At 71.0% G+C, this 55,017-nt stretch carries 35 protein-coding genes; 19 read left to right on the top strand and 16 right to left on the bottom strand.

Annotation, left to right across the window (positions count from 1 at the left end; translation table 11 throughout):
• Nucleotides 1-484: 484 nt before the first annotated feature.
• A complete protein-coding gene (locus D7W81_RS04895; RefSeq protein WP_120554137.1) occupies nt 485-946 on the top strand; it encodes a response regulator in 462 nt (153 codons plus the stop codon).
• Between the two features lie 120 nt (nt 947-1,066).
• Here the strand turns inward: D7W81_RS04895 and D7W81_RS04890 are convergent, their stop codons facing one another.
• A complete protein-coding gene (locus D7W81_RS04890) occupies nt 1,067-3,808 on the bottom strand; it encodes a DUF7927 domain-containing protein (protein WP_120554136.1) in 2,742 nt (913 codons plus the stop codon).
• A 214-nt stretch (nt 3,809-4,022) separates the two neighbouring features.
• Between D7W81_RS04890 and D7W81_RS04885 the strand changes: the two genes are divergently transcribed.
• Nucleotides 4,023-4,826 (top strand): glutaminyl-peptide cyclotransferase, encoded by an 804-nt coding sequence (locus D7W81_RS04885; protein WP_120554135.1) that lies wholly within the window; start codon nt 4,023-4,025, stop codon nt 4,824-4,826.
• 9 nt (nt 4,827-4,835) lie between these two features.
• Here D7W81_RS04885 and D7W81_RS04880 read toward each other — a convergent pair whose 3' ends face one another.
• The gene (locus D7W81_RS04880; RefSeq protein WP_120554134.1) at nt 4,836-5,372 is read right to left on the bottom strand and encodes a metal-dependent hydrolase; all 537 of its coding nucleotides are present in this window, start codon (nt 5,370-5,372) and stop codon (nt 4,836-4,838) included.
• An 86-nt stretch (nt 5,373-5,458) separates the two neighbouring features.
• On the opposite strand from D7W81_RS04880, the gene D7W81_RS04875 reads away from it, so the two are divergent.
• On the top strand, nt 5,459-14,089 hold the full coding sequence (locus D7W81_RS04875) for a non-ribosomal peptide synthetase/type I polyketide synthase (RefSeq protein WP_120554133.1): 8,631 nt from the start codon (nt 5,459-5,461) through the stop codon (nt 14,087-14,089).
• Here the strand turns inward: D7W81_RS04875 and D7W81_RS04870 are convergent, their stop codons facing one another.
• Complete coding sequence (locus tag D7W81_RS04870) at nt 14,090-14,323, bottom strand: hypothetical protein (protein ID WP_120525056.1); 234 nt, start codon at nt 14,321-14,323, stop codon at nt 14,090-14,092.
• A 161-nt stretch (nt 14,324-14,484) separates the two neighbouring features.
• Between D7W81_RS04870 and D7W81_RS04865 the strand changes: the two genes are divergently transcribed.
• The 4 genes from D7W81_RS04865 (at nt 14,485) to D7W81_RS04850 (ending at nt 18,965) form a co-directional block, all read left to right on the top strand.
• Complete coding sequence (locus tag D7W81_RS04865) at nt 14,485-15,441, top strand: glycerophosphodiester phosphodiesterase family protein (RefSeq protein ID WP_147445343.1); 957 nt, start codon at nt 14,485-14,487, stop codon at nt 15,439-15,441.
• A gap of 129 nt (nt 15,442-15,570) precedes the next feature.
• Nucleotides 15,571-16,077, top strand: coding sequence for a MarR family winged helix-turn-helix transcriptional regulator (locus tag D7W81_RS04860; RefSeq protein WP_120554131.1), 507 nt, complete (start codon nt 15,571-15,573; stop codon nt 16,075-16,077).
• Between the two features lie 47 nt (nt 16,078-16,124).
• Nucleotides 16,125-17,408: an HlyD family secretion protein gene (locus D7W81_RS04855; RefSeq protein WP_120554130.1), complete on the top strand. Its 1,284-nt coding sequence runs from the start codon at nt 16,125-16,127 to the stop codon at nt 17,406-17,408.
• A 6-nt stretch (nt 17,409-17,414) separates the two neighbouring features.
• Nucleotides 17,415-18,965 carry a DHA2 family efflux MFS transporter permease subunit gene (locus tag D7W81_RS04850; RefSeq protein WP_244226970.1) on the top strand — a complete coding sequence of 517 codons (1,551 nt, stop codon included), beginning with the start codon at nt 17,415-17,417 and terminating at the stop codon, nt 18,963-18,965.
• Between the two features lie 86 nt (nt 18,966-19,051).
• Here the strand turns inward: D7W81_RS04850 and D7W81_RS04845 are convergent, their stop codons facing one another.
• Nucleotides 19,052-20,584 (bottom strand): S1 family peptidase, encoded by a 1,533-nt coding sequence (locus tag D7W81_RS04845; RefSeq protein ID WP_120554129.1) that lies wholly within the window; start codon nt 20,582-20,584, stop codon nt 19,052-19,054.
• Nucleotides 20,585-20,776: 192 nt separating this feature from the next.
• Nucleotides 20,777-21,853, bottom strand: coding sequence for a polysaccharide lyase family 20 protein (locus tag D7W81_RS04840; protein ID WP_120554128.1), 1,077 nt, complete (start codon nt 21,851-21,853; stop codon nt 20,777-20,779).
• 514 nt (nt 21,854-22,367) lie between these two features.
• Between D7W81_RS04840 and D7W81_RS04835 the strand changes: the two genes are divergently transcribed.
• Nucleotides 22,368-25,118: a tetratricopeptide repeat protein gene (locus tag D7W81_RS04835; RefSeq protein WP_120554127.1), complete on the top strand. Its 2,751-nt coding sequence runs from the start codon at nt 22,368-22,370 to the stop codon at nt 25,116-25,118.
• A gap of 13 nt (nt 25,119-25,131) precedes the next feature.
• Here the strand turns inward: D7W81_RS04835 and D7W81_RS04830 are convergent, their stop codons facing one another.
• On the bottom strand, nt 25,132-26,139 hold the full coding sequence (locus D7W81_RS04830; RefSeq protein WP_120554126.1) for a cupin-like domain-containing protein: 1,008 nt from the start codon (nt 26,137-26,139) through the stop codon (nt 25,132-25,134).
• Between the two features lie 431 nt (nt 26,140-26,570).
• Between D7W81_RS04830 and D7W81_RS04825 the strand changes: the two genes are divergently transcribed.
• From D7W81_RS04825 to D7W81_RS04815, 3 genes are all read left to right on the top strand, one after another.
• Entirely contained in the window at nt 26,571-27,128 is a 558-nt protein-coding gene (locus tag D7W81_RS04825) for an RNA polymerase sigma factor (RefSeq protein ID WP_120554125.1), read from the top strand.
• The gene (locus D7W81_RS04820) at nt 27,125-27,955 is read left to right on the top strand and encodes a zf-HC2 domain-containing protein (RefSeq protein ID WP_120554124.1); all 831 of its coding nucleotides are present in this window, start codon (nt 27,125-27,127) and stop codon (nt 27,953-27,955) included. Before D7W81_RS04825 ends, D7W81_RS04820 begins: the two co-directional genes overlap by 4 nt.
• A 125-nt stretch (nt 27,956-28,080) precedes the next feature.
• A complete protein-coding gene (locus D7W81_RS04815) occupies nt 28,081-29,718 on the top strand; it encodes an acetate--CoA ligase (protein WP_120554123.1) in 1,638 nt (545 codons plus the stop codon).
• A 36-nt stretch (nt 29,719-29,754) separates the two neighbouring features.
• Here D7W81_RS04815 and gnd read toward each other — a convergent pair whose 3' ends face one another.
• Genes gnd through zwf form a run of 3 tightly spaced genes read right to left on the bottom strand, consistent with a single transcriptional unit; the run spans nt 29,755 to nt 33,407 of the window.
• Complete coding sequence (gnd, locus tag D7W81_RS04810) at nt 29,755-31,182, bottom strand: NADP-dependent phosphogluconate dehydrogenase (RefSeq protein WP_120554122.1); 1,428 nt, start codon at nt 31,180-31,182, stop codon at nt 29,755-29,757.
• A 21-nt stretch (nt 31,183-31,203) separates the two neighbouring features.
• Entirely contained in the window at nt 31,204-31,869 is a 666-nt protein-coding gene (pgl, locus tag D7W81_RS04805; RefSeq protein WP_120554121.1) for a 6-phosphogluconolactonase, read from the bottom strand.
• The gene (gene zwf / locus D7W81_RS04800) at nt 31,866-33,407 is read right to left on the bottom strand and encodes a glucose-6-phosphate dehydrogenase (protein ID WP_120554120.1); all 1,542 of its coding nucleotides are present in this window, start codon (nt 33,405-33,407) and stop codon (nt 31,866-31,868) included. Before zwf ends, pgl begins: the two co-directional genes overlap by 4 nt.
• 205 nt (nt 33,408-33,612) lie before the next feature.
• Here zwf and D7W81_RS04795 point away from each other — a divergent pair, with 205 nt between their 5' ends.
• From D7W81_RS04795 to D7W81_RS04785, 3 genes are read left to right on the top strand one after another with little or no spacing between them, the layout of a single operon-like run.
• The gene (locus D7W81_RS04795) at nt 33,613-34,410 is read left to right on the top strand and encodes an SDR family NAD(P)-dependent oxidoreductase (protein ID WP_244226969.1); all 798 of its coding nucleotides are present in this window, start codon (nt 33,613-33,615) and stop codon (nt 34,408-34,410) included.
• Nucleotides 34,411-34,428: 18 nt separating this feature from the next.
• Nucleotides 34,429-35,151 (top strand): lysophospholipid acyltransferase family protein, encoded by a 723-nt coding sequence (locus tag D7W81_RS04790; protein ID WP_120554118.1) that lies wholly within the window; start codon nt 34,429-34,431, stop codon nt 35,149-35,151.
• Between the two features lie 28 nt (nt 35,152-35,179).
• Nucleotides 35,180-36,310 carry an Ig-like domain-containing protein gene (locus tag D7W81_RS04785; protein ID WP_147445342.1) on the top strand — a complete coding sequence of 377 codons (1,131 nt, stop codon included), beginning with the start codon at nt 35,180-35,182 and terminating at the stop codon, nt 36,308-36,310.
• Between the two features lie 24 nt (nt 36,311-36,334).
• Here D7W81_RS04785 and D7W81_RS04780 read toward each other — a convergent pair whose 3' ends face one another.
• Complete coding sequence (locus tag D7W81_RS04780; protein WP_120554116.1) at nt 36,335-37,009, bottom strand: hypothetical protein; 675 nt, start codon at nt 37,007-37,009, stop codon at nt 36,335-36,337.
• A gap of 442 nt (nt 37,010-37,451) precedes the next feature.
• Here D7W81_RS04780 and D7W81_RS04775 point away from each other — a divergent pair, with 442 nt between their 5' ends.
• Nucleotides 37,452-38,696, top strand: a complete 1,245-nt coding sequence (locus D7W81_RS04775; RefSeq protein WP_120554115.1) for an exonuclease SbcCD subunit D — start codon at nt 37,452-37,454, stop codon at nt 38,694-38,696.
• Entirely contained in the window at nt 38,693-42,598 is a 3,906-nt protein-coding gene (locus D7W81_RS04770; protein ID WP_120554114.1) for an AAA family ATPase, read from the top strand. Before D7W81_RS04775 ends, D7W81_RS04770 begins: the two co-directional genes overlap by 4 nt.
• Before the next feature lie 33 nt (nt 42,599-42,631).
• Here the strand turns inward: D7W81_RS04770 and D7W81_RS04765 are convergent, their stop codons facing one another.
• A complete protein-coding gene (locus tag D7W81_RS04765) occupies nt 42,632-43,579 on the bottom strand; it encodes a serine/threonine-protein kinase (RefSeq protein ID WP_208721164.1) in 948 nt (315 codons plus the stop codon).
• A complete protein-coding gene (locus D7W81_RS04760) occupies nt 43,576-44,364 on the bottom strand; it encodes a TIGR02266 family protein (protein WP_244226971.1) in 789 nt (262 codons plus the stop codon). The genes D7W81_RS04765 and D7W81_RS04760 overlap by 4 nt, the downstream gene beginning before the upstream one ends.
• A gap of 260 nt (nt 44,365-44,624) precedes the next feature.
• Here D7W81_RS04760 and cglD point away from each other — a divergent pair, with 260 nt between their 5' ends.
• Entirely contained in the window at nt 44,625-48,032 is a 3,408-nt protein-coding gene (gene cglD / locus D7W81_RS04755; RefSeq protein ID WP_120554112.1) for an adventurous gliding motility lipoprotein CglD, read from the top strand.
• 137 nt (nt 48,033-48,169) lie between these two features.
• Here the strand turns inward: cglD and D7W81_RS04750 are convergent, their stop codons facing one another.
• The 3 genes from D7W81_RS04750 to D7W81_RS04740 all read right to left on the bottom strand — a co-directional run bounded on the left by D7W81_RS04750 (nt 48,170) and on the right by D7W81_RS04740 (nt 51,507).
• Entirely contained in the window at nt 48,170-49,921 is a 1,752-nt protein-coding gene (locus tag D7W81_RS04750) for a M14 family zinc carboxypeptidase (RefSeq protein WP_120554111.1), read from the bottom strand.
• A gap of 31 nt (nt 49,922-49,952) precedes the next feature.
• Nucleotides 49,953-50,888 carry an MBL fold metallo-hydrolase gene (locus D7W81_RS04745; protein WP_120554110.1) on the bottom strand — a complete coding sequence of 312 codons (936 nt, stop codon included), beginning with the start codon at nt 50,886-50,888 and terminating at the stop codon, nt 49,953-49,955.
• 154 nt (nt 50,889-51,042) lie between these two features.
• Nucleotides 51,043-51,507 (bottom strand): hypothetical protein, encoded by a 465-nt coding sequence (locus tag D7W81_RS04740; RefSeq protein WP_120554109.1) that lies wholly within the window; start codon nt 51,505-51,507, stop codon nt 51,043-51,045.
• A 119-nt stretch (nt 51,508-51,626) separates the two neighbouring features.
• Between D7W81_RS04740 and D7W81_RS04735 the strand changes: the two genes are divergently transcribed.
• A complete protein-coding gene (locus D7W81_RS04735) occupies nt 51,627-52,205 on the top strand; it encodes a phospholipase A2 family protein (RefSeq protein ID WP_120554108.1) in 579 nt (192 codons plus the stop codon).
• Nucleotides 52,206-52,220: 15 nt separating this feature from the next.
• Complete coding sequence (locus tag D7W81_RS04730; protein WP_120554107.1) at nt 52,221-52,796, top strand: RNA polymerase sigma factor; 576 nt, start codon at nt 52,221-52,223, stop codon at nt 52,794-52,796.
• A gap of 10 nt (nt 52,797-52,806) precedes the next feature.
• Here D7W81_RS04730 and D7W81_RS04725 read toward each other — a convergent pair whose 3' ends face one another.
• Entirely contained in the window at nt 52,807-54,708 is a 1,902-nt protein-coding gene (locus D7W81_RS04725; RefSeq protein ID WP_147445341.1) for a DUF7151 family protein, read from the bottom strand.
• Nucleotides 54,709-55,017: the final 309 nt, after the last annotated feature.

Genomic DNA, 55,017 nt, shown 5'->3' with positions numbered 1-55,017 from the left:
AGCGTGAGTGCGCGGGCAAGGCGGCGGCGGGACGGAAGCGTGCGAACCATCGTGCGTTCTCCTTGGTGGCGGCCGGAAGCGGGCCTTCCGGACGGAGGGCAAAAAGAGTCGAACCGGATGCGGTGGGCACCCTGGGAAGGAGGCAGCGGTCCCGTTCCACCAGCGACACCGGGAGCCACCAGTGGCCCAGCTGCCTGAAGGGAGCTCGTTGAGGAAGCCCCGCATCCGGTCCGACGCCCGGACTTCATTGCAGTCCGTGGGCCAACCCCTCCAAGCCCCCCTTCCAGAGGGGAGCCTCGCCCCGGGGGCCCCCGGACGCGGGGCAAAGTGCCCCAGCCGGGGCATTTCGCCCGGGGGCGGCATGCCCCACGCCCCACCGCCCCGGTCCCTGCCGGACATGGCACGGCGGATGCTCATGGAGCCTCAAGGACCCCCGCGAGCGTCACCGCCGCGGCACCTTCAACCCCTTCAGGAGCTCACGTCCATGGAGCACGATCAGACGGAAGGGGTCGCGCGCGTCGCGGCCTGGGAAGCCCCCCAACCCGAACCCACGCGGGCCCCGCGCATCCTGGTCGCGGATGATCAGACGGAGATGCGCACGCTCATCCGCAAGATGCTGGTGCGGCGCGGCTATGAGGTCGTGGAGGCAGCGGACGGGCCGGACCTGGTGCGCGTCCTCATCGAAGGGCTGACGGCGGAGGAGTCCCGCGCGCCCGACCTCATCATCACCGACGTGCGCATGCCGGGCTTCACGGGCCTGGAGGTGCTCGCCCGGCTGCGGCGCGAGCAGTGGAACACGCCGGTCATCCTCATCACCGCCTTTGGCGACGTGCAGCTGCACCGCGAGGCCCTGCGCCTGGGGGCTGCCTGTGTGCTCAACAAGCCGTTCGACATGGATGAACTGCGTGGCGCGGTGGAGGTGGCCCTCGCGGTGACGCGTGAGTGACGCCTCCGCAGGTGATGGCGCCAGCCTGAAGTCGTTCGTGAGGGCTCTGGCGCCCACGGGGCCAAGAGGGGACGCCGTGCGAGTCTGTCAGCGCCTCCCTCGACTTCACTCAGGCCCTGTTCACTGTTTCGGGCCAATCACCGGAGCGCCAGGCTCGCCGATGGCGAAATAGCCGGGTGGCGGTTTGCCGTTGTGGGTCAGCGCATAGGCCCTCGCCGCTGCTGCCTGGTGGTTGACCGAGTTCATGTCCGCCGGGCACTGGTTCCTGGGCACGACCACGGTTTCGACACTGACCCCCACCTTGCCTCCAGCGTCAGTGGCTTTGAGGATGATCAGATAGACCCGCCCGTTGCCATGCACCACGCGCTCCGCGCGCAAGCGCAGCGTGCCCGGAGCGATGTCCTTGGCGTCCGGCGAATGGATGACGCCGGGGCTGGTGGGGGTCTGGTCATCCTCGTCGCCGAACACGAAGACCTGGAGCCTGGCCCCAGGACAGTTGTCGGTCACGCTGCCCTTGAGTCCGACATTGAGCAGCTTGCTGTTCGGGGGCCAGAGTGCGGAGGCGGTGACCGAGGAGGTCACCACAGGCGCCGGATTGAAGGCGTGCGTCCGCGCCGTCGCTGAGTTGTTGGTGGGAATGGGGTCGGGTGTGTCGGAACTGACGGTGGCCGAATTGAGGATGCTCGTGCCGTCGGCCACGTCGCAGTTGACCCTCACAATGAGGGTGATGGTTGCCGTCGTGGAAGGAGCCAGGGAGGCGAAGTGGATGCTGCGGTCCCTGCCGGTTCCGCCACAGACCCCACCCTGATCCGCGGAGCATGAGATGAAGGTGGTCGAGGCGGGCAGGTGGTCCGTGACGACGACATTCGTCGCGGCGTCCGGCCCATTGTTGGTGAGTGTCAGGGTATAGGTCAGGTTCTGGCCGGTGTGCACCTTCGACGCAGGGCTGGCCTGCTTGCTGAGTTGCAGATCGGCATTGGCATCGGAGACCAGCACATAGACGCGGGCCGAGCCGGCCGATGGGCCGGCCGCCGAGTCTTCGCTACGAGCGCCGACGAGGACGGTGTCGCCGCTGAGTGCCACCGACCAGCCGAATTCGCCATTGGCCGCGTCGCTGGGGACGAGCTTCGCCTCCCTGCTCCACGTCGTGCCGCTGCGCACGAAGACGAAGGCCGCGCCGACAATCGACGCGTCGATGTAAGGAGCGCCGACGAGGGCGGTGTCGCCGCTGATCGCCACCGAGTAGCCGAAGAGATCAGAGGTCCCCGAGCCACTGGCGGTGAGCTTCGCCTGCTCGCTCCACGTCGTGCCGCTGCGCACGAAGACGTAGGCCGCTCCGGGATACGAGACGTTGGTACGAGCGCCGACGAGGGCGGTGTCGCCGCTGATCGCTACCGACTCTCCGAAGTAACGCCCGGTCACCGGGTCGCTGACGCTGAGCCTCGCCTGCTGGCTCCACGTCGTGCCGCTGCGCACGAAGACGTAGGCCGCGCCGTTATTGGTAGCGATGTCTGAGTACTGAGCGCCGACGAGGGCGGTGTCGCCGCTGATCGCTACCGAGTAGCCGAATTGCTCGGAGGCCACCGGGTCGCTGATGGTGAGCCTCGCCTGTTGGCTCCACGTCGTGCCGCTGCGCACGAAGACGTAGGCCACGCCGGAACCCGAGTTTTCGGAGGGAACGTTGACAGCGCTGACGACGGCGGTGTCGCCGTTGAGCGACACCGACCAGCCGACTTGTGCATTGAGCACCACGTCGCTGGGGATGAGCTTCGCTTGCTCGCTCCACGTCGTGCCGCTGCGTACGAAGACGTAGGCCGCGCCGGTAACGCCCGTCGCCGTTTCCTGGCCAGGCGCGCCGATGATGGCGGTGTCGCCGATGAGCGACACCGAGAGGCCGAAGGCACTCCCGGCCGTCGCGTCGCTGGCGGTGAGCTTCGCCTGTTCGCTCCACGTCGTGCCGCTGCGCACGAAGACGTAGACCGAGCCGGCGCTCTCGCCCGCCGCCGTGTCGTGGATGGGAGCGCCGACGACGGCGGTGTTGCCGCTGAGCGACACCGAGGATCCAAAGTAACTCTCGGCACTCGCGTCGCTGGCGGTGAGCTTCGCCTGCTCGGTGGCGATGAGCAGGTTGAGGGTCACCGGGTAGGCCGCGCCGCGGTCATCCACCTCCAGTCGCACTTCGTCCCGGGCGAGGCGCATTCGGGCCGGCAGCTGGCGACCCCTGGCATCGAAGGCGGCGAGCTTGCTGTAGCTCAACACCCGCTCGCCGTCCGCGTCCACGAAGGCCACCTGCTCGCCGTCGGCCTGGCGCACTGCACGCAGGGGCCCACCTACCCCCAGGCGGAGCACCAGCGCTTCGCCCGGCACACTCCCCGCTGGCGGCGCCGCCAGCGTGAAGCCCTGCCCGAGACCCTGGCGCTCGTTGAGGTACCACTCAGTCAGAGGCCCGCGCCGGTATTCGATGCGGTTGTCACGGACGACCCGCTCGGCCGAGGCCACTGGCTGCATGTGCTCGCCGTAACCGTAGCCGCGCGGTTTCATGCTCCACTGCCAGGAGCCGGCAGAGGGCCCGCGCGCCGCCAGATGCAAGCCAGCATCGGTGAAGGTGGCGCCGAAGCCCTGGGCCGGGTTGGAAGACCGATAATCCCCAATCCGATAAAGGGACTTCTCGACCGCCCCGCGCAACGCCGGCGGGATGTCGGGCTGCTCCAGGTGGCGAGCGGCGGTGGGGGAAGGGGCGGCTCGCGCATCCGCCACGCCGGCCAGGGAGAGCGCCAGGAAGAAGCAGGCCGCTGCCACCTTGAAGAGGAGCCTCGGAGAGGTGAAACGGCGAGCTTCGCGGTAAATCCAATCGTTTGACATGGCGGGCAAGGTGAAGCAGGGCGCTCAGCGCCAGCAAGCCCTGCTCTTGTCGTTGTCTTTCATTGGAATGCCGTTCATACCGAAGGGCTCGGACATGTGGGCAACCGCAGCCTGTCACTCAACACCACTCCATCCTCGCAGGCCCTGCGCCGGGTGCCCCGCTCCGCTGGCGACGCGCTAAGGTGGCACGGTAACGTCTGCCGCAAGGAAGCCCATGCGCCGCCTCCCCTGGTCCCTGTCGTTGTCGCTCCTGTGCCTGGCATGCGCGCCCACGCAGCGCCAGGCGCCGGACGCGGGCACTCCGGAGGTCAAGCTCCAGAGGCTGGTGGCGAACATCGTCCACACCTACCCGCACGACCCCACGGCCTTCACGCAGGGGCTCCAGTTCCACCAGGGCCAGCTCTACGAGAGCACCGGTGAGAAGGGCGACCTGCGCCGCATCTCGCTGGAGCAGGCGGAGCCCCTGTGGAAGCAGCCCCTGCCGGACGTGTTCCCGGAGGGGCTCGCGAGCGACGGACAGCGGCTGTACCAGCTCACCTGGCAGGACGAGACGCTCTTGGTGTGGAACGGCGCGCCGCCCGCGCAGGAGAAGCAGGTGGAGTACGACGGCGAGGGCTGGGGCCTGTGCTACTGGCGGGGCCAGCTGGTGCGCAGCGACGGCACGTCCACGCTGCGCTTCCACGACCCGAAGGACTTCAGCGTGAAGTCCCAGGTGCAGGTGACGTTGGAGGGCACGCCGCAGGAGATGCTCAACGAGCTGGAGTGCGCGGAGGACGGCGTCTACGCCAACGTCTGGCATTCCAACAACATCCTGAAGATTGATTACGCCACGGGCCGCGTGCTGGCGGTCATCGACGCGTCGGCGCTGGCGCGGGCGGTGAGCGGCCGGGTGCGCGGCTACGAGGCGGTGCTCAACGGCATCGCGCTGGAGCCCGGCACCGGCCGCCTGTTCCTCACCGGCAAGCTGTGGCCCGACCTCTTCGAGGTGACGCTGGTGGGGCCCGCCGCCACGCCGTAGCCCTTCGCTTCAGGCGGAGGGAGACTCACCCTGTCTGGAAAAGCGCCGCCGCACGGTCCGGACCACCTCCGCGTCCCAGCGGGGTGACAGCAACTCCAGCGCGGTCCGCCGGAAGGGCAGGGCGCACGCCAGACACGCCAGCGTCGCCGCCAGTCCAATGAGCGTGTTCTGCCACGACGCCAGGTTCCACTGCCCGGACCAGGACCACGGCTCCAGGCTCTGTGGCCACAAGTAGTGGATGGGCCAGCCGGGACCGCTCCCGGCGAGGTCGCACAACAGATGACCGTGGAATGCAGCCACCGACAGCAGGGCCACGGCCGCCCGCTGCCGCGCCAGCGCCGTGCAGGCCGCCATCGTGACGAGCGCTCCCACGTAGCCATGGAAAATCACGTGGTGATAACGCGAATAGAACTCTTCACCCGCCAGCAATGACAAACCATCCAAATCGGGTGCGAGCCCCGCGCACGTAATCAGGATGCGGTCGCGCCGCTCGCGCAGGCCTTGCGCCAGGAGCCAGGACAGTTCGGCGTGGACGATGGGATTCATGGGGGTGCCCCAGCGTACGGCATGCCGGGCCGGTGGCGAAGGTTCCCGGGGCAGTGCGTTGAGGAGGTGGGGGGCAATGACTCATCATGAATTTCATCTCCGAGCACCCGGGGCCGGATATCGCCACGTTGTTTGAGGCGCACGCGAGTGACACACCGGAGGCCGTGGCGCTGCACTTCGAAGGTGGCGTGCTCAGCTATGACGCGCTCAACCGGCGTGCGAACCGGCTGGCGCGGCGGCTCCAGGCCTTGGGTGTGGGCCCCGGCCAGCCCGTAGGCATCGGTGTCGACCGCACACCGGCAACGCTGGTGGGATTGCTGGGCATCCTGAAGGCCGGTGGCGCCTATCTCCCCCTGGACCCGAGCCATCCCCCGGAGCGGCTCGCCGCGATGGTGGAGGACTCCGGGATGCGCGTCCTTGTCGGACGACGTGAGGTGGTCCAGGGGCTGCGCTTCGAGGGACACGTCGTCGAGCCGCCTGCCCTGGAGGAGCCTGCGGAGGCGCTCGATGCCGTGAACGTGAAGGGCGGGGCGGGACCGGACTCGCTGGCCTATGTGCTCTACACGTCGGGCTCCACGGGGAAGCCCAAGGGGGTGTGCATCCCGCACCGGGGCGTGGCGCGGCTGGTGCTGGACGAGGGCTTCATGGGCTTCCGGCGTGACGACCGCGTCCTCCAGGCCGCGTCGTATGCCTTCGATGCCTCGACGCTGGAGGTCTGGGGCGCACTGCTGAACGGCGCGACCCTGTGTCTGGTTTCACGGGAGACCCTGCTGTCGCCTCCGCTCCTCGCGGCGAAGCTCCGGCGGGACGCCATCTCCGTCGCGGTGCTGAGCACGTCGTTGTTCCATCAACTCGCATCGGCCATCCCGGACGCGTTTGGTGCGCTGCGCGTCCTGATGGTGGGCGGAGACGTGCTGGACCCCAAGTGGGTGGCGCGGGTGATGGAACAGGGAAAGCCACGGCGGCTGCTCAACAGCTATGGACCCACGGAGTGCACCACCTCCGCGACGGCGTATGAGCTCCACTCGCCTCCGGCTCCGGATGAGTCCGTCCCCATTGGCAGGCCGCTCGCGCGGCTCCAACTGCACGTCCTGGATGACGGCGAGGTGGGGGAGCTGTACCTGGGCGGAGAGGGGCTTGCGCGTGGGTACCTGAACCAGCCTGGCCTCACCGCCGAACGGTTCCTCCCGGATCCGTTCAGCGATGTGCCCGGGGCGCGGATGTATCGGACGGGAGACCGGGTGCGGTGGCGCGAGGACGGCAACCTGGAGTTCCTGGGGCGGGTGGACCACCAGGTGAAGATTCGCGGCGCGCGGGTCGAGCTGGGAGAGATCGAAAGCATCCTGCGCGGCCACGCCCGGGTCGCTGACGCGGTGGTCCGGGTGCACGAGGTGTCACCGGGCGACAAGCGGCTCGTCGCGTATGTCTCACGGCGCGGGGACGCGGCGCTGGAGGACGCGGCGCTGCGCGCATACCTGGGCTCGAAGCTGCCGGACTTCATGCTCCCGCATGCGGTCATGGTGCTGGACCGGATGCCGCTCAATCCCAGTGGCAAGGTGGACCGTCAGAAGCTCCCGGCACCGCACTTTGGTGGAGGGGAGGGGGGGACCCCGCGCACGCCGCTGGAGCAGGACATCGCGCGCGTCTGGTCGGAGGTCCTGGGGACGCAGCGGACGGGAACGCAGGACCGCTTCATGGAGTCGGGGGGTGACTCGCTGCTCGCGATCCGGCTCATTGAACGGCTGGAGCAGGCCGTGTCGGTCCGCCTGCCCGTGCGGACGCTCTTCGACAGTCCGAACATCGCGGAGCTGGCGAGGTGGGTGGAGGCGGTACGGGGCGAGAGCCGGAGCCCTGTCCTGCCACCCATCGTCCCGGTGGACCGGACGCGGCCCCTGCCCCTGTCCGATGCCCAGCGGCAGCTGTGGCTCCTGGAGCAGGTGGCGCCCAGGAGCGCCGTCTACAACGAGCCGTTCACGCTGTCCCTGCCCGGAGACCTCCAGCCCGACGCGCTGGAGCGCGCGTTCCTGTCACTCATGGCCCGGCATGAAGTGCTGCGAACGACCTTCGGCTCCACGCCGGACGGTCCCTTCCAGCGCGTGGAGCCGGGTGTGCCGTTCCACCTGCGCCGTGTGGACCTGAGGGCCCTTCCTGAAAGCCTGCGCGGCGCGAAGGCGTTGCAACTGGCCACCCAGGAGGCGCGAGAGCCCTTCGACCTGGCGCACGGGCCGCTGCTTCGGGCGACGTGGATTCGGCTGAGCGCGGTGGAGAGTCGCCTTGCCCTGGTGATGCATCACCTCATCGTGGATGGCTTCACGATGGCGGCATTCCTCCAGGAGTTGCACACGTTCTACGTGGCGGAGGCCCCCTCACTGCCGCCACTGCCGCTCCAGTACGGTGACGCCGCCGTCTGGCAGCACGGGGCTCGCTACCAGGAGGCCATCGCACCGCACCTGGATTGGTGGAAGCAGACGCTCGCGGGGGCACCCCACCTGGAACTGCCCACGCAGCACCCCCGCCTACCGGCCCCGACCTGCCGGGGGGGCAAGCACGTCGTGCGAATCTCCAGTGACCTCCTGGAGCCGGTGAAGGCGCTGGGGCGCGGTGAGGACGCCACGCTCTTCATGACGATGCTGGCGGCGTTCAGCGCGTTGCTGCACCGGTACTCCGGGGCGGAGGACCTCGTCGTCGGAGGCGCCTTCTCCGGACGGAGCCGCGAGGAGTCCCAGGCCATCTCCGGACACTTCGTGAACCTGCTTCCGCTGCGGCTTCGCTTCTCGGAGCGCCCGAACTTCCGGGACCTGCTGGCGCGGGTGCGCCACGTCTGCCTGGAGGCGCTCGAACATCAGGACGCGCCGCTCCTGCGCATCGTGGAGGCGGTGAACCCGGCGCGCATCCCCGGCGCGAACCCGCTGTTCCAGGTGTCCTGCACGCTGGAGCCGCGCATCGCGGTGCCCGGGTCGGACTGGCGGGTGGAGCCCCATGACGTCGACACGGGGACGTCGAAGCTGGACCTCTCCATCGAGATGGATGAGCGGCCGGATGGCATGTCCGTGCGGTGGGAGTACGCACGGGACATCTTCGAGCCGTGGATGATCCACCAGCTGGCCGGGCACTTCGTGACGCTGCTGCGCGAAGCCGTGCGGAACCCGGAGCAGCCGGTCGCGACGCTGCCGCTGCTCTCGAATATGGAGCAGGCGCGGCTGCTCGAATGGGCCCACGGGCCCGTGGCGGAACTGTCTCACGCGGACTGTCTGCACCCTCCGTTCGAAACCCAGGTGGAGCGCACGCCGGATGCGCCGGCCCTCGTCTTCCAGGGGCGGTCCCTGAGCTACCGCGCGCTGAACACGGAGGCGAACCGGCTGGCCCACCACCTGCGGGCCCATGGCATCGGGCCTGGAGACTTCGTGGGGGTGTGCCTGGAGCGGTCCTTCGAGCTGATCATCGCCATGCTGGCCACGCTGAAGGCGGGCGCGGCCTACGTGCCATTGGACCCCGCGTATCCCCGGGCGCGGCTGGAGTTCACGGCGCGGGACGCGGGGCTGAAGCTCCTCCTCGCGCAGGAGGCGACGCGCGCGCTCATGGCCGGCGCGGGTGCCCCGGTGGTCGCGTTGGAGCAGGTGCGCGGAGGACCGGAGGACAATCCCCGGGTCCACGTCACCGGGGATGACCTCGCGTATGTCATCTACACGTCCGGTTCGACGGGGCAGCCCAAGGGCGTGCGCATCGGTCATCGGGGCGCGGCGCATCTGGCGCGGACCGTGGCCTCGGGCTTCGGCTTCGCGCCGGGGCAGCGCGTGGCGCAGTGCGCCCGGTTCGGCTTCGACTTCTCCATCGCGGAGATCTTCCCGACGCTCTTCTCCGGAGCCACGCTGCACCTGCTGGCCCAGGAGGACGTGGCCGCTGGCGAGGAACTGGCGGACTTCCTGGAGTCACAGCGCATCCACACCGCGATGTTCACGCCGTCGGCGTTGGGCTCCATGACGTGGCGAGCCCTACCGGACCTGAAGCTGCTCGCGATTGGCGGCGAGGAACTTCCCGCGCGGCTCGTGGACATCTGGGCGCCGGGCCGCCGGTTCCTCCAGGTCTATGGGCCCACCGAAGCCACGGTCTTCACGACGGCCGGCGAGTGCGTGGCGGGGCAGGGGCCCTACTCCATCGGGACACCGCTCCCGGGCTACGAAGTCCATCTGCTGGATGACGCCCTGATGCCCGTCCCCGTGGGCGTGCGTGGAGCGCTCTACATCGGAGGCAAGGGGCTGGCGCACGGCTATCTGAACCGTCCCGAGCTCGACGCGGAGCGGTTCATTCCCCACCCCTTCAGCGCGGAGCCGGGCGCGCGCCTCTACAAGAGCGGCGACGTCGCCAGTCACCGGCCGGATGGCGGCATCGACTTTCACGGACGTTCGGATCGCCAGCTCAAGCTGCGCGGCTTCCGCATCGAGCTGGGTGAAATCGAGGCCGCGCTGCGCAAGCATCCCGGCGTCCGGGACGCCGTGGTCGAACCCCGGCTGCTCGCGGGAGAGCGGCACCTGGTGGGCTACGTCATTCCCCGGGATGCCGCCGCGGCGTCACGGCTCCTGCTGCCCGCGTTCAAGGACTCGCTCGGCGAAACACTGCCCCCGCACATGGTTCCCCGGGAGCTGGTGCTGTTGGACGCGTTCCCGCTGGGACCCACGGGGAAGCTCGACCGCGACGCGCTGCCGTTGCCTTCCGTCAGGACTCAGGTGGCTCCCGAAGCCCCTGCCTCCACGGAGCGCGAGAAGGCGCTGGAGCGCATCTGGTGCCGGATTCTCGGCGTGGAACGTGTCGGCAGGCAGGAGGGCTTCTTCGACGCGGGCGGGAACTCGCTGCTGCTCGCGCGGGTCCAGGCCGCGCTGGCCTCGGAGCTGGGCCTGAGCGTGAGCATGGCCACGCTGTTCCAGTTCCCGACGCTCGAATCCCTCGCGCGGCACCTGGACGCGGACACCCCCGCGCGACCCGCCCCGGTGACACCGGCACCCGTGCGCGCTTCGGGCCCCATCGCCATCATCGGCACGGCCGGGCGCTTCCCTGGAGCGCCCGGCATCGATGCGCTGTGGACGCTGCTGGTGGAGGGCCGTGAGGGACTGTCCCGCTTCAGCCGGGAAGCACTGCTCGCCGCGGGCGAGGATCCCCAGCTCCTGGACGACCCCGCCTATGTCCGGGCCTCGGGCCTGCTGGAGGACGTGGAGTCCTTCGACGCCGCGTTCTTCGGCTACAGCCCCCTGGACGCGCGGTTGATGGATCCGCAGCTCCGCGTGTTCCTGGAGTGTGCGTGGGAGGCGCTCGAAGCGGCGGGCTACGACCCGAAGCGGCTGCCGGGCAAGGCGGGGTTGTTCGCGGGCTCGGGGGTGCCTCGCTACTGGCTGGACCAGGTGCTGCCGCGCTTCCGCTCCATGTCCGTGGCCTCGGAGTCGTACCGGTCCATCCTGGGCAATCCGTGGCAATTCCTCGCCACGGCGACGGCGTATCAACTGGGCCTGCGCGGGCCCGCGCTCACGGTGCAGACCGCCTGCTCCACGTCATTGGTGGCCGTGCACCTGGCCTGTCAGAGCCTGCGCTCGGGCGAGTCCGATGTGGCCCTGGCGGGCGGTGTCTCCCTCTTCGCGTCCGGCCCGTCCGGCTACCTCCATGAGGAAGGCGGCATCACGTCTCCAGACGGGCACTGCCGTCCTTTCGACGCGAAGGGGCGGGGCACGGTGCCCTCCAGCGGCGTGGGCATCGTGGTGCTCAAGCGCCTGGAGGACGCGCTGCGGGATGGAGACTCCATCCAGGCGGTCATCCGGGGCTCGGCCATCAACAACGACGGCAACGCCAAGGTCGGCTTCACCGCCCCGGGTGTGGAGGGGCAGCGTGACGTCATCATGCGAGCCCACGCGGACGCGGGCGTGGCCCCCCGCCACATCACCTACGTGGAGGCGCACGGCACGGCGACGCCGCTGGGAGATCCACTGGAGGTCCAGGCGCTGCGGCTCGCCTTTGGAGCCCGTGAGGCCTCGGAGCCCACGGTCATCCTGGGCGCGCTCAAGAGCAACGTGGGGCACCTGGACTCGGCGGCCGGCGTGGCGGGACTGATCAAGACGACGTTGGCCCTGGAGCACCGCTTCCTGCCGGGGACTGTTCACTTCGAACACGCGCACCCGGATACAGGCCTGGAGCGTTCCCCCTTCGTCGTGAGCCGGGAAGGGCGGCCGTGGTCCGTGCCCGAGGGCTTCACGCGCCTCGCGGGTGTCAGCGCGTTTGGCATTGGTGGAACGAACGCGCACGTCATCGTGGGGGAAGCGCCACCGGCGCCCGCTGTCGCCGCGAGCCTGGAGACGCAGGTGCTGACGCTCTCGGCGCGGAGCGGGGAGGCGCTGGCCATGGCCTCGCGGCGGCTCGCGGATCACCTGGAGCGGCATCCCGGACAGTCCCTGCCGGACGTCGCGTACACGTTGCAGGAGGGACGGACCGCGTTCGGATACCGGCGCGCCATCGCTTGCGAGACACCCACGGAGGCCATCGCGAAGCTCCGGCGGGACGGCTCCGTGCAGCTCGCTTCGTCGCCACTCCCGGAGGTGTGCTTCCTGTTCCCGGGGACGGGCACTCAGGAGGCGGGCATGGGCGCGGCGTGGTACCGGCGCGCTCCGGCGTATCGCGAAGCCTTCGATGAATGCGCCGCGCTCTTCGGCCGGGAGGTGGAGCGCGAGCTTCGCGCCGTGCTGCTCACCGGCGAACCTGGGCCGCAGGCGGAGGAGATGCTTCAAGCACCTTCGCTGGTCATGGCCGCCATCTTCACGACGGAGTACGCGCTGTCGCGGCTGCTGGGCGCCTGGGGCCTTCACCCCACGAGCGTCCTGGGCCACAGCCTGGGCGAATACGCCGCCGCCTGTCTCTCCGGTGCCCTGTCGCTGGAGCAGGCCGTGGCGCTGGTCGCGCTGCGCGGCCGGCTCTGCGACGCACTTCCTCCCTCCGGCATGCTGGCCGTGCCCCTGTCGGAGTTCGTGCTGGTGCAGGAGCTGCCCCCCGGGCTGTCCCTGGCCGCGGTCAACGGGCCCGGCCAGTGCGTGGTGTCCGGCGAACTGGAGGCCCTGGAGGACTTCGCGGCGCGATTGCAGGCGCGGGGCATGAAGACGAAGCGGCTGCCGCGCATGAGCGGGTTCCACTCCGCGCTCGTGGAGCCCGCGATGCAACCGCTCACGGACCTGACCCGGACGATGCAGCTGAAGTCCCCGGTGATTCCCCTGGTCTCCAACGTCACCGGCACCTGGCTGACCGAGGACGACGCGCACGACCCCACGTACTGGGCCCGCCACCTGCGGCACACGGTCCGGTTCTCCGCGGGGCTGGAGCTGCTGCTGGAGGACCGCGAGCGGATCTTCGTGGAGGTGGGGCCGGGACAGACCCTCTCCACGCTGACGCTGTTGAACCCGCGGGTGGGGCGGGAGCGGCTGGTGATGCACACGCTCGGCGTTCCCACGGGGCGGCGGCATCCCCCGGAGAGCGATGAACAGGCCCTGCTCCAGGCCGTGGGCCAGCTCTGGTCCGCGGGCTTCCCGGTGGACTGGAGCACGGTGCGCGGAAATGGACCGCGCAGGCGCGTCGTGCTGCCCACCTATCCCTTCGAGCGTACGCGGTACTCACTGGCGGACACGGCGCCACGGCCCTCCCGGCCTGAAATCACGAGGGAGCCCCGGGCATTGCGTCGCGAGGACGTACGGGCCTCCATGGAGGCGCTCTGGAAGGAGATGCTCGGCGTGGACGCGCTGACGCCGGACAGCCATTTCTTCGAGCTGGGAGGCACGTCCCTGCTGGCCGTGCAGCTCAACCGCGAGCTCAAGTCGCGGCTGTCCGTCACCTTGTCGCTGCACGCGGTGCTGGAGCACCCGACGCTGGGCGCGTGGGTGCATGCGGTCCAGGAGGAGCTGGAGCGGACGGGAAGGCCGCTCCTCAAGAAGGCTCCGCTCCGGATGGAGCTTCAGGCAGGGCAGCGCGGACGGACGCCACTCATCCTCGTGCAGCCCATCGGGGGCACCGTCTACACGTACCTGCCACTGGCGAAGCGGTTGGGCGTGGACACGCCAGTCCATGCGTTCCGCGCGTCGGGGCTGGAGCCCGGTGAGGTGCCTCACCGCGACGTGCCGGCCATGGCGCGCGCGTACGTGGACGAGCTGCTGGCCTTCCAGCCGCAGGGACCCTTCTGGTTGGGAGGCCATTCCTCGGGCGGCGTCATCGCGTATGAGATGGCGGCCGTCTTGCTGGAGCGCGGCCACTCCGTGGCGGGTGTCATCCAGATCGACACGGTGACAGTGGACGACTCACGCAGGCTGGGCATCCGGAGCGTGGGGGACGTGCTCCAGCTCCTGGAAGCGTTCCGTGACATCTCCCCGCGCGCGGCGGAGGGACTGCGGACGGCGATGGAGCTCGACACGCGGCTGCGCGACGTGGTGCTCGCGACCAACGAGGCCATCGCGGCGTACGCGCCGGGCCGGTACGCGGTGCCGCTCGTCTACCTGCGGGCCACGGAACGGGACACGGTGCTGGATTCAAACGCCGCGGACTGGTGGAAGGCCATGACGACCGCTTCGTTCCAGGCCCATGACGTGCGGGGCAACCACTTCACCGTCATGGAGGAGCCCTTCTTGGCGGAAGTGGCGCGGATCATCCAGGACCACCTGACAGAGGGCAGGGGACCCGGGCGTGATACGCGGGTCGGCTGATCACCCCGGAGGCAGGGGCGAGCGTCGCGGCGTGCCCAGCAGCTCCAGCGTGCGCAGCGCCACATCGGCCAGAGTGGACGTGCACGGCATGCAGCCTCCGCCGCAGCAGGGGGGCCAGTCGCCCTCCGGGTCCCGCAGCAGCGGATACACGCAGCCCCGCAGGGACTGCGGCAGTCCCGCGTCGTCGCACGCCTGGCGCAACGCTGCCTGCACGGTGGCATCTTTCACGTCCATCGCTTCCGCTTCCTAACCGACACCCCGAAGGAAGGCAGCCCGTGCGCACGGCATCGCCCCACAGGTGGTTCCCCCTCGGCGCCCTTGCTGGGCTCGCCCTCGCTTGTTCCGGAGCGGGCCGTGCCTCCCGCACGCCAGCGGACGACCCCACGGTGCGCCTCATGGACACCTTGCGTGCGCACGCGCGCGGCAGGGCCCCCGTCTGCTCACCGGACGCCCGGCTGCTCCAGCCCGGAGGCGGCATCGACCTGGAGCGCCTCCGCGCCGCGGGCCACCCGGTCATCGTCTGGACCGTGAATGACCTGCCCACGATGCAGGCCCTGCTCCAGCGCGGCGTGGACGGCATCATCAGCGACCGGCCGGACCTCCTCGCGCGGGCGGTGCGCGACTTCGACGCCAACGGGGACGGCACTCCCGGGGACCTGCTGGACGCGGACGGGCTCATCGACCCGAAGCGCTTCGATGCGCAGGGCCACCGGGGCGCGCGGAACCTGCGGCCAGAGAACACGCTGCCCGCCTTCGAGGCCGCGCTCGACCTCCACATGACCACGCTGGAACTGGACACCGTCCTCACCGCCGACGGTGTCCCCGTGCTCTCTCACGACCCGGACCTGTCCCCCGCGAAGTGCCGCCACGCGGATGGAAGCCCGCTGCCAGCCCCCGTCCCCATCGCGACCCTCACCGTCGCGAAGCTCCAGGCCACCTTCGTCTGCGACCGGCTCCTCGCGGACCGCCCGGAACAGACGAACGACCGCGCCAGCTCGCCGGAGGCCGTCGCGTTCGCCGCCCGCGCGGGACTCCCGGCCCCCTACACCGTCCCCACCCTGCGCCAGGTGTTCGCCTTCGCCGCGGACCAGGCGGACGCCGCGCACGAAGCCCGTGATCCGCTCCGCGCCCGGAATGCCCACCGCGTCCGCTTCAATGTGGAACTCAAACGGACGTCCCCGAAGACCGACGTCACCCTGGCCCATGGCGACGCGGTCGCCGGGGTCATCCAGGAGGCCGGGCTCACCTGGCGGGCGGACGTGCAGTCCTTCGACCTGCGCGCCGTGCGCTCCCTCCAGGAACGTCACCCGGAGCTGCGCGCCGTCCTCCTGCTGGAAGCCCCTGTCGAGTAGCCAGAAGGTCCACTCCCCGTCCGGAGAATCGCGGATTTAGTCAGGCGACGAAACGACTTGCGCAAAATCGTTAGGGGCCTTACTAGATGCCTCGTCTTGGCTCCTCCTCGTCCTAGAAACGCCACGCCGATGAAGCTCGTGCCCCGGTACGAGCGGCTGAAGCAGCTGGCCAAACGCTTCCCCGCTCTCGACCCCAGCGCCATCGAGACGTGCCTGACGATGCTCCGGCTCTCCAATGAGCTGACCGAAGCCTACGAGGCGCACTTCGCGCGGCATGGGGTGTCCCACGGGCGCTTCGTCGTGCTGGTGCAGCTCTTCGCGGCGGAGGACGCGGGGGAGACGCTGCGCCCCGCGGACCTCGCGGAGCTGTCGCGGTGCAGCCGCGCGACCATCACCGGCCTTTTGGACACGCTGGAGAAGGACGGCTTCATCTCCCGCACGGACCACCCCGAGGACCGGCGCATGTACTCCGTGCACCTCACCTCGAAGGGCCGCGAGTTCATCCTGGGCATGATGCCCGACCACTACCGCCGCATCGCCGCGCTCATGGCTCCCTTGAGCCTCGATGAGCGGGACACCCTTCGCGCCCTGCTCGCCAAGGTGTCCTCCGGCATCCCCGCCCTGCGGGACCCCTGAGCAGCCTCCCCACACCCCATCTTCCACAGCCGTTCCGAGCAACAACCATGACGACCCGTACCGCCCCTGCACTGGAAGCCGCTCCCTCCACCGACGCCCCCGCCGCCACGAAGCCCGCGAAGCGCTCCCGCGCCAGGCAGGTGCTGCCCATCCTCGTGGGCGTGGCGGTGCTGGGCGGGGGCGCGCGCTTCCTCCTCAACCACGGCCACGAGTCCACCGACGACGCGCAGGTCGAAGGCCGCATCGCCAACGTGTCGCCGCGCGTGTCCGGACAGGTGGCCCGCGTGCTGGTGCATGACAACCAGGTGGTGAAGGCCGGCGACGTGGTGGTGGAGCTGGACCACGCGGACCTGGACGCGCGCCTGGAGGTCGCCCGCGCGGACGTGATGAGCGCGGAGGCCCAGCTGTCCAACGCCCAGGCGCAGCTCACCCTCACGGAGGCCAACGCGGGCGCCAACCTGCGCCAGGCCCGCGCCGGCGTCACCCAGGCCTCCAGCGGCATCAGCTCCTCCAAGGCCGCGTTGGATCAAGCCCGCGCGGACGTGGTCGCGTCCGAGGCGCGCTTCAAGCTGGCGGAGACGGACCTGGGCCGCATCAAGCAGCTGCGCGAGCAGGGCGCCGTGGCCCAGGCGGACCTGGACGCCCGTCAGGCCTCCTATGATCAGGCCAGGGCCGCCCTGGACCAGTCCCGCGCGCGCCTGACCTCCACCGAGGCAGGCATCACGAGCTCCTCCGGTGGCCTGGAGGCCGCGCAGGGCAAGCTCTCCGCCGCGGAGACGGCCCCCGTGCAGGTGCAGGCCGCGCAGGCCGCGCTGAAGCTCGCCGAGGCCCGCCTCAAGCAGACGCGCGCCGCGCTGACGCTCGCGGAGCTCAACGTGTCCTACGCGCAGGTGCGCGCCCCGGTGGACGGCGTGGTCAGCCGCCGCACCGTGGAGGTGGGGCAGATGGTGGGCCCGGAGCGCCCGCTGATGGCCGTCGTTCCGCAGAACGACATCTGGGTCGTCGCCAACTTCAAGGAGGACCAGGTCGGTGAGATGCGTCCGGGCCAGCCGGTGGAGGTGGACGTGGACGCGTTCGGCGGGCACTCCTTCAAGGGCCACGTGGACAGCCTCGCGGGCGCCAGCGGCGCGCGCTTCGCCCTGCTGCCCCCCGACAACGCGTCCGGCAACTTCGTGAAGGTCGTGCAGCGCATCCCCGTGCTCATCCGCTTCGACGGCGACCTGAAGGCGCTGCCCATCAAGCCCGGCATGAGCGCCTACGTCACCGTGGACACAGGCGCGGAAGCCGAGCCCCAGAAGACCGCGGCGGTGGACACCCGGAAGGCGGAGTAACCCACCGTGGACGCACGCCGCGACGTCATCCAAGGTTCCAAGACGGGCATCACCATCGCGGCCATGGCCGCGGCGCTGATGTCCGTGCTGGACATCTCCATCGTCAACGTGGCCCTGAGCGACATCCGCGCGAGCTTCGGCACGCCGTTGGATCAGATCGCCTGGGTGTCCACGGGCTACATGATGGCCAACGTGGTGGTCATCCCGATGACGGGCTGGCTGCAGCGCCGCTTCGGCTACCGGAAGTACTTCACCTTCTCCATCATCCTCTTCACGGTGGCCAGCGTGCTGTGCGGCCTGTCGTGGAACCTGCCCTCGCTGGTGGCCTTCCGCATCCTCCAGGGCATGGGCGGCGGCGCCATCATCCCCACGTCCCAGGCCATCCTCTTCGCCCGCTACCCGCGCGAGGAGCACGGCATGGCGGGCGCCCTCTTCGGCCTGGGCGCCGTGACGGGCCCGCTGCTGGGGCCCACCGTGGGCGGCCTCCTCATTGAAGCGGCCAGCTGGCACTGGATCTTCCTCATCAACGTGCCGGTGGGCCTCTTCGCCGCGTACATGGCGTGGCGCTCCATCGAGCAGCCCCACTTCGAGCCGTCCACGGAGAAGGTGGACAAGAACGGCATCGCGCTCCTGGCGGTGGGCATGGCCTGCCTCCAGTACGTGCTGGAGGAGGGCCACCGCGAGGACTGGTTCGACAGCCGACTCATCACGCTCTTGGCGGTCATCGCGGGCATCGCGCTCATCACCTTCGTGGTCCACGAACTGGAGACCCCCAGTCCCGTGGTGGACCTGCGCGTGTTCGCCAACCGCTCCTACTCCGCGGCCACGGGGGTGAACTTCCTCGTGGGCACGGCGCTGTTCTCCGGCTCGTTCCTCTTCAGCCTCTTCTGCGGCTCCGTGATGCGCTACGAGGCGTTGGACATCGGGCTCATCTTCCTCAAGGGCAGTGCCATCCAGGTCCTCCTGATGCCGCTCATCGGCAAGTTCGGCGGCAAGGTGGATGGCCGCTTCCTCATCGCCTTCGGCGTCGTGGGCGTGAGCCTGTCCCTGTGGACCAACGGCCACCTGACCACGCGCGTGGATGAAATCACCCTCATCACGCCGGTGTTCATCCGCGCCTGCTCCCTGGGCTTCATCTTCGTGCCGCTGTCGGTGATGGCGCTCAGCAACCTGCGCCCGGAGCAGCGAGGCAACGCGGCGGGCCTCTTCAACCTCACCCGCGAGCTGGGCGGCTCCATTGGCACCGCGTGGATGAGCAGCGCGCTCAGCCGCTCCACCCAGGCCAACGTCACCGCCATCACCTCGCACGTGGACGTCTACGGGCAGGTGGCCCAGGAGCAGGTCTCCCAGCTGACGGGGGCCATGGCCGCGAAGGGCGTGCTCAACCCCACGGGCGCCGCCTATGGCCTCCTGGGCCAGCGCATCAACGCGCAGGCGCTGGTGCGGGCCTTCAACGCGAACTTCCTCATCCTCGCCGCGCTGTTCGTCTGCGCCCTCGTCCTGGTGGCCATGCTCCAGAAGGCGGACCCCAAGGTGAAGGTGGAAGGCGCGCACTAGCAACGCGGACGCTGGAAACGACAAAGCGCGGGTCCCCGGTGTGCTGGGGGCCCGCGCTTCTTCATTTCAGCAGGACCGCGGCGTGACTACCGGCGCCACTTCTGCGCGCTGGTGCCGTTGCACTCCCACAGCTGCAGCGGGGTGCCGCTGGCGGAGTTGCCGCCCGTCACGTCCACGCACTTGTTGGCCTGGGGGTTCACCAGGTCCCCCGCGCCGGAGAGGACGAACTGCTGCGCCGGGTTGCCGTTGCAGGCGACCAGCTGGATGGCCGTGCCGTTGGCGCTGGAGCCCCAGGCCACGTCCATGCACTTGCCGAAGGCGCGCACGGTGCCGTCCGACATGAAGGACCACTTCTGCGCGTTGGTGCCGTTGCAGTCCCACAGCTGCAGGCGCGTGCCGTCCGCCGTGTTGGAGTTCGGCACGTCGATGCACTTGTTCGCCAGGCCGATGATGGGGCTGCCCGCGCCGCCACCGCCGGACGTGGTGAGCGACAGGCCGTAGGCGTTCAGGATGGGGATGAGCGGCTGGAAGACGGTGTTGCCGCCGGAGGTGCAGTTGCCGCCCGCGCCGGACGTCACGCCCTGCGCCTGGTTGCCGGACAGCCACGAGCCACCGGAGTCACCGCCCTCCGCGCACGCGCTGGACCCAGTGAGGCCGTACACCGGGCCCGCCGAGTAGTTCACCGTGACGTTCTTCCCCGTGATGACGCCGCAGCGCCAGCCGGTGGTGGAGCCCGAGCGACAGACGGACGCGTTGACGCCCGCCTCCTGCGAGCCCTGCACCAGCACGTTGCCGCCCGCGTAGTTGTTCACCCACGGCTGCGACACCCAGTTGCCGTTGGTGCGCACCCAGGCGTAGTCGTTGCCGGGCCAGCTGGCCGCCACCACCGTGCCCTGCGCCACGCCGCTGCCGCTGGTGGTCGTGCCCGGCCCGCCGCAGTGGCCCGCCGTCACGAAGCCGCCCGCCACCGGGAACCCGATGGAGCAGCGCGCGTTGCCCGGGTAGTACGCGTCACCGCCGCGCAGGTCGTACACCGGCTTGAACTCCTCGCGCGACGGCACCGTGCGCACCGCGGCGTGCTTCACGCCCGCCTTCGCGACGAAGTCCGTGCCGCCCGTCAGCGCGGAGTCCTGCGTCAGCACCACCACGCTGTTCGTCACCACGTCCACGTACCAGGCGTGCACGGTGCGGCCCGCCGTCCGGGCATGGCTGTCCAGCTGGGCCTTCACGGCCTCCAGCTGCGCCTGCGTGTACTTCACCTTCCGCGGCACCGCCCCCGCGCGGCGCACGGCGTCCGCGTCCGCGTCCGTCGTGACGCCCACCACCAGCTGGCTTCCCTCCGCGTTCATCCACGCGCCGCCAAAGCGCTCGCCCAGCTCCGCGCGCAGCGCTCCCTCCACGCGCACCGCCGCCGCCTCCGACGCCAGCCGCTGCTTCGCGCCGTCCGCCGTCAGGCCCAGGTCCCGCTGCATCGCGAAGAGCAGGTCCGGCGACACGTCGTGCGCCAGCGCCGCTTCCGCCTGGGAGGGGGCCGCCAACGCGGCCGAGGGGACGATGCTCAGCGTGGCGCCAGCGAACAGCGCCGTCGCGGTGGAGAACAGACCGGAGGTCCGCTTCATCGGGTCCTACCTTTCGTGCTGCGGGGGAGCCCGGAGCCAAACCCGATGGAGCCCTGAAGGTCAATCAATTCAAGGAATGCTTAAATTCTCTGACATTTTTGTGCTGTCGAACAAAGTCCCAGGAAACAAGAAGGCCCGGTGCGTCACAAGGACGCACCGGGCCTGGGAACTTGCTTCGATGACGGGCGGAAGTCAGCGCTTCGCGCGGCGGGCCAGCGCGCGGGCGGGGGCCCGGCGGCGGCGCAGCGCGACAGCACCCAGCATCAGCAGGGCGCCCGCGAAGGGCAGGGTGCCGGAGGTGCCGGAGGTGCTGCAGCCTCCCGCCATGGCGGCGTCGCCCGTGTTCGGCAGGCCGTTGGGGTTGTTGGACACGGGGGTGCTGGTGCCGGGGGTCTGCCCGCCCACGGAGGGCAGCTGGGTGGTGGGCAGCTGCGGCGCGGGCGTCGCAGGGGTCTCCACGATGGGGGACGGGGTGGTGGTGTCCGGCGTCGTGTCGTTCGGGATGGTCGTGTCATCCGGCACGGGCGTGGGCGCGGGCTGCTCCTCCACCGGCGCGGGCGCGGGCGGCATCACGTCCTCGAGCGTCGTCGCCATGGTGAAGCCGTCGTGGTAGATGAACCCTTCGGGCTTGATGGCGTCGTCGCGGTACAGACCCATCTTCAGGTAGTTCAGGTCCTTGCCGAACTGGTTGGCGCCGTACGTCTTGGGCAGCACGTGCTGGCCGTTGTGCCACAGCTCCACGAAGCCGGCCTTCTTGTCCGAGGACCACTTCACGTGCAGCACGAAGTCGTGCCAGTTGCCCTTGTTGATGGACGTCTGCCACAGCACGGGCGTGGTGTTGCCGCCCACGCGCAGGTTGATCTTGTCCCCGCGCACGAAGAACTCCAGCGGCGGAGAGCCACAGCAGCCCTCCTGGTGCCACTGGGTGATGACCTGCCACGAGTCATGGACCGGGTAGTTCGACGGGAAGAGCGTGCTCCACTTGTAGTAGTACTCCTTCCCCTGCGTCTCGTGGGTCAGGTAGAGCAGCTCGTTGCGGTTGCCGCTGGCGTTGATGGGATCATCGCCCTGCTTCACCGTGGCCTTGAGGGCGTACCTGCCGTCACGCACCACATCCGTTACGACCTGCAAGCGGCTGTTGGCAACACTCTGCTGCCGCGTCCACTGGGACGTGTTGCCGGTCTCGAAGTCGCCCTTCCAGATGATGCTGGCGGAAGCAAGGGCCGGCATCAGGGAGGCGGCGGCAACGAGCTGAAGGAGTCGCTTCAAACAGGGGTCCTTTCGGTCCGGGTTGGGCCACGAGGACACGTGGCGGGGAAAAAGCCTTCCCGCCTCGTCCCGCCTGCCAACCCCCAGCCGCACGCGCGCTCGTCGGGGTGCCTGCTGGGGCATGAGGCAGACGGGGGCCTGCCGCACGTCACTTCCCCAGGCATGCCGAAGCGCGTGATTCCGGGCGGATGCGGGCGCTCAAACCATCCCGCGAAAGCGGCCGGGCAGCCGAGCCCCCGGGCGTCATCCCCCCAACAACCTGACGGCCCGGCGTCCCGTCCCCCTCTCGCATCGGACGTGGGAAGTGGGGCCTTTTTTCAAGATCGGCGGAGCAGGCCGTCTATTTGTGCGTGCGTCACCCAAAACATCCGATGCGCCTGTTCTCCCACCGCCTTGCTGCCCACCGCGTCATGGGACGCCTGGAGGCAGGGGGCCGGGTCAGGTCGGCGTTCGTCGGAGGTTGGTGTAGAACGTCCCGGAAGGGCGGCTGGGGGGAAACGCCCGAGGGGACCGCATGGTGAAGCCGGCGAAGAAGAGTCTCTGGGCGCTGGCACTGGCCATCCCCCTCCTGGCGGGCGGCGTCGCGGCCCTGAAGCCCCGGGCGCAGCCACCGTCCGTTCCCGACACCTTCTGGACGGACCGCCGGGCGGCGGCCCGCATCGAGGCCCGCCTCACGCACCCGGAAGCGGACCGCTACCGCTCACGCGCGCCCGCGGGCGGCTGCCCGGTGCCCGCCGAGCCGATGCCCCTGGGCCCGCTCGCCCGCATGGAGGCCCAGGAGGACTGGGGCGGCATCGCGGCGGCGTATGCCCTGGAGGGCGAGTGGAACCAGGCGGCACCGTTCCTGGAGCGCACGCCGGCCTCGCCGGAGCGCGACAGCGACCTGGCTGCGGTGGCGCTCGCGCGGGGGGACCACGAACGGGCGCTGCGCCTGCTGGACGGTGCGCTCGCCGCGAAGCCCGGCCTGACGCAGGCGCTGTGGAACCGCGCGCTGGTGTTCCGGGAGATGGGGCTGACGCTGCGCGCGTCGGAGCTCTTCGAGCAGGTGGCGAAGCGCAACGAGCAGGGCTGGGGGCGTGAAGCCCATGCCCAGGCGCTGACCCTGCGCGAGGCCACGCTGGAGCGCCAGCGTCAGTGGAAGGCCGCGCGTGACGCGACGCTGGCCCTGGTGGCGGACCCCCGGGCACCCCTGCCCATGGACGCGGCCCGGCAGATGCCCGGCACCGTGCGCGGCGTCTTCTATGACGTGGTGCGCACCGCGGCGTCGAAGGAGCGCGCGCAGGCGCTGCTGCCGCTGGCGAAGGAGCTGGACCGGCTCCATGGCGGCAGCGTGCTCACGGACTACGTGCAGCGCGTGGCGAAGCGCGACTTCTCCCGCCGGGGTGCGCTGGCGCAGCAGTACGCGGACTCCCTGCGGGCGGGCCACGGCATCCCGGATGCGCTCCTGGACAAGGCGCGGCTGTCCGGTGACGACGACATCTACCTGGGCGCCCTGCTGCGCACCCGCGGCAACGCCACCCGCGACCTCCAGGACACGCTCACGCGCATCCAGCGGACGAACGACCCGTGGTTCATGGCCGTCGCGGAGCGCGACCAGGCGCGCAAGGAGGTTTCGGAGGGCGCGTGGTGGAAGGCCGAGCAGCGCTACTTCGGCGCGCTCCAGCGCTGCCGCGAGACGACGCTGTCGGTGCGCTGCCTGGAGCTGGAGCGGCGGCTGGCCATGTTCTACGGCGACATGCAGCGCGTCTCCGAGGCGGAGCAGCACGCACGCCAGCTGTGGGCGGGCGCCCGTCAGCTGCGCGAGTGGGACCTGGAGCTCAACGCCCTGGAGATCCTCAGTCACGTGGCGCGCTCCCGCAACGACCTGGGCAGCGCCCGCGCGTACCTGGAGGAGTGGATGGTCCGCGGGGCCTCCATCAGCTGCGCCTGGCCCCACGTGCAGCTGGCGCACCTGCTCTACCAGGACCTGCGGCCCGAAGCCGCCCGGCGCGAGCTGGACCTCGCCGCCGCGTGCACCGACAACCCGATGGACCCGATGTTCGGCGCGACGCTCGCGGAGCTGACGCGCACGAACTCCGGTCCCCAGGACGCGGCGTGGATGCAGGCCATCTCCGCCAACATGGGGGCGGGGCCGGTCATCGCGCGGAGCGACCGGGTCTACAGCCGCTACCTGGAAGGCCGCTTCCTGCTGGACCAGGACCGCGCCCGGGGCGAGTCGCTGCTGCGCGACACCATCGCCCAGGCGGATGCGCTGCCGCGCGGGGACGCGCTGGCGCGCGAGGCGTGGGCGCTCGGCTACTCGTCGCTGGCGACGGACGCGGGCCGCGCGGGAGAGTTCCCCAAGGTGGTGGCGCTGATGGCCGCGCAGCTGGGCACGCCCGTGCCCACCCGGTGCGCGCTGGCCGCCAGCGTCCACGCGGAGCGCACCGTGCTGGTCGCGCTGGGGCCCAAGGGCGAGGTGAAGGGCCACTACGATGCCTCGCGCAAGGTGGCCTTCGCCCACGCGGATTCGTCCCGGATGGTGCCGGAGGCGCTGCGCCAGACGCTCGCCAGCTGCGAGCGCGTGGACGTGCTCGCGTGGGCCCCGGTCTTCGGGCGGACGGACCTGCTGCCCTCGGAGCTGGCGTGGAGCTTCCGGCTGGGCCGCGTCAGCGGTCCGCGCCCGGCGCCCTCGGCCACGCGCCGCCTGGTGGTGGCGGGGGTGGAGACGCCGTCGCTCCTTCAGCTGCCCCGGCTGCCCGCGTGGACGCCGGACGCGGAGCCCGGCGGCGCGCCGCCGGACGTGCTGTCCGGTTCGGACGCCACGCCCTCGCGCGTGCTGGCGCGCATGGCGGACGCCACGGAAATCGAGATCCACGCCCACGGCATCACCGACCCCACGCTCTCCGGCGCCTCGCTGGTGGTGCTGTCCCCGGAGGTCAACGGCCGCTACGCGCTCACCGCGGACGTGGTGCGCGAGCACCGGCTCACCGGAGCGCCCACCGTGTTCCTGGCCGCGTGCAGCGCGGGCCGCACCACGGCCCTCCAGAGCACGGAGCCCTTCAGCCTGCCGGCGGCCTTCATTGATTCGGGCGCCAGGGCGGTGCTGGCCTCCACCGTGGACATCCCGGACGCGGCGGGCCGCTTCTTCGACGGCGTGCGCCGGCGCATCCACGCCGGTACGCCCGCCGCCATCGCGCTGCGCGACGAGCGCCAGGCGTGGCTTTCCCGCGACTCCCGGGCCGGGTGGACGCGCTTCGTGCTGCTGGTCGAAAACGCGGAGTGACGTGGCGCAGGTTTCAGAGGGGGGGCTCCAGGTGCGTGTTACCGCCGGGCACACGGAAGTGGTGGAAGGTGACGCTGGCGCTCACGTCCAGCGCCTTCACCCAGTGCCACCAGCCCACGGGCAGGAACACCATGTCCCCGGGCTCCAGCACCGCCTCCAGCACCGTGGCCTCGGCGTAGAGGGGATGGAGGGTGAGGTCCGGCGCGTCCGCGTCCACGTGGCTGAAGGTGCCCCGGTGCGGGTACACCCGGTGACGCTCGAAGGACGGCACCAGCCGCACCTGCTTGCGGCCCATCACCTGCCCCAGCAGGATGTTCATGTTGTCGTGGTGCAGCGGGGTGACGGTGCCCGCGGGCCCCAGGAGCAGCGTCAGCATGTCCTCGCGCAGGTCCGGTTCAATGAGGCCCGCCGGGGCCCGCAGGTCCTCGCGCAGCGGCGACAGTCCGCCCTGCCGCCAGTTCTCGTTGCGCGGCACCATGTAGTAGTCGTTCGTCCGCGCCCCCTTCTCCAGCAGGGTGAGGAAGTCGGAGAACGGCATCCGCGCGCGGTGCCGATCCTGGAAGGCCGCGTGCTCCGGATCCGCGTCGCGGCCCGTCATCACCTCCACCTCCACGCTCCCCAGCCGCTCGCGGAAGTACGAAAGCGACCAGCGCTGGAGCGCGGGCCAGTCCGCCATCATCCCGCGCAGCACCACCGGCCGGTGGCCGAAGTAGTAGCGCTGGAAGAACTCCTCGGGCGTCACCCCCTGGCGCACCTCCAGCTTCTGGCCCCCGTCCTGGGCCCGCAGCGCGCTGTAGACGTCCATCAGCGACTCCATCCAGCCGAAGTGCCGGGCCACCTGTCGGCAGGCCCGGAAGTACGGGTGTGCGCCCACCGCCGCCACCTCCGCCCGCGCCAGGGCGGGGTCCACACCCGACGACACCAGGATCTTCTGTACGTCCTCCTCCGTCACCCCCAGGGCCAGGTTCTCCGCCAGCCATTGCCGCCACTCCGGCCGCAGCTGGGACGTGTCTTCGTTCATTCGGAACTCCTTGAAATCCTTGGAGGCATGGGCCGGGGGGCCCCTGCTTCCGGGAGGGCCGTCCATGTTATGGACGGCCCCACAGTCCCAATCCACCCAGCCTCGGTTTACGCAGGGCTCCCCTCGTAGCAGGAGAAGAAGACCCCATGACTTCCGGAGACGTGTCGTCCGTTTCCCCCGGTGCCTTCGAGCCGGACACCAGTGCCCCGCACGTGAAGAATTCGTACCCCACGTGCCGTGATCGGGCCCCGCGCCAGCGCCGCCCGCTGCCGCCGCCGTCGGTTCCTCCCCTCCTGGAGGGGGGCGAAGGGGCCCGCTGAGGCTCCTGCCGGGCGGGCCTGGCTGCCCTTCCGGGCATTTTTCTCTCAAGAAACGAACCGCTTGGCGTCTTTAGTCAGGAAAGCCCACCAGTCACTTCGGGGCCTTGTGTCATGGCCAACCTCTTCAACCGGGAAAAGCGCCACTTCGAGGCGTTCATCCAGCGACACCGGCCCAGCCTGCTGGCAGTGGCGCGGCGGTTGTGCGCCCGCGGCGTCCTGGACCCGGAAGACCTGGTCCAGGAGGCCTTCGAGCGGGCGTTGCCGGAGTACGGCCACCTGAAGGACCGGACGGAAGCGGCGTGCGCGGCGTGGCTGTGCACGACCATGACCAACCGGTTCCTGGACCACTGCCGCCGGCAGCGCACGGAGAACCGGGGGCTGCCGCACCTGGCGCTGGTGCACGACCTGCCGGCGACGGGGGGCGGGGACCAGGAGAATTGGGAGCTCGTCGGCAACGACGCGTTCCAGGCGGCCATCGAGCAGCTCAAGCCGCACCTGCGGGACGCGTACAAGCTTCACGCCGAGGGCCGCCGCTATCAGGCCATCGCCGAACATTTCAACGTTCCCGTGGGAACCGTGGGCAGCTGGCTGACGCTGGCGCGCCGGGACCTGAGGGAACTGCTGCTTCCGAGCGTCGCCGTGGCTCGGGAGCGGGGAGTCCAGTCATGAACGCGCATTGCACCCGGTTGCACCTCTTCATGGACGGTGAGCTGTCCGAGTCCGACGCCGAAGGATTCCGCAACCACCTGCCGCGCTGTGCCGCGTGCGAGGGCGGCCTGCGGGACCTGCTCCAGCTGGAGCTGTTGGCGGCACGGGCCCTGGGCACGGGCGTGGTGGAGGCGCCGGCGGCGAAGCCGGAGGGCAACGTGGTGGCGCTGGGCGCGTGGGTGCGCCGCAATGCGCGCGTGGTGGCGCCGCTGGCCATGGCCGCCAGCCTCTGCGCCATCTTCGTGCCGCGCATGATGACCGACACCGAAGTGCCGGCGGTCGTCTTCCTGGAGAACCAGACCACCCGCGAGCTGGAGGCCCGCCTGTCGGATCCGCGCGCGGATCAGTGGCGCCGCTACAGCCCCATGCGCGGTGGCGCGGACGGCGCGGAGGCCGGGAAGGGCACCCTGCCGCTGCGTCCGCTGGCGGAGATGGAGGAGCGCAAGGACTTCCGCGGCATCGTCGCGGCCTACGTGCTGCACGGCCAGTGGCAGCAGGCGCAGGCGGTGCTGGCGCGCGAGCCCGCGTCGCTGGCGCGCGACAGCGACCTGGCGGTGGTGGCGCTGCAGGACGGCCGCTACCAGGACGCGCTGGCGCTGCTGGACCCGGTGGTGCGCGCGGATCCGCGCAATCCGCAGGCGCTGTGGAACCGCGGGCTCGCGCTGCGCGCCCTGCACCAGGAAGAGCGCGCCGCGCGCGACTTCGACCAGGTGGCCGCGCTGGGTGAGAAGGGCTGGAGCGACGAAGCGCGCAAGCTGGCCGAAGAGCTGCGCGCCGCCGCCCGCTGAAGCACCCCGGATTCCCCCGTGCGTGCGAGCGTCCACCACCGGGCGCTTGCGCACGGGGCTTCGCCTCACCGCTCGGGATGACGTGACAGGCTGCTGGGGTTGCCGGAACTCCCCAGGAGCCGCCCATGCCCGAGTCCCCGCCCCGCGCTTCCGCCGACTACGCGTCCACCCGCCGTGACTTCCGGTGGGAGCGGCCGGCGCACTTCAACTTCGCCACGGACGTCATCGACCGGCACGCGGCCGAGCGGCCCCAGGCCCCCGCGCTCCAGTGGTCCGACGAGTCCGGCCGCACGCAGCGCTTCAGCTTCCAGGAGCTGAAGGAGCGCTCGCTGCACGCGGCGCGCTTCCTCACCGGGCTGGGCCTGAAGCGCGGCGACCGGGCCTTCATCCTGATGCCGCGCGTGCCGGAGTGGTGGTTCCTGGTGCTGGGCTGCATCCGCGCGGGCATCGTCTTCATGCCCGGTACGCCCATGCTCACCGCCAAGGACATCCGCTACCGGCTGGAGGTCTCCGGCGCGAAGGCCGTCCTCACCGACGGCAGCTGCCTGGACCGCTTCGAGGGCGTGCTGGGGCAGGCCCCCGGCGTGACGACGTGGGTGACCACCGGCGACGCGCCCTCGCCGTGGACGCGCTACGTGCCGGAGGCGCTGGCGGAATCCCAGGCGACGGCGTTCCCGCCCACGCGCTCGGATGATCCGCTGCTCATCTACTTCACGTCCGGCACCACCGGCATGCCGAAGATGGTGCTGCACACGCAGTCCAGCTACGGCCAGGGGCACCTCATCACCGGCCGCTACTGGTTGGACCTGACGCCGGAGGACCGGCACCTCACGCTCAGCGACACCGGCTGGGCGAAGTGCGCGTGGGGCAAGCTCTTTGGCCCGTGGAGCGTGGGCGCGTGCAACGTCGTCCATGACTTCCGCGGCCGGTTCGACCCCGTGGCCTTCCTGAAGGTGCTGGAGCGCGAGAAGGTCACCACCTTCTGCGCGCCGCCCACCGCGTGGCGCGCGCTGGTGCTCCAGGACCTGAAGGCGGTGGACCTGTCCTCGCTGCGCCATTCCCTGAGCGCGGGCGAGCCGCTCAACCCGGAGGTCATCCAGACGTGGAAGGAGGCCACCGGGTTGCACATCCGGGAAGGCTACGGCCAGACGGAGACGGTGGTCATCGTGGGCATCTTCCCCGGGATGGAGCCGCGCGTGGGCTCCATGGGCAAGCCGTCCCCGGGCTTCACGGTGGGCGTCATCGACGAACACGGCAACGAGGTCGCGGACGGGCAGGAGGGCGACATCGCGGTGCGCGTGAAGCCGGAGCGGCCGGTGGGCCTGTTCGCGGGCTACCTCCACGACGACGCGGCCAACGCCGCCAGCAGCCGGGGGGACTGGTACGTCACCGGCGACCGCGCGGTGCGCGACGCGGACGGCTACCTGTGGTTCGTGGGGCGCTCCGACGACGTCATCAAGACGTCCGGCTACCGCGTGGGCCCGTTTGAAGTGGAGTCCGCGCTGATTGAGCACCCGGCGGTGGCGGAGTCCGCCGTCATCGGAGTGCCGGACGACAAGATTGGCCAGCGCATCAAGGCGTACGTCCTGCTCACGCCGGGGCACACGCCGTCACCGGAGCTCGCGCAGGAGCTCCAGGACTTCGTGAAGAAGACCACGGCGCCCTACAAGTACCCGCGCGAGATTGAGTTCGTCACGGAGCTTCCCAAGACGGTGAGCGGGAAGATCCGCCGCGCCGAGCTGCGCGCCACCCAAAGAAAGTAGGCGGCGAAGTAGGCGGCGCGCAGGCGGGGCAGGGGACTACTTCAGCCAGTCCGAGTGCACGAAGCCTGCGTCGGGCTTGTCCCGGCGCTGGTACGTGTGCGCGCCGAACGCGTCACGCTGGGCCTGGGTGAGGTTCTGCGGCAGCTCCGGGCTGCGGTAGCTGTCCATGTACGCCAGGCTGCTGCTGAACACCGGCACGGGGATGCCCGCGCTCGTCGCGGCGCCCACGAGCTTGCGCCACGCCGGGGCCATCTTGTTGAGCACCGGCGCGAACGCCTCGGACACCATGAGATTCGGCAGCGTGGACTGCTGCTGGAAGGACTCGCGCAGCGGGGTGAGCAGCTTCGCGCGGATGATGCAGCCGCCCCGCCAGATGCGCGCCATCTCCGCCAGCGACACGCCCCACTTGTACTCGTCCGACGCCGCCTGGATGAGCCGCATGCCCTGCGCGTACGTCACCACGCGCGCCGCGTAGAGCGCGTCGTGCGCCCACTGCGCCAGCTCCTTCTTCTCCTCCGAGGAGAGGGAGATGGCGGGGCCGTGGAGCTGCTTGCTCGCGGCCACGCGCTCGTCCTTGCGCGAGGACAGGTTGCGCGCGTCCAGCGCGGCCGCGATGGAGGGCACCGGCACGCCCAGGTCCAGCGCCACCTGCACCGTCCACTTGCCCGTGCCCTTCTGGCCGGCCTTGTCCAGCACCAGGTCCACCAGCGGCTTGCCCGTCTCCGGGTCGCGCTTGCGCAGCACCTTGATGGTGGTCTCCAGGAGGAACGACTCCGCGATGCCCTCGTTCCACTTGGAGAACAGGTCGGCCAGCGTCGCGGTGTCCAGGCCCAGGCCGCGGTGGAGCACGTCGTACGTCTCCGCGAGCAGCTGCATGTCCGCGTACTCGATGCCGTTGTGCACCATCTTCACGAAGTGGCCCGCGCCCTCCGGGCCCACGTGGGTGACGCACAGGCCCTCTTCGCTGCGCGCGGCGATGGCCTCCAGCACCGGCTGCACCAGCGCGTACGCGTCCTTGGGACCGCCGGGCATGATGGACGGGCCGTTGCGCGCGCCCTCCTCACCGCCGGACACGCCGATGCCCAGGAAGTGGAAGCCCTTCTCCTTGCACAGGGCCTCACGGCGGCGCGTGTCCAGGTACCAGGAGTTGCCCGCGTCCATGATGACGTCGCCGGGCGACAGCAGCGGGAACAGCCGCCCCATCATCTCGTCCACGGGAGCGCCGGCCGTGATCATCAGGAGGATGCGGCGCGGGCGCTCCAGGCCGGCGACGAACTTCTCCAGCTCCGGGAAGCCCTGCAGGTCCTGCTTCGGGTTCTCCTGCTGGACCTGCTGGATCTTCTCCGGGTGGCGGTCCCATACGGCGACGCGGAAGCCGTGGTCCGCGATGTTGAGGGCCAGGCTGGCGCCCATGACGCCCATGCCCGCCACGCCGAACTGCGCCGGCTTCGTCTGTGTGCTCATCGTTCCCTCCAGAGGGCCGCCTCACCCGTGGGCGGCGGGATCCAACATCCACTGCGTGTTCGTCACGTGCGCCGCGGGCAGGGACATATCGCCCGCGAGCACCCGCCGCATGGCGTCCCGCTTGCCCTCGCCCGCCACCAGCCCCAGCACCGCCCCCGCGCCCTGGAGCACGGGGAACGTCAAAGTCATCCGCCACGGCGGCGGCTTGGCGCTCTGCTCCACCGCCAGCACCCGCCGCGTGCGCTCCTGGAGGGCAGGGTGGCCGGGCATGAGGCTCGCGGTGTGGCCGTCCTCGCCCACGCCAATGAGCACCACGTCCAGCCGCGCGGGCAGCGTCTTCTCATAGTCGCGCGCGGCGGCGTCGCGGTCCGTGCGCTCGCCCTGCATGCGGAACACCTGCGTGTCCGGCAGCTTCAGCGGCTGGAGCAGCGACTCCTTCACCAGCAGGTAGTTGCTGTCCGGGTGGTCCGGCGGCACGAAGCGCTCGTCCACGAAGTACACGTCCACGCGCTCCCAGGGGAGCTGGTGGTCCGCGAGCATCCGGTACGCGGGCTTGGGCGTGTTGCCGCCCGAAAGGGCCAGGCTCACGCGGGCCTTCGTCGCGAGCGCCTTCGTCAGCTCGCGCGCCATCCAGTCCGCGGCCTCGCGGGTCAGCCGCTCCGAAGGGACGATGAGGGGCTGGCTCATAGCGTGGACCACCGCCGGCCGTTCTTCGAGGGCAGCGCGTCCGCGGCGTCGGGGCCCTTGCTGCCCTTGGCGTACGTCTGCACGGTGCCGCCCGCTTCCGTCTCCAGCGCCTGGAGGATGGGCGTGATGTAGCCCCACGCCTGCTCCACGCTGTCCTGGCGCGCGAAGAGGGTGGCGTTGCCGCGCATGCAGTCCAGCAGCAGCCGCTCGTAGGCCTCCGGCACGGGCTTCTTGAAGCTCTCCGCGTAGTCCATGTCCATGGTGACGCCGCCGATGTTCACGTCCTCGCCGGGGATCTTGGACTCGAAGGACAGCGCGATGCCTTCATGCGGCTGGATGCGCAGCGTGAGCACGTTGGGCTGGAGCCGCTGGCACGTGGCGCCGCCGCCGCTGAACAGGCCGATGGGCACCGACTTGAAGTGGATGGACACCTCCGTCAGGCGCCTCTTCAGGTTCTTGCCCGCGCGCAGGTAGAAGGGCACGCCCTGCCAGCGCCACGAGTCGATGTTCATCTTCATGGCCACGTAGGTGGGCGTGCGCGAACCCTTCTTCACGCCCTTCTCCTCCTGGTAGCCCTCGTACTGGCCCACCACCACGTGCTGGGGCACGTCGCCGCCTTCAATGGGGCGCAGCGCGCGGAAGACCTTGTTCTTCTCGTCGCGGATGTCCTCCGCGGCGAAGGACACCGGCGTCTCCATGGCGCACAGGGCCAGCACCTGGAGCAGGTGGTTCTGCACCATGTCCCGGATGACGCCCGTCTCGTCGTAGAAGCCGCCGCGGCCCTCCACGCCAATGGCCTCGGCCGCCGTGATTTCCACGTGGTCGATGTGCTGGCGGTTCCAGAGCGGCTCGAAGATGGCGTTGGCGAAGCGGAACACCAGGATGTTCTGCACCGTCTCCTTGCCCAGGTAGTGGTCGATGCGGAAGATCTGCTTCTCGTCCAGCACCGCGCCCAGCTCCTTGTTGAGCTTCTTCGCGCTCTCCAGGTCGTGGCCGAAGGGCTTCTCGATGATGAGCCGGTGCCAGGGCTTCTGGCCGGGCTGCTCCTCGCGCTTGAGCAGGTCCGCGTCCGCGAGGCTCTTGATGATCTGCGGGAACGTGGAGGCCGGCGTGGCCATGTAATAGAGCTGGTTGCCGCCCGTCTTGTGGCGCTTCGCGATGTCCTGGAGCTTCTGGCCCAGGCGCTGGAAGGCCTCCGGGTCGTCATAGCCACCAGAGGCGGTCTCGATGCTCTCCGCGAAGCGCTTCCAGGCGGCTTCGTCCAGGGGCTGCGTGCGGGCGAACTTCTTCAGGCCCTCCTTCACGTGCTCGCGGAAGGAGGCGTCCTCCAGCTTGGAGCGGCTGAAGGCGACGATGGCGAAGTGGTCCGGGAGCAGGCCGGAGCGGGCGAGCTCGAAGAGGGCGGGGAATAGTTTGCGTTCGGCCAGGTCGCCCGTGGCGCCGAAGAGGACCAGGGTGCAGGGGTCCGGGCGGCCCGCGCTGAACACCGGTTCGCCCTCACGGGGATGGGTTTCGATGTGCACTCCCTGCGCGTCCATGCGGTTCTCCCTCCAGGTTCGCCGGGCACCTTAAGGCGCTAATCTGGCGGGCCTGCAAGCGCATTGCAGGAGAATGACGCGGGCCTGACGTCTTGCCTGCCTCGAAGGTGGGGCTTCCCGCGGGCTGCCTTCCCAGGCTCCGTCGGAGAGCGCGCGGGCGGCCGGGCGTGAGCGGCTTGCTGGGAACATGGTACTCCTGGAGGCCATGACGACTTCTCCCGTGGCGCTCATCACCGGGGGCTCGCGCGGCGTGGGCCGTGCGGTCTCCCTGCGGCTGGCCCGAGCCGGCTACGACATCGTCTCCACGTACCGGCGGGACGCGGAGGCCGCGGCGTCGTTGGCGAAGGACGTGGAGGCGCTGGGACGGCGCTGCCGCACGGTCATCGCGGACCAGCTGGAGCCCGCGAGCCTCCACGGCGTCTTCGACGTCATCCAGGAGGAGTTTGGCGCGCTGGACGTGTTCGTCGCGAACGCGGCGTCCACGGTGTTCACGCCGCTGATGCAGACGAAGCTGCACCAGATGGACAAGACCTTCAACGTCACGGTGAAGAGCTTCCTCCTGGGCGCGCAGCGCTCGGTGCCGCTGATGACGGGGCGCAAGGGGCGCATCGTGGCGGTGTCCGGCATGGACTCGCGCATGCCGCTGCCGTTCCATGGCCTGCTGGGCGCGATGAAGGGCGCCATGGAGATCATGGTGAAGTACCTGGCCGCGGAGCTGACCGGCACGGGCATCCGCGTCAACGCGGTCAACCCGGGCTACATCGACACGGACTCCAGCCGCTTCTACATGGGCGACGCGTGGGACGCGCTGGAGGCGAAGGTGCAGGAACAGGTGCCCGCGGGGCACGTGGCCCACGTGGATGAGATTGCCCGCCCCATTGAGTGGCTGTGTTCGGAGGGCTCCGCGTACGTGAACGGCCAGACGCTGGTCGTGGACGGCGGTCTGGAGATCAACTACGCGATGAACTTCGCGGCGAACATGACGCCTCCGGCCTCGCGCTGAACGGACCTCTTCTCACGCATGCGCTACGTCGTCTCGCTGTGGTTCTTCGCGCTGTTCCTCGTCACCGCGCCCATCCTCTTCACGCTGGGCGCGGTGTTGTTCGTGGTGGCGTACCCGCTGGACCCCGACCGCCAGTGGCTGCACGTGCTGGTGTGCCGGTGGTGCTACGGGCTGTGGCTGCACGCCTCACCCGGCTGGCGCGTGCGGGTGGAGGGGCGGGAGCTGTTGCCCAAGGGGCCGTGCGTCTACGTCGTCAATCACCAGTCGTTCGCGGACATCCTGGCGGTGATGGGGTTGTTCACGCCGTACAAGTTCGTGGCGAAGGCGTCGCTGTTCCGCACGCCGCTGGTGGGCTGGATGATGACGCTGCTGGGCTACGTGCCCATCGTGCGCGGCAGCTCCACGTCCATGGAGCAGCTGCTGGGCCCGTGCCGCAAGTGGCTCCGCAGGGGCATCCCGGTGCTCATCTTCCCGGAGGGCACGTACTCACCGGGGGAGCTGCTGCCGTTCAAGCGCGGCGCGTTCCAGCTGGCGCTGGAGGAGCACGTGCCGGTGGTGCCGGTGCTGGTGCGCGGCACGCGGGAGCTGGTGGATGGGGACGGGCCGTGGATGAGCCCTCGTGCCACCGTGACGGTGAAGGTGATGCCAGCGCTGCCGCCGGAGAGCTTCGGGCCGGACTCCGCGGCGCTGGCCACGCACGTGCGTGAGCGGTTCGTGGAGGCGCTCGCGCGAGTGGGGTGAGGGCCGCCGTCCGGAGTAGGGTGCGGGCATGCGACGACTGTCCCTGCCCTGGCTCGTGGTCTGCCTGTCCCTACCCGTGTGGGCAGGGACTCCTGCCCTTCCCACCCCCTTGCCGGAGGCGGGCATCCCCGACCCCGCGCACCTCGTGCTGTTCGTGTCGTCGCTGAGGGTGGTGGAAGAGGGCACGGCGTCCTTCACCGTGGCGTTGTCCCGCTACCCGGGTGCGCCGCTCACCGTCACCGTGGAGCGGACGGACGGCGACGGGGACCTCACGGTGCGGGAAGGGGCGTCGCTCACGTTCGAGCCGGCCACCTGGAGCGCGCCCCAGCAGGTGGTGCTGGCGGCCGCGAGGGATGCCGACAACGAGGACGGCACGGCCACCTTCACGCTGTCCGCGCCGGGCCTGGAGCCGAGCACCGTCCTCGCGACGGAAGTGGATCAGGACCCCCTGGCTCCGGTCTTCACCACCGTGCCTGTCACCCAGGCCGTGGTGGCCCTCCCCTATCGGCTCACCGTGCACGCGCGGGGGCGGCCCGCGCCGACGTATTCCCTGCGCACCGCGCCTCCGGGCATGAACCTGGATGCGCTGGGCCACCTCACGTGGACGCCTTCCCAGCTGGGAGAGGTGGACGTAGGGGTGGTGGCGAGCAATGGGCTGCAACCCGATGCGGAGCTGTCCTTCCGGCTCGTCGTGGGGCCGGATCAGCCTCCGGTGGCGCGCATCACCGCGCCGCTCAATGGCGCCCGGCTGTCAGGGCCGCGGGCCGACTTCTCCTGTGAGTGCACCGATGACGTGGGCTGCGCGCGCGCGTGGTTCCGGGTGAATGGTTCGACGCTGGCGACCCAGGAGGGCCCGGGCCCCATCTATTCCGTGAACGACTGGGACCTCACGGGGCTCACTCCTGGAGGCCATGTCCTCCAGGTCCACGTGACGGACTCGGCGGGACACATGGTCGAGGCGGAGCCGGTCATCGTGTACGTGGACGGTCCCGGTCCGGACGCGGGAGCGGCGGTGGATGGTGGGCCCCCCGAAAATAGGGACGAAGGGGACGACATCATCGACCCCTGGAGCTGCGGCTGCGGCTCGAGCGCGCTGGCTCCGGCGGTGTGGATGGGGCTGGGCGTGCTGGGACTGCGCGCCCGGCGTCGCCGGGCCTGACGCCGGGCCGAGCGCGGCGGATGCTCAGGCGTGCTCGGAGCCGGGCAGCTCTTCGTCCAGCGTCGCTTCCGCGTGCAGCGCGGCGTTCGACGCGGGCAGCGCGGGCGCGGCCTCGGTGATGGCGCGGGTCAGGTCGTGCGGTGCGCGGAGCAACGTCTCCAGCGCGGCGGCGCTCGCGGGGACTCCGCGCTGCTCCACCTGGAGCCAGCCGCCCTTGATGCTCACGCGGCGGTGGCCCTTCAATCCCAGCAGCCGCTGACGCACGCCGGGATCCAGGATGACGGGGCGCGCTTCCGGGGACAGCCCCTCCACCTGGAAGGCCGCGTCCAGCTCCGCGTCGCCCAGCACCTCATCGCGCGGGGTGGCGGAACCGGGGAGCTTGTCCTCTGGGCGCTCGTGCTCCAGCAGCAGGTCCGGGGGCAGCGCGCCCTCCAGGTCCAGCCGCAGCACCGTCACGGTGTGGCGCTTCTTGCCGCCCACGCCGCCGCGCTTCCCCGTGGCCAGGAGCAGCGGCCGCCCCTGGTAGCGCCCCTGCACCTCCATGCGCCGTTCCGCGATGGAGAGGCCGTGTGCTTTCGCGAACGCCTCCCATGCGGCGCGCTGGCGGCGTTTGAGCTGGAACAGCGTGGCGAGGACCAGGGCGCCCAGGACGAGCAGGGACGCGAGGATGCCGAGCGGGGTGAAGACACCGGAAAGCATGGCGGCGCATTGTGCACTGGCCTCGCGATGCGTGAACCATCAATCCGATCGCGGATGCACCTCCGCGCGCCGGGCAGGCTTGCTGCATGGGGTGCGTGGACCTGCGGAAGGGACGCCGCGCGCATGCAAACGTGTGGAATCCCGTGTGCCCCGCGCTCCTTGCAGCCGGGGTGCACGGATGGCGCACGCGTCCCCACGCCGCCGGTGTGTCCTCGCGGGTGGGCTCCTCCCCGCGTGCCGGACGCCGTGGCGCGTGGGGTGGGGAGGACGGGACGCGTTGGGCAGGCCACGGATGCAAGCGCGCGGAATGACGCCCTTTTTCGACAATGTCAGAGGGGGCGGGTAAGGGAGCGAGGGCTCGCCGCTTGGAGTCGGGGACGGGACCGGGGGAGGCTGCCCGGCCCGCATCGGCCACCAGGCCACGAGGGAGGGTGAACGCCGGATGCGCCTGCTGCACACGTCGGACTGGCACCTGGGCCACACGCTGTATGACGTCTCACGCGAAGCGGAGCACGCCGCGTTCCTGACGTGGCTGTTGGACACGCTGGAGTCCCAGGAGGTGGATGCGCTCCTGGTGGCAGGGGACATCTTCGACACGGCCAACCCCAGCGCGGAGGCGCAGGCGGCCTGGTACCACTTCATCGCGAGGGCCCGTCGCACGCTGCCGAAGCTGGACGTGGTGGTGGTGGGCGGCAACCACGACTCGGCCGCGCGGCTGGACGCGCCGGATCCGCTGTTCCACGCCCTGGGCGTGCGCGTGGTGGGAGGCCTGCCGCGCCATCGCGGTGCACTGGAGCTGGAGCGGCTGGTGGTGCCGGTGCACGACGCGCGCGGGAAGGTGGGCGCGTGGGTGGCGGCGGTGCCGTACCTGCGGCCCTCGGACCTGCCGTCGGTGCCGGACGCGGAAGGCGACCGGTTGGTGGAGGGCGTGCGCTCCGTGTACGCGGACGTGCTGGAGGGCGCGCGCCGGCGGCGCAGGTCCGGGCAGGCGCTGGTGGCCATGGGCCATTGCTACATGACGAACTCGGAGCTGTCGGAGCTGAGCGAGCGGAAGATTCTCGGCGGCAACCAGCACGCGCTGCCGGTGGACCTGTTCCCGGAGGACGTCGCGTACGCGGCGCTGGGACACCTGCACAAGGCGCAGCGCGTGGGTGGCCGCGAGGGCGTGCGCTACAGCGGCTCCCCGTTGCCGCTGTCGCTGTCGGAAGCGCACTACCGGCACCAGGTGCTGGTGCTGGACGTGGAGGACGGGGCGCTCACGCAGGTGCGTCCGCTGCCGGTGCCTCGCACCACGGACATGATGCGGGTGCCGGCCCGGGACGCGGCGCCGCTGCCGGAGGTGCTGGAGCTGCTCGCGGCGCTGCCCGCGTACGAGGCGGCAGCGCCGGAGTCGATGCGGCCGTACCTGGAGGTCTGCGTGTCGCTGCCCCGCCCGGAGCCGGCGCTGCGCCACAAGGTGGAGAAGGCGCTGGAGGGCCGCGCGGCGCGGCTGGTGAAGCTGACGCCCTTCTACACGGGCACCGGTGGCGCGCTGGCGGACGTGCGGCCGGGGCTGTCCCTGCGTGAGCGCACGCCGGAGGACGTGTTCCTCGCCCGCTACGCGCGGGACTTCAAGGAGGCTCCGGCGCCGGGGTTGCTGGAGTCGTTCCACACGCTGCTCACGCAGGTGCAGGAGGACGCGTCGTGAAGATTCTCGCGATTCGCGGCAGCAACCTCACGAGCTTCGCGGGGGACTTCGCGCTGGAGCTGGACCGGCCGCCGCTGGACCGGCTGGGGCTGTTCGCCATCTCTGGCGCGACGGGGGCGGGGAAGAGCACGCTGCTGGATGCGCTGTGCCTGGCGCTGTTCGACCGCACGCCCCGGCTGGGCGGGCCCAGCAAGGTGCTGGTGGGCCGGGCGGACGAGGACGAGGAAGCGCGGCTGTCCGCCTACGACGTGCGCGGCATGCTGCGGCGCGGGGCGGGCAAGGGCCACGCGGAGGTGGACTTCCTGGGCAAGGACGGGCGGCGCTACCGGGCGCGGTGGAACGTGTGGCGTGCGCGCGAGCGCGCGGAAGGGCGCTTCCGGCCGCAGGAGCTGAGCCTGACGGATGTGGCCTCGGGACAGCTGTTCGGCCGCACCAAGGGCGAGGTGCTCCAGGCGATTCAGGAGCGGCTGGGTCTGTCGTTTGATCAGTTCCGGCGCTCGGCGCTGCTGGCGCAGGGGGAGTTCGCGGCGTTCCTGCGCGCGGACGCGAACGAGCGCGCGGAGCTGCTGGAGCGGATGACGGGCACGGAGGTGTACAGCCGGGTGTCCATCGCGGCCCACGAGAAGAACGCGAAGGAGCAGGAGGAGCTGAAGCGCCTGTCGCTGGGGCTCGCGGCCATCGCGCTGATGTCGGACGCGGACCGCGAGGGCGCGCGCGCCCAGCTGGGCGAGGAGGAGGCGGCGCGGGTCCGCGAGGAGACGCGGCTGCGTGAAGCGGAAGCGGCCCGGTCCTGGTACGCGCAACGCGCGGAGTTCCTGGGGCAGGAGCAGCAGGCCGGGAGCGCGGTGGCGAAGGCGGAGGCGGAGCGGGAGGCGGCGGCGCCCCGCGAGGCGCTGCTGGAGTCGGTGCGCGCGGCGGAGGGCTTCCGCGCGGTGGTGTCCGCGGTGGAGGCCGCGGAGCAGGGCTGCGTGAGGGCGGAGGCCGAGCAGCTGGAGCGGGCCTCGCGGGCGGAAGCGGCGCTCGCGGCGGCGGCGGCGCAGCGGCAGGTGCGGATGCAGGCGGAGGCTGCTCGGGCGGCGGCGCTGGACGCGGAGGCGTCGGTGCGTCCGGCGCTGGAGGAGGCCGCGACGCTGGACACGCGCCGCGCGGAGGCGGAGCGCGAGGCCCGTGAGGCCGCGGAGCTGGCGAAGCAGTCGAAGGCCGCGGAAGCGACGGCGCGCGAGGCGCTGGCGCTGGTGCAGGCGGCGGAAGTGAAGGCCCAGGCGCTGGTGGACGCGGCCGAGGCCTGGCGTGCGTCGCATGCGAGCTGGGAACCCCTGGCCACGGAGTGGTCCCGCTGGCAGCGCGAGCTGGAGCGCTTCGCGGGGGCGCTGAAGGAGGAGCAGGCGGCGGGCGCGGACGTGGACCGCCTGGGGAAGGACGCGGACCGGCTGGGCAACGAGGCCCAGGCGCGCCGTGAGGAGCACCAGGGCGCGGTCGAGTCCGAAGCCCAGGCGCAGGCCCTGGCGACGCACGCGGAGGCCGCGCTGGGCGAGGACGGCGGCGCGGCACGGCGGGCGCTCCGGGAAACGCTGCTGGCGCGGCAGGACGCGCTGGGGGCCCTGGCGCTCGCGGGTGAAGGCGCTCGGGTGGAGGGCACGGCGGAAGGTGACGCCGCGGCGGAGGTGAAGCGGCACCGCGAGGCTTCGCTGCGCGCGGCGGAGGAGGCGAAGGACGCGGCGTCGCGGCGGGTGACCCAGGAGGCGATGCTCCACGAAGCGCGCCGTGCGCAGTCGCGCGCGGAGGCGACGCAGGGCCTGGCTTCGCACCGGGCCGCGCTGCACGAAGGGGATCCGTGTCCGCTGTGCGGTGCGCTCGAACATCCGTATGCCCGCGAGGGTTCCGCGCTGGAGGGGCTGGTCGCGGAGGCCGCGGCCCGGGTGCTGGAGTTGGAGTCGGCGCGAGATGCCGCGGCGAAGCAGGAGGGCGCGGCGAGCGTACGGCAGGCGACCGCGGACACGGCCGCGACCCAGGCCGAAGCCCGGCGGGACACGGCGGCCCGCAAGCGCACGACGCATCGCGAGTCCTGGCGCGCGGCGCGCGAACGGTGGACCCGTGCCGTGCTCCCGGGTGAGGACTCGGCAAGTTCGGCCGATGCGAAGGCGTCATCAAGAGGCGAGAAGGCGCGCACCGCGTCGGATGCAGGCGCCAGTGCCACGAACGCGGAAGCTCCGCGGTCCCTCTCCGCCAATGCCTCGCCTCCCGAGGACGCGGAGGCCCCCGCCGCCCAGGCGTGGATCCGCGCGGCCCAGGAGGACGTGAGCGTCCGGCTCGCGACCCTTCGTGAAGAAGAAGCTTCCGCGGAAGCCCGGGCCAGCGCCGCTCGCGATGCCCGCACCCTGCTGGAGACCCGGCGCACCCGACGCGAAGGTGCAACCGATGCCTTGCGCAAGGCCGAGGACGCCTGGTCCCGCGCGGCGCAGTCCCACCGGGAGGCGCTCCTGCGCCGGGATACCGCTCGCGATGCCCGCGAGCGCGCCCTCACCGAAGTGTCCCCTCCCTTCGCCAGCGAGACGGCCCCCTGGAAGGAAAAGCTCGCGGAGGACCCCGCGCGCTTCCAGAGCCGGTGCTTCGACCGTGTGACGAAGTGGCGCGAAAAGCTCGCGGAGCTGGATGCCTCACGCAGGCGCCTGGAGGAAGAACAGGGCCGCCGCGCCCGCGAAGAGGACCGCCTCAAGGACCGCCACGAGGACGCGCAGACCGCTGGCCACCGCGCGAGCCTCAAGGACGCTGCCTTCCAGGATGCCTCCAAGGCGCGCGCCCGGCTGCTCCACGGACGGTCCACGCAGGAGGTGCGCGCGGAGCTCCAGGCGCGGCTCGACGCCGCCCAGGCCACCTACGAGCGCGCTCGCGAGGACTCCGAAGCCCTCCAGCAGGCGGAGAAGGTGGCCACCGCCCGCGCCGAGGACGCCGTGCGCCTGCGCACCGAGGCCGCCCGCGTGCTCGACAGCGCCCAGGCCGTCCTCGCGGAGCGCCTCGCCGGCCATGGCACCACCCTGGAGGAGCTCAAGGCCCTGCTGTCCCGCGGCGCCGCCTGGTGCGACGCGGAGGCCCGCGCGCTCAATGCCCTGCGCGAGTCCGTGGCCCAGGCCCGCGCCGTCCTGGTGGAGCGCCGCGAGCGCCGCGTCCGGCATGAGGCCTCGGGGCTGCCCGCGCTCGCGGAAGCGGACGTCGCGGACCTCTGCGAACGACTGCGCACCGACGTGGAGGTGCGCCGCCGCGCGGAGGCACTTCTGCGCGCGAAGCTGGACACCGACGACGCCGCCCGCGCGCGCCATGGCGCGGAGGCCCGGGCCCTGGAGCTGCGCCGCGGCGAGGCGGAGGTGTGGAAGACGCTGGGCGACCTCATCGGTTCGCACGACGGAAAGAAGTTCAAGGTCTTCGCCCAGAGCCTCACCCTGGACGCGCTGCTCCTGCACGCCAACGCGCACCTGCGCGAGCTGGCGCGCCGCTACCGCCTGGAGCGCGTGCCCGGCCATGACCTGGACCTCCAGGTGGTGGACGGCGACATGGGCGACGAGGTCCGCAGCGTGGCCAGCCTCTCCGGCGGAGAGAGCTTCCTCGTGTCGCTGGCGCTCGCGCTGGGCCTCGCTTCGCTGTCGTCGGAGACGACGCAGGTGGAGACCCTCTTCATCGACGAGGGCTTCGGCACCCTGGATCCGGAGACGCTGGAGGTCGCGCTGGCCACGCTCGACGCGCTCCAGGCCACCGGCCGCCAGGTGGGCATCATCTCCCACGTCAGCGGGCTCGCCGAGCGCATCGGCGTGCAGGTGCGCGTGGTGAAGCAGGGCGGTGGCCGCAGCAGGCTCGTCGTCGAAGGCGACGCGGGAATCGTCGTTCCCGCGGATCAGCAGGTGGCGTGACGCTTGGGGCCGGGGACCCGCGGCCCCGGCCTTTCAGCCCGTCACCGGCTCCGCGCCCATCAGCCCGCGCACCACCGCGGCCACGGCCAGCGGTGTCGCCACGCGGTCGTCGCTCAGCGCCGCCAGCGCCCGCGCGAACTGCTCCGCCGAGGAGAAGCGCTGCGACGGGTGCGGCGCGAGCGCCCGGTCCAGCACCAGCGCCAGCGGATCCGACACCGCCGGTGCCACCATGCGCACGGGCGTCACCCGCAGGCCCCGGATGGACGCCTCCACCTCCTCGGCCGTCCCGTCCGCGTAGGGTGACTCCAACGACAGCAGCTCGTACAGCAGCACCGCCGCCGCCCACAGGTCCACCGCCACGGAGACCTCGCCCGCCAGGAGCTCCGGCGAGCGGTAGTTCTGCTTGCCCACCCGGCGCAGGTCCACCGCCACGCCCGCGCGCGAGCGGGCCACGCCGAAGTCCGCCAGCTTCACCTCGCCGCCGCGCGACAGCAGCACGTTGTGCGGGGACACGTCGCAGTGCACCACCGCCAGCGGCAGGCCCTTGGAGTTGGTGGCCTTGTGCGCGTACGCCAGCGCCTCCAGCACGTGGCGCACCATCATCACGGAGATGTCGATGGGCAGCTCGATGCGCCGGCGCCGGCACTGCGCCAGCACCCGCCCCAGGTCCGTGCCGTCCACCAGCTCCAGCGCCAGGTAGGGCCCGTCCGCCAGCTCGCCGTACTCCCGGAAGCCCACGATGTGCGGGTGGTCCAGGCACCGCGCCAGCTCCGCCTCGTGCAGCAGTTGCTCGCGCGCCTCCGCGTCCCTCGCGCGCTCCGGCCGCACGCGCTTGAGGGCCACCTCCTCGCCCGCCAGCGGCCCCTGGATCATCCGCGCGCGGAACACCTCCGCGTTGCCGCCGCGCCCCAGCCGCGACAGCAGGTGGAAGCGGCCCAGGTCACGCGGCCACTCCGGCGTCCGGCCTTCCTCCAGCGTCACGCCTTCTCCCCCACCAGACTCGCCAGGTAACCGTCCAGCGTCGCCGAGAAGGTGGCGTCGTCGCTCAGGAAGGCCAACCCCACGCCTCCCGTGTACGGCGCGTCCACCACGTGCACCACCAGCGCCTCGCCCTGCAGCCGCTGACCGTTGGGCAGCTTCACGTCCACGGTGACGACGCTGTCCTGCGGCGGGCGGTGCGCCGTGCGCACGAAGAGGCCCCCGTTGCTGATGTTCAGCGCGTGCTCGCGCACGAAGTCCAGCTCCGTGCGGAACTCCATCTCCAGCTTCACGGCGAAGCGGCGGGCGCGGCGCGGCGGCTCGTCTGGCGAGGCCGGTTCGGACGGATCAGCATCGGTCGCGCGGTATGACTCGCCTTCGCTCGTGGTGCGAGCGACCGGCGGCGCGGGCGGTGCTTCGGCGGGCGGCGTGGCCTGGGGCGCGGACGTGGACGTGGACGTGGACGCAGCGGGCAGGGGACCTCGCGCGGACAGGGCCTCCAGGTGCTGCCGCAATTCCTGCGCTGCCTGCTCGCGTTCATGGCCCGCGAACGGCGTGCCGCCAGCGAGCGTGCGCGAGCGCAGCGCGTCCCGCTCCGCCTTGGGCAGCCGCCACAACTCCACGAACGTGCCGCCGCTCTTGCGCACCTCCTCGCCCAGCCGCTCCACCGCCGCGCGCGGATAGCCGGGCACCTCCACCTTCACCTCCAGCGCGCCGGCCTCGTCGCGAAACGCCACCACGAGCTGCATCGACTGCGCGGACGGCAGGAGCGCGCCCAGGCCTTCCACCACGGCTGCCGCCTGCTCAGGCGAAGCCGCTCCCCCCCATACCGCCGCAAGACCGAAGACAGGCACGGGCGGAAGATAACCGAGCACTCCTGGCCCCCGTAAAGACAGTGCAGCCGGAAACAGGCGACAGCGGTGAACGTCGAGTGGACGAATCGTGATGCGCCCTCGTCCCCAGGGCGTACCTACATCGGCATCGGGAGCACATCCCTCTATGCTGCCGGTGTTCTCCGTAACCCCCCTTTCCGGAGTGCAGACCCCGTATGCGCAATTGGATCCGACTCTTCTCCGGCACGCTGCTCGCCGCCACGCTCATGGCGGGCTGTGGTGGCACCGACCCGGAGCCCGACGCTGGCACTGAACCCAACCCCCCCACCGACGCGGGCCCCGACAGCGGCACCGACGCGGGCTTCGACGCGGGCTACGTGGAGGACGCGGGCGTCATCATCGACCCCGACCCCGACCCCGGCCAGGTCCCCACCAACCCGTATGACTCGGCCAACGCCACGAAGGACTCGGACTGCGACGGCCTGACGGACCAGGAGGAGTACTCCACGGTCTACACCGGTGGCCTGAAGACGAACCCCGGCCTGCGCGACACCGACGGCGACGGCATCCGCGACGGCGTGGAGGTGGGCCGCACGACCAGTGTCAACACTGCCGAGAACTGCACCTTCCGCGCGGACCAGGACACCACCACGCGCACCTCGCCGGTGAAGGCGGACACGGACGAGGACGGGCTGCCGGACGGCCTGGAGGACGCCAACCGCAACGGCAAGCGCGACCTCACGGAGACGGACCCCAACACCGCGGACTCGGACGGCGACGGCATCGCCGACGGCGTGGAGGACGCGAACAAGAACGGCTCGGTGAGCCCCGGTGAGACGGATCCGCGCCTGCGCGACACCGACGGCGACGGCCTGCCGGACGGCCTGGAGAAGCAGACGGGCACGGACCCGCTCAAGCCCGACACCGACGGCGACACCTGCTCGGACGGCGCCGAGGACACGAACAAGAACGGCAAGCATGACCCGGGTGAGAACAACCCGCGCGTGGCGGACTGCGCCGCGTCCGTGCCCGACGCGGACTTCGACGGCATCCCCGACTCCGTCGAGGTCGCCACCGGCACCGACAAGAACAAGGCCGACACGGACGGCGACGGCGTGGCGGACGGCGTGGAGGACTCGAACAAGAACGGCCGCGTGGAGCCCGGTGAGACGGATCCGCGCCTGACGGACACCGACTGCGACGGGCTCCAGGACGGCGCCGGCCGCAACGGCTTCCTCGGGGAGGACCCCAACTCCAACGGCCAGGTGGACCCCGGCGAGACGGACCCCACCAACCCGGACACCGACGGCGACGGTCTGCTCGACGGCGTGGAGCGTGGCGTGGCCACGGCCACGGCCCCGCGCAACGACTGCGGCTACGCAGGCGACGCGGACCCCACGACGACGACGGACCCCAACAAGGCGGACTCCGACGGCGACGGCATCCCCGACGGCGCGGAGGACTCCAACCAGAACGGCCGCGTGGACCCGGGTGAGCTCAACCCGAAGGACCCCAAGGACGGCGCCGCCAGCACGCCCGCCGGCCAGGCGTGCAGCACGCAGAACCTGCGCACGGTGACGTTCAAGGAGGACAGCGGCGCGGACGTGCGGCTCGCGCTGCCCAACACCTTCAAGAACGCCAACCTGGTCAACCTCACGGCCAACAATCAGACCGTGGGCGTGATGGGCTGGGACGACGCGAAGCAGGTGACGTTCATCGCGTACAAGCGCGGCAAGGTGGGCACCTCCACCACGCCCTCGGGTGACGAGTCGGCCATCCGCGCCGGGACGCCGCTGCTGGCGCCCGCGGACGTGGAGTTCACGCAGACGTTCACCACCTGGGACGGCTTCCCCGCGGCGGTCTCCCGCTACGCGCTCGCCGGCACGACGGACCTGAAGGCGTTCACCACCTCGCTGGCGCGGCAGCTGGCGCCCTCCAGCCAGGGCGACCTCACCGGCTCGGCGGGCATCAACGGCCCGTTCAAGATCCAGGCGCAGTACGTGCACCGCTCCGACGCGAGCGTGGTGGTCATCCTCGCCATCACCCCGGCCGCCCGCTACAACGAGGCGGGCAGCCTCTTCACCACGGCGGACACGGCGGGCGGCTCCGCGCTGGCGCAGTTCGGCGACGCGGACGCGGTGCAGTGCGAGGTCTTCACCGGCAACACCGCGGTGGTGGACTTCCTCTTCGTGGTGGACGACTCCGGCTCCATGCTGCCGTCCCAGACGTCGCTGGCGAACGCGGGCACAGCGGTGGCCAACAAGCTGGGCAACGCGACGCTGGACTGGCGCGTGGCCATGGTGACGACCAGCTACACGGTGGGCAACAGCGCCAACCGCAACGTCATCCGGCCCTTCACCACCAACATCGACCAGTTCAAGGCGTGGCTGACCCAGAACGCGGTGTGCAACAACAACGTGTGCGCGGTGAAGGGTGGCACCACCCAGGCCCCGACGTACACGCCGCTGCCCAACACCACCTGCACGGCCAACACCAACTGCTGGGTGGACCTGAAGGGTGACGGCAGCGAGCGTTCGCTGGAGGCGGCGCGCAAGGCCATCAACGACATGGCCGTGTCCACGGGCGGCCCGGAGACGAAGCTGCGTCCGGGCGCCAAGGTGGTGGTGGTCATCCTCACGGACGTGAAGGACCAGTCCACGGACACGGTGGCCAACTACACCGCCTACTTCCTCAACGGCGGCGCCACGCCCACCGCGACGAGCAACCCCACCGGCCAGCGCATCCAGGTGCACGGCATCATCTGCCCGCCGGACGGCGGCCAGTGCTACTCGGGTGAGGACAACACCAACCCGCGCCACCTGGACGTCATCCAGGCCACGGGCGGCGTGGTGGGCAGCATCCGGGACAACACCTCCATCACGAACACCATCGGCGCCATCGTGGACAGCGTCATCGCGTCCGTGGGCTACAAGACGCTCAAGCCGCCGATTGGCGCCTCGCTGAAGGTGGCGGTGGCGGAGGTGGCGGACGTCAGCAAGTGCGCCAGCGTCAACGACCTGCCGCGCAGCCGCACCAACGGCTTCGACGTGGACGGCATCAACCGCACCGTGTCCTTCTACGGCGCCTGCCGTCCGAAGGAGTCCGGCAAGACGCAGGCGGCGCTGTCGTACCGCTACTGGATTGACCGCACGGTCAAGACGGACGGCAACCCGCCGCCCTGCTCGTCCGACACGCAGTACTACGACCCGAAGGACCCGGACTACTGCAAGGGCACGCTCACCTGCAACCGCACCACGGACAAGTGCGAGTGCCCGGCGGACTGCGGTGGCACGGCGCCCCCGGGCCAGGTGTGCAACACCGACCGCGCGGTGTGTGACTTCACGTGCGCCCCGGATTGCGGCGGCACGTGCGGCACCTTCGAGACGTGCAACACGGGCACCTGCGAGTGCAGCTGCGTGCAGTCCGCGTCCTGCGCGGCGGGCTACAAGTTCGACAGCAACGCCTGCGGCTGCGTCTGCGACACGGCCGCCCTCAACTGCGGCGCCGGCTTCGGTGCGGATCCGGGCCTGTGCGCCTGCGTCTGCAAGCCGGACTGCGGCGGCTGCGCGCCGGGCTTCCAGTGCAACGTCAGCGCGTGCGTCTGCGAGAAGCCCATCGGCTAGGCCCGAAATGAAGACGCGCTCCCGGTGCCTCATGGACCGGGAGCGCGGCGGTGACTGAAGACCCGTTGCTTTGCGAAGCCCCCGCCTCCGCCACGTCCCTCCAGGGACCGCGGGCCGGGGGCTTCCTCTTGCCTCCGCTACTTCCCGGAGGGCGCGGCGGCGGCGCGGTACACGGGGTAGAGGCCCAGGCGCTCGTCCCAGGTCGGGTGGCGCTCGGCGAAGAAGCGCAGGCGGGCGCGCGGGTCCTTGGCGAAGGCAGGGTCCTTCAGGCGCTCCTGGAAGGCGGCCTTCACGGCAGGGTCCTTCGCGAGCAGCTCCCGGGCCCAGGGCTCCAGCACGTAGTCCTCGATGTATTCCTTCTGCTCGAAGTGGGCGTTGAAGAAGCCCCAGGCGAGCAGCGAGTCCGGTCCCGCGGGCTCGAAGAGGTGCGCCACCAGCTGCACGTTCTTCTGCGCCACCGGCACCCAGAGCGTCCCCAGGGGCAGGTCCTGCGTGTCCGGCTTCCACTCGCCCTTCGCGGTGAGGCCCTGGTGGCCTTCGTTGGAGCGGGCCTGGAACTGGAAGTCCTTCGAGCGGAACGACTCCACCTTCGCGGCGGGCACCGCGCGGGTGAGGCGCTGGAACTGGATGCCGTGCGCGGCCAGCTTCGGCGCGACCCACGCGGCGTGCGCGGCGGACACCAGGTAGCCGCCCGCGGGCAGCGTGGCGGTGACGGCGGGCTGCACGTCCGGCGAGTACGGCACCTTCCACGTCTGGGGCTTCGTGTCGTCGTAGCGGATCCACGGCTGGCCGGAGAGGTCAGACGCGCCGCGCTCATAGGCGTAGCCCTTGAACTCAATCGTCTCCCGCTTGGGCGTGTTCTCCCAGCCGAGCACCACCTCGCGCACCCCGCCGGCCATGGCCTTCTGGTCCTCCGCCTTCACGGCGGCCAGGAGCGCGGCGCCGTCGCGGGACACGAGGCGCAAGAGGCCCTCCAGCACGTCGCGGGTGGCCTTCACGCGCTGGGCGTAGTTCTTCCAGGAGTGGGTCTCCACGAGCACGCCGAAGCGGTGGTGGACGGACCAGTAGGCGTGGCTGAAGCGCGGCGGGGGGACGCCGTAGGCGAAGCCGCTGGTGGGGTCATCATCCTGGAGGAAGGACGGGTAGAAGCGCAGCGGCTGGTGGCCCTGGGAGGTGAGGCCGGTGAAGAGCTCGTCCACCAGCTTCGTGCCCAGCGCCCGAAGCGCGGGCGGGCCGGACTTCTGGGGCTCCAGGCCCACGGACACGTCGGGTTCGAACTTCGCGCCGTCGGTGACGTGCAGGTCCACGTAGACCAGCGGATCCCACGCGTGGAGGTACTTGAGCAGCAGCACCATCTCCGGCGCGTCCGCCTTCACGTAGTCGCGGTTCAAGTTGAGGTTCTGCCCGGTGACGCGGAAGCCCATCTCCTCCGGGCCCACCTGGTTGGGGCGGTGGTTGGCGTTGAAGCGCTCATGGCCGTCCACGTTGAAGACGGGCACGAAGACGGCGGTGACGCCCTTGAGCAGGTCCGGCACGGACGCCCGGTTCTGGAGCGCGTCGCGCAGGAGCCAGAAGCCCGCGTCCTTGCCGTCGATTTCACCCGCGTGGATGCCGCCCTGGAAGAAGACGACGGGGCGCCCCTTCCTGCGCGCGGCGTCCGCGGTGAGGGTGCCGTCCGGGCTGACGACGAGCGCCACCATGGGGCGGCCCTCCGGCGTGGTGCCCAGCGTGTCGCAGCGGGCCTTGCCGGGGAACGCCTTGGGGAAGGCGCGGCAGAGGCCTTCCGCTTCCGCGTAGCGGCCGGTGCGCTTCCAGCCACTCTGTTCGGAGAGGGTGGTGAGGGGTGGAGCCTGCGTGAGGGCCAGGGCGGCGAGGGTGGGCAGGAGCATGGCCGCTTGAGACCACAAGCTCCGCCGGCGCTCAACCGTGCCGGACGGTGTGGGTGCCGCCCACGGGCAGCACGTGCACGCGGTCGCGCGGCCAGCCCCGGCGCAGCCACTCGGCGTCCAGGCGGACGGGGGGCTCGTCCAACGGCTCGTCGGTGAGCTTGAAGGTGCCCCAGTGCATGGCGAAGAAGGCCAGCGCGCCCAGGTCCTCGAAGGCCTGCACCGCCTCCTCCGGGTTCATGTGCTGCAGCCGCATGAACCACGCCGGGTCATAGGCGCCAATGGGCAGCAGCGCCGCGTCCAGCTTGGGGAAGCGGGCGCCAATGTCCTTGAAGCCCTGGAAGTAGGCGGTGTCACCGGAGTGGTAGATGCGCGCGCTGGAGCCCTCCACCACGAAGCCGCCCCAGAGCATCTCGTTGGCGTCGTTGAGGCCGCGGCGGCTCCAGTGCTGGGCCGGCACGTAGTGCACGCGCACGGGCCCCACCTGCGTGCACTCCCACCAGTCCAGCTCATGGAAGGACAGGCCCTGGCCCTGGAACACCGGCGCGTGGCCCAGGCCGGTGACGACGCGGGCGCCCACCTGCTTGAGCGTGGGCAGGTCCAGGTGGTCGTAGTGGTTGTGGGACACGAGGCTCGCGTCGATGCGCGGCAGTTTCTCCACCGGCACGCCGGGCGGCACGTTGCGGCGGATGACGACGTTGATGGCGTCGCGCAGCACCGGGTCGATGAGCAGCGACACGCCATCCAGCTGCACCAGCCAGCTCGCATGGCCCAGCCACGTCAGGCGGGCGCCCTCGCCCGGCGCGGGCGGGGTGGCGAGCACCGCCAGGTCCGGCTCCACGTGCGGCACGACGGCGCGCGCGGGCGAGCTGCGCCGCTTGCCCACGAGCTTGTCCGTGACGGCCCACTTGAAGACGCGGGTGAAGGCCTGCGGACCGCTGCCATCCAGGTTCTTGAAGCGCATCGCCATGAGCGGCTCCCGGCAACGGGTGTTCCCCAAGGATGGGCCCGCGCCGCCTCGCGCGAGTCAGGCTCGGCCGGAGGGGAGGGGTACAAGGGGGATGCGGCATGCTGGGAGCACGCGCCCGACACGGCACGTGCCCCCACCCGCGAAGGGCACGGCCCTAGCGGGGCTCGTGCTGCGCGAGCACCTTGTCCAGTGCCGCGGCCTGCTCGCGGACGTCCGCGTCGGTGTCCTTCGCGGCCTTCACCAGGTGCGCGCGTGCCTTGGCGGTCTCCGTCTTCGCCAGCGCCATGGCCATACACAGGTTCGCCTTGGGGTGCTCCGGAGATGCCGCCAGCGCGGGCTTGAGGATGGCCTCGGCCTGGGCGTCCTCCTGCTTCTCCAGGTGATACATGGCCAGGACACAGGCCGGCTCCACCGCCGTGGGCTGCTGCCGCAGCGCCTCCTGCAGAAGCTCCGTGGCGAAGCCGCGCTGGCCGTGCCCGTCCATCGCGAATGCCATGGCGTGGAGCTCTTCCACGCTGGCGTCCCCCTGCTTCTTCGCCTGCTCCACCAGACGCTGGGCGTTCTCGAAGTTGCCGGCGCGCAGTTCCTTGATTCCTTCGGAATACGGGTAGCTTCCCACGGTGTCCTCCAGTGCACCACGCGGTGCGTTGCCATCATTCTGCGCGACTTTGGGCGGCGGGCCGCAACTTTGGGGGGGCGGTTTCCGAAAAATCGAGAAGACTTCTCCCCCGGGTACCCATGATCATCCGCAACAACCCCGTCCGCCAGCCTCAGACCTCCGGTACCGAGCCCACCGCCGCGCGTCCCGCCGGCTCCGCCGCGCGCAACGTGGTGAAGGACTCCTTCTCCTCCGGCACCGCCGCTGCCCAGCGCACGGGTGCCGTGGACAAGGCGCCCCCGGGTGACCACGGCAAGCTGATGAGCGAGTACCTCACCGGCGCGCGCCCGCCCCCGGCGGACTTCGAGAAGGTCATGGGCTACAAGCCCTACGCCATCCAGACGGCGCACGGCCAGCGCATGCAGGATCCGCACGGCTACGCCTCCGTCCCCGGCAAGATTGGCCCGGACAAGGAGTTCGACCCGGCGGCCAAGACGCACGACTACGGCTACGACCTGCTGCGTTACTACGACCGCAAGGGCACGCCGCTGAAGCCGGAGGCCCGCAAGGCCGCGGACGCGCAGTTCCGCAAGGACATGTTCGACTACGCGAACGACCAGCAGGGCACGATGGCCAAGTTCAAGTACCGCGCGTGGGCGCAGATCTACGCCACCGCGGTGGAGCTGAACTCGCGCCGGCAGAACTTCGGCCCTCCGTAGCCGCAAGGAAGGCGCATGGACGCTGAAGGGCCAGACGCAGGGCTGCCCCCGGACCGCGAGGACGTGGTGGCGGCGCTCCTGGCCCACCAGCGCCGCTTCCTGGCCTTCGTGGAGCGGCGCGTGGGCAGCCGGGCCGTCGCGGAGGACCTTCTCCAGACGGCCTTCGCCCGCACCCTGGAGAAGGGCGGGGCGCTGAAGGACGGCGAGGGCGCGGTGGCGTGGTTCTACCGCCTCTTGCGCAACGCCCTCGTGGACCACCACCGCCGGCAGGCCGCGGAAGGACGCGCGCTGGAGGTGGAGGCCCGCGACGCGGACTCCGCCACCGGGGACCTGGAGCTCAAGGGCACCGTGTGCGCGTGCCTCACGGAGCTGCTGCCCACGCTCAAGCCCGAGTACGCGGAGCTGGTGCGCCAGGTGGACCTGGAGGGGCGCGCGGTGCCGGACGTGGCGCGCGAGGTGGGCATCACCCCCAACAACGCGGGCGTGCGGCTGCACCGCGCGCGGCTCGCGCTCAAGCGTTCGCTGGAGCGCGGCTGTGGCGCGTGCGCGGCGCACGGCTGTCTGGACTGCTCCTGCAAGCCGCGCCGTTGAGGCGGCCCGCTCAGGGGCAGGTCGCCGCGTCGTCGTTCTGGTCGATGTTCACGCCCGCCACCGGGTCGCCCTGGAACACGCTCGCCGCGAGCGCGGTGGCCCGGCACGTGGGCAGCTTCGCGTTGTCCACGACGACGAAGGCCAGCGACACGCGCTCCAGCTCCGTCAGGCCGAAGTCCGCGAGCGCCGTGTTGCCCTGGAGGTTGAAGAAGTCCACCTCGCGAAGCCGCGCCAGGCCGCCCAGGCTCGTCAGCGCCGTGTTCCCCAGCACCTCCAGGGTGGTCAGCCGCGTCAGCCGGCCAAAGCCCTCCAGGGACGTCAGCGCGGGGTTGGCCACCGCGGATACCGACACCGCGTTCCGCAGGGAGGGCAGGTGGTGGACGCGCTGGAGCTTCTCATTGGCCTTCACGGCGAAGGTGTCATCCACCTGCTCCAGCGCGGGCATGTCCCCCACGCTCAGCAGTTCCTTGTTGCCCTGGACGTGGATGCGGCCCGCGTGGCGGAGGCGCTCGAACCCCGCCGTGTCCCGCAGCCGGGGGTTGCCGCCGATGATCAGCTGACCCACGGAGGTGAGCTGGCCCAGCGGGTGGAGCTCCTCCAGCACCGCGTTGCCGCTCAGCTCCAGGGTGCCGTCCACGGAGGTCAGCTGCCCCAGGCCGAAGGGGCCCGGCAGCGCGGAGTTGTTCGTCAGGCGCACCTCGCCGTGGACCTGGGACAGGTTCACGAAGGGCGTCCGGTCCAGCTGGAGGTGGTCCTCGATGATGAGCGACCCGAGGAGCACGTGGACGTAGGGCAGCACGCCGGGATCCACCAGCGCGTTGTTCGCGCGCAGGGAGATGCTGTCGTAGGGCTGCACCGCCGCCAGTCCCTCCAGCGTGGGGAGCATGGGGTTGTCCTCCACCAGGAGGCTGCGCTCGACCCTCACGAGGCCCTCCGGTGCCGTGCCCAGCGTGAGCGCATCCAGCCGGGCGTTGGAGAGCACCGCCGCGTTGCCGCCCACGTAGCGCAGGGCGGGCAGGGACAGCCGGCGCAGGCTGGCGTTGCCCCGCACCGTGAGGCTCTCCTGGATGACCGCCAGGGAGGGCAGGGACGCATCGGTGAGCGTGGGCGCGGAGATGATCAGCTCGCCCCGCAGGTGGGTGACGCCCTCGAGCGCGACCAGGTCCACGGCGCTGGTCACCACGAAGGTCCCGTCGTGCACGCGGACGGACTGACACACGTACACGGTCGTCGCGGAGCCATCGCGGTCCGGTTCACCGTCGCCGTCCTCGTCCTGGAAGGCGTCCACGCGCGTGCCCCCGCGAGCACAGTGGGGGCCCTCCGCTTCCGCCTGGTGGCGGACCTTCAGGTCGGCTGGCGCCATGCCGCAGAAGGAGTGGGTGGCTTCGACTTCGGACATCGTGAGCGCGGTGTCGCCGTCCAGGTCGAGCCCGGCCTCCAGCACGGTGCCGCCGCTGTCGTCTCCATCGCACGGCGCGGTGAAGGCCGGGAGCGGGCGCAGGCGCGACAGGACGGGAGCGGGCTCGTCGCAGGCGTACACCTCTCTGGAGATCTCCTCGTCCTCCAGCAGCCCGTTGCCGTTGGCGTCATGGCCGGCGTGTGACACCTGTCCGCCCATGGGGCACTGGGGCGTGCCCGGAAGCACCGGCCGCACGCGCAGGAGCACGTTGGCGGCCGAGGTATCGCAGACGTAGTCGGTGGCGGTGACCTCCGCGTCATCCAGCTCGCCATCCCGGTCCCGGTCCAGGCCGGACTGGACCGCGTCCCCGCCGAACTCGCAGTGCTCGCCCGGAGGCTCCGGGCGCACCCGGGTCTTCGCGTCGCGTTGGGTGAGCTCCGACAGGTCGATGGCATCACAACCGCTGACGAGAAGGGCCAGCACCGCCCCCCACGTCCCCCACATGCGTCGCATTCGATGCCCTCTCTGTTCGGCCCCCGCCCTTAGCCCTCTGGCCATACGGAGCGAGGTGTTTTTCCGGGCTGTTTCGCGGCGGGTCCGGCCCCACCAGACGCGCAAGCCCCTGGAACTCCAGGCCGCCGCTGCCGCCTCCTACAGGAGAAAGGCCCCCGCGGACAAACCCCGGCGCCCGCCTGGCGCCTCGCCTCCCGGTGGAAGGGGCGCGGGCGGCACGGCGCCGGGAGGGACTGGTTATGCATGTGTAAGAGCGCGCCGGGTGCCGCGTTGGCCCGGGGAAAGGAGGCTCCACCATGACGCATCGCC

The sequence above is a fragment of the Corallococcus aberystwythensis genome, assembly GCF_003612165.1.
GTDB lineage: Bacteria > Myxococcota > Myxococcia > Myxococcales > Myxococcaceae > Corallococcus > Corallococcus aberystwythensis.
This window is presented reverse-complemented; position numbering and strand designations above follow the sequence as displayed.

Excerpts from the sequence above, each read along its gene's own strand:
- D7W81_RS04865 (WP_147445343.1), top strand. The coding sequence starts at position 14,485 with ATGGACACCTTGCGTGCGCACGCGCGCGGCAGGGCCCCCGTCTGCTCA.
- D7W81_RS04775 (WP_120554115.1), top strand. The coding sequence starts at position 37,452 with ATGCGCCTGCTGCACACGTCGGACTGGCACCTGGGCCACACGCTGTAT.
- D7W81_RS04845 (WP_120554129.1), bottom strand. The coding sequence starts at position 20,584 with ATGAAGCGGACCTCCGGTCTGTTCTCCACCGCGACGGCGCTGTTCGCT.
- D7W81_RS04790 (WP_120554118.1), top strand. The coding sequence starts at position 34,429 with ATGCGCTACGTCGTCTCGCTGTGGTTCTTCGCGCTGTTCCTCGTCACC.
- D7W81_RS04815 (WP_120554123.1), top strand. The coding sequence starts at position 28,081 with ATGCCCGAGTCCCCGCCCCGCGCTTCCGCCGACTACGCGTCCACCCGC.
- D7W81_RS04745 (WP_120554110.1), bottom strand. The coding sequence starts at position 50,888 with ATGGCGATGCGCTTCAAGAACCTGGATGGCAGCGGTCCGCAGGCCTTC.
- D7W81_RS04885 (WP_120554135.1), top strand. The coding sequence starts at position 4,023 with ATGCGCCGCCTCCCCTGGTCCCTGTCGTTGTCGCTCCTGTGCCTGGCA.
- D7W81_RS04785 (WP_147445342.1), top strand. The coding sequence starts at position 35,180 with ATGCGACGACTGTCCCTGCCCTGGCTCGTGGTCTGCCTGTCCCTACCC.
- D7W81_RS04780 (WP_120554116.1), bottom strand. The coding sequence starts at position 37,009 with ATGCTTTCCGGTGTCTTCACCCCGCTCGGCATCCTCGCGTCCCTGCTC.
- cglD (WP_120554112.1), top strand. The coding sequence starts at position 44,625 with ATGCGCAATTGGATCCGACTCTTCTCCGGCACGCTGCTCGCCGCCACG.
- D7W81_RS04880 (WP_120554134.1), bottom strand. The coding sequence starts at position 5,372 with ATGAATCCCATCGTCCACGCCGAACTGTCCTGGCTCCTGGCGCAAGGC.
- D7W81_RS04795 (WP_244226969.1), top strand. The coding sequence starts at position 33,613 with ATGACGACTTCTCCCGTGGCGCTCATCACCGGGGGCTCGCGCGGCGTG.
- D7W81_RS04730 (WP_120554107.1), top strand. The coding sequence starts at position 52,221 with ATGGACGCTGAAGGGCCAGACGCAGGGCTGCCCCCGGACCGCGAGGAC.
- D7W81_RS04735 (WP_120554108.1), top strand. The coding sequence starts at position 51,627 with ATGATCATCCGCAACAACCCCGTCCGCCAGCCTCAGACCTCCGGTACC.
- D7W81_RS04830 (WP_120554126.1), bottom strand. The coding sequence starts at position 26,139 with ATGAACGAAGACACGTCCCAGCTGCGGCCGGAGTGGCGGCAATGGCTG.
- D7W81_RS04895 (WP_120554137.1), top strand. The coding sequence starts at position 485 with ATGGAGCACGATCAGACGGAAGGGGTCGCGCGCGTCGCGGCCTGGGAA.
- pgl (WP_120554121.1), bottom strand. The coding sequence starts at position 31,869 with ATGAGCCAGCCCCTCATCGTCCCTTCGGAGCGGCTGACCCGCGAGGCC.
- D7W81_RS04750 (WP_120554111.1), bottom strand. The coding sequence starts at position 49,921 with ATGCTCCTGCCCACCCTCGCCGCCCTGGCCCTCACGCAGGCTCCACCC.
- D7W81_RS04835 (WP_120554127.1), top strand. The coding sequence starts at position 22,368 with ATGGTGAAGCCGGCGAAGAAGAGTCTCTGGGCGCTGGCACTGGCCATC.
- D7W81_RS04825 (WP_120554125.1), top strand. The coding sequence starts at position 26,571 with ATGGCCAACCTCTTCAACCGGGAAAAGCGCCACTTCGAGGCGTTCATC.
- zwf (WP_120554120.1), bottom strand. The coding sequence starts at position 33,407 with ATGGACGCGCAGGGAGTGCACATCGAAACCCATCCCCGTGAGGGCGAA.
- D7W81_RS04890 (WP_120554136.1), bottom strand. The coding sequence starts at position 3,808 with ATGTCAAACGATTGGATTTACCGCGAAGCTCGCCGTTTCACCTCTCCG.
- D7W81_RS04860 (WP_120554131.1), top strand. The coding sequence starts at position 15,571 with ATGAAGCTCGTGCCCCGGTACGAGCGGCTGAAGCAGCTGGCCAAACGC.
- D7W81_RS04725 (WP_147445341.1), bottom strand. The coding sequence starts at position 54,708 with ATGCGACGCATGTGGGGGACGTGGGGGGCGGTGCTGGCCCTTCTCGTC.
- D7W81_RS04875 (WP_120554133.1), top strand. The coding sequence starts at position 5,459 with ATGAATTTCATCTCCGAGCACCCGGGGCCGGATATCGCCACGTTGTTT.
- D7W81_RS04855 (WP_120554130.1), top strand. The coding sequence starts at position 16,125 with ATGACGACCCGTACCGCCCCTGCACTGGAAGCCGCTCCCTCCACCGAC.
- gnd (WP_120554122.1), bottom strand. The coding sequence starts at position 31,182 with ATGAGCACACAGACGAAGCCGGCGCAGTTCGGCGTGGCGGGCATGGGC.
- D7W81_RS04820 (WP_120554124.1), top strand. The coding sequence starts at position 27,125 with ATGAACGCGCATTGCACCCGGTTGCACCTCTTCATGGACGGTGAGCTG.
- D7W81_RS04870 (WP_120525056.1), bottom strand. The coding sequence starts at position 14,323 with ATGGACGTGAAAGATGCCACCGTGCAGGCAGCGTTGCGCCAGGCGTGC.